The organism is Agrococcus sp. AC640b, from assembly GCF_979255995.1.
In genome coordinates this window covers 1-54,602 of record NZ_CEEDMM010000017.1, presented here as the reverse complement: position 1 = coordinate 54,602, position 54,602 = coordinate 1, and the positions used below count along the sequence as shown (strand labels likewise).

The following is a 54,602-nucleotide window of genomic DNA, read 5'->3' as shown; positions in this document are numbered from 1 at the left end:
GCACCACAGCGCTCGGCAACCTCGCCCACCTCTGCAGACGACACCACACCCTCAAGCACGCCACCGCCTGGACCGTCACGCACCCACACCCCGGCGAGCTCCGCTGGCGATCACCACTCGGCCACACCTACATCGACAAGCCACCACCGGCAGGACCGACCTTCACAGACCTGCAACCCCCATCCAGCCGCCCCGACCCAGCAGACCGATGGGGCAACGGAGACGACGACGCCGACGCGCCCTTCTGACGTCAGGCCGCGCGTCGCCAGCCGCGCAGCACCGCACGCAGCAGGATGCCGACGACGAGCGCCAGGTCAGCGCACCGCCAGCACGTCGACGTCCCCCGCGAGCGGCGCCTCGAAGAACGCCAGCTCGAGCGCCATCGAGCGGTCGAATGCCGCGTCCATGCGGGCGCGCACCGACGGCGACGCCGCACGTGCCGCGGCATCCGCGATGGCGATCGCGTGTCTCGTCGCCTCCGCGAACGCCTCGTCGCCGTACGTGCCGAGCCAGTCGTGGAACGGATGGTCGGCGGCGTCGAGGGCCGCGAGCCGCACCCCCACGTCGGCGTACAGCCAGAAGCACGGCAGCACCGCTGCGACGACCTCCGCGTACGCACCGTGCGATGCCGCGAGCAGATGGTCGACGTACGCACGCGTCGCCGGCGCCGCCTCCGTCCCGGCCGCCTCCAGCACACGATCGAGGTGGCTGCGATGCAGGCTCGCCTCCTCCTCGATGGCGCTGGCCGCCGACCGTGCCCAGAACGCCTGCTCGGCCCCCGACGGGGCGAGGGCGCTCGCACGCGCCAGCACACGCGCGTACTCGCCGAGGTACAGCGCGTCCTGCGCGAGATACCAGCGGAACCGTTCCCGCTCCAGCCCACCGTCGCCCAGACCGCGCACGAAGGCGCACGCGTCGACGTCGGCACGCACCGCCGCCGTCCGCATCCACGCACCCGCAGTCCACGACGTGCTCGGCAGCGACGGACGCAGCTCGTGCAGATGGTCGACGGGGCCGGCCCCGCCGCCGACGGCCAGCGACTCCCCCGCCGCGATCGCCGCTGCGAGCCACGGCTTCGCGCGCTCGAGCGCATCCCGCCACGAGGCACCGCCGGCCGCGAGCGTCGCCATCGCGGACGACAGCGTGCACCCCGTGCCGTGCGTCGACGTCGCCGCGAGCCGCGGCCCGCGCACGACGTGCGTCCCATCGGCGTCGACGATCGCATCGAGGCACTCGTCGCCCGCCAGATGCCCACCCTTCAGCAGCACCGCAGCGCCCGTGCGTGCGTGCAGCGTCCGCGCCTGTGCGAGCGCATCGTCCCACGACGCGGCTCGCTGCTCGCCGACGAGCACGCCGAGCTCCGGCACGTTCGGGGTCACGAGGTCGGCGACGGCGCACAGTCGACGGATCGCGACCTCGGCGTCGACACCGAGCAGACGATCGCCCGACGTCGCCACCATGACGGGGTCGAGCACGACGATCGGTGGCCGCACGTCGGCCAGCCACCGCTCGACGACGGCGACGACCGGAGCCGAGTGCAGCATCCCCAGCTTCACGGCGTCGATGACGACGTCGTCGCTCAGCGTGCGCAGCTGCTCGTCGAGGAACGACGGCGGCGGAACGTGCACGGCACGCACGCCCCGAGTCGACTGCGCGGTGAGCGCCGTCACGACGGCCATGCCGTAGCCGCCGTGCGCGGCGATCGCCTTCAGATCGGCCTGGATGCCCGCGCCTCCAGACGGGTCGCTGCCGGCCACGCTCACGACGCGCGGCACCCGGCCGGTCACGCCTGAGCTCCGGCCTGCGCGACGGCGGCACGCCACGCGTCGACGAGCGAGGCTGCCGCGGCACCGGGGTCGGACGCGGCGCTCACGGCCGACACGACGGCGACGCCTGCGACGCCGGCACGGGCGAGATCAGCGACGTCGTCGACGGCGACGCCACCGATCGCGATGCATGGCAGGTCGGTCGCGGCCGCGAGGGCGCCGATGCCCGCGACGCCCAGCGCCGGCGGATGGTCGGGCTTCGTCGCCGTCGCCCGCAGCACGCCGACGCCGAGGTAGTCGAGCGTGCCGGCCGGCATCGCCGCGGCCTCGGCGAGGTGCCCGTGCGTCGACGCCGTCCACCCCACGACGGCGTCGGCCCCGAGATGCCTGCGTGCAGTGGCAGGCGACACGTCGCGCTGCCCGAGGTGCACGCCGTCGACGCGTGCACCGGCGTCGCGGGCCGCGAGCACGACGTCGAGCCGGTCGTCGACGAGCAGCAGCGCGCGCCCCGCGACGACGCTCGACAGCAGCACCGACTGCTCCACGAGCTCGCGAGCGCTCGCGCGCTTCGCCCGCAGCTGCACGACCGCGATGCCTGCAGCCATCGCTGCGTCGACGACGGCGACGAGCGCATCGACGTCGAGCCGCTCGTCGGTGACGAGATGCACGCCCCCGACCCCTGCCGAGATCATCGCGGGATCACCTGCTCGACGCTCGTGCGCGTCAGCCGAGCATCGTCGAGATCGGCGGGCTCGAGGCTCGCGAGCGCGTCGACGAACGCGACCGCGAAGGATCCGGGCCCGGAGGCGACCTCCGCAGCTCGCTCGGCGGCGCGCGCGTGCACGAACGAGGCCGCGACTGCGGCCGACAGCGGCGCGCACACCGCGAGGAACGCCGCCATCGTCGCACCCAGCGAACAGCCGCCACCCGTGACCTGCGTCAGCAGGCGCGAGCCGCCGGGCACGCGAACGATCGTCGCGCCGTCGGTCACGAGGTCGACGGCGCCCGAGACGGCGACGACCGCGCCGGTGTCGGTCGCGAGTCGCACGGCGACGTCGGCAGCTGCATCCGGTCCGTCCGTCGCGTCGACGCCGCGCCCGCCGCGCCCTGCGCCCGCGAGCGCCAGCACCTCGGAGGCGTTGCCGCGCACGATCGCCGGCCCGTGCCCGAGCAGCTCGTGCGCGAGCGCCGTGCGCACCGGCAGGGCGCCGACGGCGACGGGGTCGAGCACCCAGCGGTCGGTGGCGACGACGACCTCGCGCGCCGCGGCGCACTGCTCGAGGGTGGGTGTGCCGAGGTTCACGAGCACGCCGCCCGCGTCGCCCGCGAACAGGCCGGCCTCGTCGGGGATGTCGACCATCGCGGGGCTCGCGCCGAGCGCGAGCAGCACGTTGGCCGTGAAGCCGGCGACGACGTGGTTCGTGATGCACTGCGCGAGCGGCGACGCCGCCCGCACTGCTGCCAACGCCTCGGAGGGCGTGGCGTGGACGTGGTGGACGTGTGCCATGGATGACATCCCTTGCGCGAGTACGAGCTCGATCAGGTTCGACGGGTGTGCTCTCAGCCCCGGTCGGGGCACCCCGTGTCGTGCCGACGACCGTAGCACGAGCACGCATCCCAGGCAGCGCACCGGTGAGGGTACCCTTACTGATGGCCGCGCCTGCGATCGTGCGCGTGCCTCCCAGTCCCGGAAGGTTCCCGCATGCCCGCGCGCGCCGACGCGTCCCCCCTCCCCGAGCGCACCGCGGGCCCCAGGCGTCTCGTGGCGCGCACGGCCTTCGGCGCGTGGCGTCGTGCGCTGCCCGGTCTCGCGGGCATCACGGTGCACCAGGTGTGCGAGATCGCCGTGCCCGTCGTCGTCGGACTCGTCATCGACCGCGGCATCGTCGCGCAGGATCCCATCGCGCTGTGGACATGGCTCGGCGTGCTCGTGGCCGTGTTCCTCACCCTCGCGCTCGCGTTCCAGGTCGGCATCCTCTTCGGGCTGCGCGGCATGGAGGAGGCGCACCACGGCCTGCGGATGCGCACGACGTGGCGCATGCTCGACCCACGCGGCTTCGGCGACAGGCCGCGCTCGGCCGGTGAGCTGCTCGGCATCGGCGGCTCCGACGTGCAGACCGTCTCCGGCGGCGTCATGCTGCTCGTCTTCCCGCTCGCCGAGCTCGCCGCCGTCGTCGTGGCGGGCATCGTGCTCGTCAGCATCTCGTGGCCGCTCGGCGTCGCCGTCATCGCAGGCGGCCCGCTGTTCCTGCTCGCGCTCGACCGCGTCGGGCGGGCGCTGCGCGAGCGCGCGGAGGCCGAGCAGCAGGTGACGGCGGATGCCGCGACGCTCGCCGCCGACGTCATCGGCGGGTTCCGCACCCTGTCGGCGCTCGGCGCGACGGCGCAGGCTGGCGACCGCTACCGACGCGCGAGCGGTCGCGCGCTCGATGTGGCCCTCGCAGCGCGGCGCACGGAGGCGTGGTTCGTGGCGGTGTCGCGCATCTCGACGGGATCCTTCGTCGCGTGCATCGGCATCGCCGCCGTGGCGCTGGCGCTCGGCGGCAGCATCTCGGTCGGCCAGCTCATCACCGTCGTCGGCGTCGTGCAGGTCGTCATGGGTCCGCTGCAGGCGCTCGCGGTCGAGGTGGGCGCCACCTGGGCGCGCGCCACGGCATCCGCGTCGCGTGTGCTGTCGCTGCTGCAGGCGCCGACCTCGCATGCCGCTGGCGATGCCGGCGGAGGCGACGCCGACGACGGAGGCGACGGAGGCGACGGAGGCGAGCACGGCATCCGCGTCGAGCGGGTCGCAGGCGAGCACCTCCGCGGGGTGTCGCTGCACGTCGCTCGCGGCGAGATCGTAGGCGTCGTCGCCGACGCTCCTGCGGCCGCCGAGCTCGTGGCGCTGCTCGGCGGCACCCGAGCACCCGACGTCGGCTCGGTGCACGTCGATGGGCACGACCTCGCCACCCTGCCCGCCATGCGCCGCCACGAGCACGTCGTCGCCGCACCCCATGCGGCCCACGCGATCGCCGGATCGGTCGCACGCAACGTGCACGGCCGCGGCACCGACGCCGACGCGCGCCGCGCGCTGACCGCCTCGGCGTTCGACGACGCGCTCGCGACGCTGCCGCACGGGATCGCGACCGACGTCGGACCCTCGGGACGCTCCCTGTCGGGCGGGCAGCGGCAGCGCCTGGCCCTCGCTCGCGCCTACGCGGCTCCTGCCCCCGCGCTCGTGCTCCACGACCCGACGACCGCCGTCGACGCCGTCACCGAGCTGCGCATCGCGGAGCGCATGCGCGACGCCCTCGCCGGCCGCGCCGTCGTGGTGGTCTGCTCGACGCCGCAGCTGCTCGCACGTGCCGACCGCGTCGTCGTGCTCGAGGCGGGACGCGTCGCCGCGATCGACGGGCACGACGCGCTCATGGCGTCGAACGCCGCCTACGTGCGAGCGATCTCGTGAGCGCCGCGACCCTGCCCATCGCATCCGGTCGCCAGACGGCGCGACTCGCGTGGCGCATCCTGCGCAGACGCCCGGCGACGCTCGCCGGCGCGCTCGTGCTGCTCGCCGGCACCGCCGCAGCCGGGCTCGCCGTGCCCGCCGGGCTCGGCATGCTCGTCGACGTCGTCGTCGACGGCGGCGCCCTGTGGCCGGCGATCGTGCTCGTCGCGGTCGGCGTCGTGGGCGGGTCCGTCGTGGGGGCCGCCGGCGCGATCGTGCTGTCGGCCGTGCTCGAGTCGGCGCTCGCGCGCCTGCGCGAGGACGTCGTCGTCGCGGCGCTGTCGCTCTCGCCCGTCGCCGTCGACCGCATCCCCGACGGCGAGCTCGTCGCGCGCACGACCGACGACGTCGAGGCGGTCGGCGAGGTGACGACGCAGGCGCTGCCCGCGTTCGCCGGTGCGCTCTTCGCGGTCGTCGCGACGGCCATCGGCCTGCTGGCGCTGCATCCGCTGCTCCTCGTCGCGATGCTCGCCGTCGTGCCCGTGCATGCGATCGCGCTCCGGGCGTATCTGCGCCGCGCGCCGCGCGTGTACGCCGCGGAGCGCGCCGCGGTCGCTGCGCGCTCGCGCGAGATGCTCGCCGCCATGCGCTCGTTGCCGACCCTGCAGGCGTTCGGCTGGACGCCAGCGGCCGGCGAGCGCATCGGCGACCGCTCGTGGACGGTGCTGCGATGGGCGCTGCGCACGCGGCTGGTGCAGGCGCGGCTCGGATTCGGCATGAACATGGCCGAGGCGGCTGGGCTCGTGTCGGTGCTGGCCGTCGGCGGCTGGCTCGCCGGCTCCGGTGCCGTGAGCGTCGGCGAGGTGACGACGGCATCGTTGCTGTTCCTCGCGCTCTTCGGCCCGCTCGGCGTGCTCGTGATGCTCGTCGACGACCTGCAGGCGGGATCGGCGGCGCTGTCGCGCATCGTGGGCGTCGTGCACTCGGCACCCGTCGATCGGGGTGTCGCCGTCGCCGCCCACGAGCCGACCGCCACGGCGATCGCCGTGACCGGGCTGCGCGCCGGCTACCCGGAGCGTCCCGACGCGCTGCACGGGATCGACGTGTCGGTGCCTCGCGGGCAGTGGGTCGCGGTCGTCGGCTCGTCGGGTGCCGGCAAGACGACGCTCGCTCGCGCGATCGTCGGCCTGCTCGAGCCCCGCACGGGCACCGTGGCCGTCGACGGCCACGACCCCGTGACGCTCGACGAGGCGTCGCGCGCCGAGCGGGTCGTGATGGTCGGGCAGGACGTGCACGTGTTCTCCGGCACGCTGCGCGAGAACCTCGCGATCGGAGCGCGGTCGGCCGACGACGCCGCGCTCTCCGCGGCGATGGATGCCGTGGCGGGCGCGTGGCGCACCCGCATCGGCGACCTCGACGCACTCGTCGGCGACGGGCACGCGCACGTGGAGGCGGTCGACGCGCAGCGCATCGCGCTCGCCCGTGTGCTGCTGTCGTCGGCGAGCGTCGTCGTGCTCGACGAGGCGACCGCCGACGCCGACACGCACGACGCGCGCGCGCTCGAGACCGCGGCGCGCCGCGCGCTCGCCGGTCGCACGGTGCTGTCCGTCGCGCACCGGCTGTCGCAGGCCCGTGACGCCGACCGCATCCTCGTGCTCGACGCGGGGCGCATCGTCGAGGACGGCCCCCACGACGAGCTCGCGGCTGCCGGCGGCGCCTACGCGTCGCTGTGGTCGGCGTGGTCGTCGCAGCGCTCAGGCGAGGCGTCGGGCTGAGCCGACGAACTGCCCGCCACGGGCGGAGGGCTCAGCCGACGACGCGGCGCATCGATCCCCTCGCGAGCAACCGTGCGTGGTGCAGGAACGTGGGCTCGGCGGTGGCATGCTCGCGGAAGGCGAGCTCGACGAGCGCGTCGACCATGGGCCCTGCGGTGTCGAGCGCGACGGTCGCGACCGGCATCGGCACCCCGTGGTCGCGCACGAGCGCCTCGACGACGGGCGAGGCGATCTCGGCCCACGCGCAGCGCTCGCGGTCCGGGCCGAGGTCGATGCGGTCGCCCATGCCGAGCGAGCGCACGCCGGGCTCGATGCGGTAGTGCTGCGCGACGGTGTCGACGAACGCGTCGACGGCCTGCTCGAGCGTGGGGTGCCCGAGGCGGAAGGCCGCGTCGAGCCGCTGGTGCAGCCGCTCGCGACTGCGTCGACCCAGCTCGGCGAGGATCGCGACGCGATCGGGGAAGTAGCGGTAGATGCTGCCGATCGCCAGGCCCGCCTGCTGGGCGATCGCGGCGGTCGTGAGGCGCTCTGCGCCGCGCTCGGCGACGATGCGTGCCGCGGCGTCGACGATCTGCGCCACCCGCTTCGCGGCGACCGCGGTCTGCGGAGCACGGGGCGCGGACGCCGCATCGGACGTCATGATCATGGTTCGTTGCACTCGGGTCCTCCGTGCTGAAGACGAGCACCGGATGCCGATCGTGACACCTCGGGGGCGATCTGTCCCCCGAAGCGCTCAGACGAAGCCCTCCATCGCGTGGGGCACGTAGTGCTCCTCGAGGCGCCGCAGCTCGTCGTCCGTGAGCGAGAGGTCGGCCGCTGCGACCGCGTCGTCGAGGTGCTGCATCCTCGTCGCGCCCACGATCGGCGACGACACGACGGGCTGGTGCAGCACCCATGCGAGCGCGACCTGCGCAGGTCGCACCTCCCGCTCCGCAGCGATCTCGAGCACGGCGTCGACGATGCGGCGGTCGGAGTCCTCTGCCTGGCGGTACAGCCTGGGCGCGAGCGCGTCGGTCGCGAAGCGTGACGACGCCGCATCCCACGGCCTCGTGAGCTTGCCGCGCGCCAGCGGGCTCCACGGCAGCGCACCGACGCCGGAGTCGAGGCAGAACGGGTACATCTCGCGCTCGTCCTCCCGCGTGAGCAGGTTGTACTGCGCCTGCATCGAGACGAACCGCGTCCACCCGTGCATCGTCGCCGTGTGCTGCAGCTTCGCGAACTGCCACGCCCACATCGACGAGGCCCCGATGTAGCGCACCTTCCCGGAGCGCACGAGGTCGTCGAGGGTCTGCAGCGTCTCCTCGATGGGCACCGTCGGGTCGAACCGGTGGATCTGCAGCAGATCGACGTAGTCGGTGCCGAGGCGTCGCAGGCTCGCATGCGTAGACTCGAGGATGTGGCCGCGCGACAGGCCGCGCCCGTTGACGCCCTCGCGCATCGGGAAGTACACCTTCGTGGCGATGACGACGTCCTCGCGCCTGGCGAAGTCGCCGAGGGCCTTCCCGACGATCTCCTCGCTGCGACCCGCCGAGTACGAGTTGGCGGTGTCGAACGACGTGAACCCCAGCTCGAGCGCGCGGCGGATGAAGCCGCGAGACTCCTCCTCCGGCAGCGTCCAGCCGTGGTTGCCGACGTCGGGCTCGCCGAAGCTCATGCAGCCGAGCGTCACCCTCGACGCGTCGAGGCCGCTCGTGCCGATCCTGGTGCGTTCCATGGCGTCATCCTCGCAGCACGCGGGCGTTCCGCCGAGGGTGCCGCGTGCGACGGAGGCGGCACGCCGACGCGGCGACGTCCAGCAGGACGTCGCCGCGAGCGATGCGGGTCTCCCGGCGCTACCCGACGCCGAGGAACGGCACGACGAACAGCAGCAGCGTGACGACGGGGCCGATGACGACCATCGACAGTCCCCACGTCGCGAGGTGCCGGTAGAGGCGCGGCCGCTCGCTCTCGTGGCCGGAGGCGACGATCGTCGCCCCCGTGGTGCCGAACGGCGCGCAGTCGACGAGCGACGCCGAGATGGCGAGGGCGTAGATGAAGCCCGTCATCTCGAGGCCGCCACCGGGCACGAGCAGCGGCACGGCGAGCGGGATGAGCGCACCGATGATGCCGATCGTCGAGGCGAACGCCGACACGAGCGCCGCGATGACGCACATGACGAACGCGGCGACGAGCGGGATGCTCACCGAGCGCGCCACCTCGCCGAGCTGGTCGATGGCGCCGAGGCGCGTGAGCACGCCGACGTAGGTGATGATGCCGCCCAGCAGCAGGATCGTGTTCCAGTCGATCTTGCCGAGCGCCTCCTTGCCGACCTTCGGGTCGACGAACGCGAGCAGCACGGCGAGCGTCAGCGCCACGGCGCCGAGGTTCAGGTCGATCTCGAGCATCGTGACGGTCGCGAAGCCGGCGATGAGCACGGGGATCGCGACGAGCGTGAGCGCGCCGAAGCGGCTGAGGCGCACGGGCGCGGTCGTCTCGGTCGCGACCTGCACGGTCGACCCGCCGCCGCCACCGAGCGAGCCGCCGTCCGCAGCCGCGGCCTTCGCTGCGCGGCCGCGTGCGATGAGCTCGCGACCGCCGAACATGAAGAACGCGACGGTCGAGACGAGCGCGTTGATGCCGATCGACAGCCCGAACATGAGCGCGGGGTTGTAGGCGATGTCGGCGGTGCTCGCGACCGTCATGACCGTGATGCCGACGATGCTCGTGGGGGCGAGCGCGCCACCGACGATCGCCGACGACATGAAGATGCCCATCATCGTCGAGTGGATGCGGTGCTTGTGCGCGAGGCTCATCGCGATCGGCACGATCGTGAAGGCCGCGTGCGACGTGCCGAGGCAGGCCACGAGGGTGCCGACGACGAGCATGGCCCACGGGATGAGCGCGACGCGGTCGCCGATGAGGCGCACCGAGCGGTCGACGAGCCAGTCGACGGCGCCGACGGTGCGCGCGATGCCGAACAGGTAGGTGATGCCGAGCAGGATGAGCAGGGCGTCGACGGGGAAGCCGCCGAGCACGTCGTCGAGCGGCTCGCCCACGACGAGCACGCCGACGAGCAGCGCTGCGACGAACGCGAGCGCGCCCATGTGCACGCCGCGGATCGCCGAGATGGCGAAGACGGCGACGAGGACGACGAGGGCGATGACCTCGATCATGCGATCGCCTCGGTGCTCGTGTCGGTGGTGGTGGGAAGGTGCATCGTCGTCGATCTCCTCGGCTGTGCGGTGCTGGTGCGGTGGTGGACGGGTGGCGTGGGTGGCGGAGCGGAGCCTGCGGCGCGGGTCGGACTCAGACGCCGAGTGCGAGGCCGGCGAGGTACGCCTCGAGGGCCGCCGCGGGCACGTCGTCGAGGTCGGCGAGCGTCACGAGCTCGCCTGCGGGCACGTCGCGGGCGAGCGTCGCCCCCGAGAGCAGGTAGTAGGGGGCGATCTCGCCGGCGTCGGGGTCGACGATCACGGGTGCGACGCCTGCGATCTCGTGGTGATGCCCCTCGACGCGGAAGACGGTGCCCGCTGCGAGCGCCTCGCTGGTGCGGGCGGCCATGATCGTGTGCTGGCGTGGCGCTCGCACGTGCGAGGTGCCGTCGACGGCGGCGGCGATCGTGAGCGGCGTCTCGATGCCCATGTAGTGGTACGGCCAGTAGATGGCGGCGAAGTCTCCGGCACGCGACACGACGTGCCCCTTGCCGCGCAGCGTCGTCCACGTCACCCGGTCGCCGGTGCGCACGATGGCGAACACGCCGCCTGCGAACGACGCCTCGCCTGGCAGGCGCAGCATCGAGAAGACGTCGATGGATCCGCTGCGGCCGATGAGCCCGCCGGCGTCGCGGGTGGCGTACAGGTCGGCGAGCTCGTCGGGCCGTGCGACGGGGTAGTGCATGGTCTCGACGTCGGCCACGGCACCCGTGTACAGCGAGACGACGTTCATCTCGCATGCGTCGGCGGCGGCGGAGCGCTTGAGGGTCGCGACCTGCTCGGCGCGCGCGGCGACGGTCGCGAGCGCGTCGTCGCCGAGCGTGAGCAGATCGGCGAGGCCGGGGGCTGCGATCTCGACGCCGTGCTGCTCGACGATGCCCGTGGCGGGGTCGAAGACGAGGTCGTACTCGCTCGACTTGCCGAGGGCGACGACCTCGAAGCCGCACGCGAGCACCCAGTCGACCAGGCGCAGCAGGTCGGCGGGCTGGTCGCCATCGCCTGGCAGGTAGCGCAGGCCGAGCTCGCGCGCCTTGGCGGCGAGGGCGACGCCTGCGACGGACTCGATCTCCTTCGAGACCATGACGACGTGGACGCCGTGGTCGAGCGCGGCGTCTGCGTAGGCGTGGCCGGCGTCGATGCGGCCGGTGGCCTCCACGAGCACGTCGATGGAGGCGAAGTCGATCGCGGCAGCGTCGGCGATGACGGCGATGCGACCGTCTGCGATGGCGGCGGCGGTCTCGGCCTGCGTCGCGGGGGCGGCGATGCGGTCGGCGGCGACGTCGAGGTCGGCGAGCATGCGGCCGACGCCTGCGACGTCGGGGTCGACGAGCTGCACGGCCTCCATGTCGGGCAGGCGACGCAGCTGGTCGAGCAGCGTGCGACCGTAGCCGCCGTTCGCGCCCGTGAGGGCGACGCGGATGGGGGTGCTGCGCCGTGGCGCGATGCTTCGGATCGCCATCGTTCCTGGTTCGTCGTCGAGTTCGTCGCCGCGTCGGGGTGCGCGAGCGAGGCCCACGGTATCGCAGATTCACAACCTGTCAATAATCCTCACAGATCATCACGTAGAGTGGGTCGTGTCATCGGCGATGCGTCGATGGCCGAGCAGCCACCGACCTCAGGAGCCCCATGCACATCGGAGCCGTCGCCGACGACTTCACGGGCGCGACCGACCTCGCGACCACGTTGCAGGCGCGAGGCCTGCGCGCCGCCGTCGTGGTCGAGGACCGCCATGTCGACGCTGCAGCGCTCGAGGGCGTCGACGCGGTCGTCGTCGCGCTGAAGTCGCGCACCGCGCCCGTCGACCGGGCCGTCGCCGACTCGGCCGCGGCGCTCGAGCGCCTCCTGGGCTGGGGCGCCGAGCGGGTGTTCGTGAAGTACTGCTCCACGTTCGACTCCACCGACCGCGGCAACATCGGCCCCGTGCTCGACGCCGTGCGCGACCGGCTGGGCGTCGACCGCACCGTCGTCGTGCCGTCGTTCCCCGCGAACGGTCGCACCGTCGAGGGCGGCCTGCTGCGCGTGCACGGCACGCTGCTCGAGGACTCCCCCATGCGGCACCACCCGCTCACGCCCATGACGCGCTCCCGCGTCCGCGACCTGCTGCAGCCGCAGACGTCGACGCCCGTCGCCGAGATCGCGCTCGACGTCGTGCGTGCCGGCGCCGACGACCTGCGTGCCGCGATCGACGCCGCGGGCCCCGGCTACCTCGTCGTGGATGCCGTGACCGACGACGACGTGCGCACGATCGCCGAGGCGACCGCGCACCTGCGCCTCCTCTCCGGCGGTGCGGCGCTCGGCGCCGGGATCGACGCGACCGGCGGCCACGGGGCCACGCCCCTCCCGTCCTACGGCGGCGGTCGCCTCGTCGTCGCAGGCTCCGCGTCGGAGGCGACGCGCGGTCAGGTCGCCGATGCCGCCGCGGCCGGCCACGCGATGCGGAAGGTCGACGTGGACGCCGCGCTCGTCGACGCCGACGCGGAGGCCGAGCGCCTCGCCGCATGGGTGCGCGGCCTCGACGCCGAGGCGCTGCCGATCGTCTACTCCGTCGGCGAGCTCGCCGACGTGCGCCCCGACGCCTCCGGCGCCTCGGCCGCGGCCGTCGAGCACGCGCTCGCCGGTCTCGTCGCCCGTCTCGTCGCGTCTGGCGACGTCGATCGCGTCGTCGTCGCAGGCGGCGAGACGAGCGGCGCCGTCGTGCAGGCGCTCGATGCGGGGCTGCTGCGCATCGGCCCGCAGCTCGCGCCCGGCGTCTGCTGGAGCAGCGTGACGACCTCGGATGGCCACGACGTCGCCGTCGTGCTGAAGAGCGGCAACTTCGGCGCCCCCGACCTGTTCTCGAGCGCGTGGGAGGCCCTCGCATGACCGACGCATCCCTCGACCCCGCCGTCGACCCCACCCTCGACCCCACCGTGCGGGCGCTCGTGGCCGCTGGCCGCGCGCTCGTCGAGGCCGGCCTCTCCCCCGGCTCCTCCGGCAACCTGTCGGTGCGCGTCGGCGACCGTGTCGTCATGACGGGCACGGGCGCGAGCCTCGGTGCGCTCGACGCGCACGCGCTCGCGACCCTCGACGCGGCTGGCGTGCTCGTCGACGGCGCGACGCCGTCGAAGGAGGTGCCGCTGCATCTGGCGATGTACGCGCGCACCCCGGAGCACGCGGCGGTCGTGCACGTGCACTCCCCGTTCGCCGTCGCCCTGTCGTGCCTCGCGCCGTGGTCCGACGAGTCGGCGATCCCGCCGCTCACCCCGTACGTGCTCATGCGCGTGGGCCAGGTGCCGCTGCTGCCGTTCGCAGCACCTGGCGACGCTGCGCTCGGCGCCCTCGTGGCCGACTGCCCGCACCCGTTCCGCGGCGCGCTGCTCGCGAACCACGGCGCCATCGTGTCGGGCGAGACGATCGAGGGCGCCGTGGGTGCTGCGATCGAGCTCGAGGAGGCGTGCCGCATCGCCGTGCTCACCGCGAGCGGCGAGCGGCGGCTCATCGCACCCGAGCAGGTGCGGGCGATCGCCGACCGCTGGGGCATGCCGTGGACGGGCGCGTACGGCAGCCTCGCAGGCGCGGACCCCGCGCGCTCGTAGGCTTCAGTCACGCATGCGTCCGACGAAGGGTGGCTCGATGACCGCGGCGGCACCGCTGATCCCCGAGCAGCGTCGCGAGTCGATCGTGCAGCACCTGCAGCGCGAGCGCGTGCTGTCGTTCCGCCAGCTCACCGAGCTGCTGGGCGTGAGCCACATGACGGTGCGGCGCGACGTCGCGGTGCTCGAGGAGCAGGGCCGCGTCGCATCCACGCCAGGCGGCGCGAAGCTCGCGCCGCGGCTGCTCGCCGAGCCGAGCCGCGCCGAGAAGGCGGGCGTCGACGTGGCCGCGAAGGATGCGATCGCGCGTGCCGCGGCGGGCTTCGTGCGCGACACGATGACGATCTACCTCGATGCGGGCACGACGGTGCAGGCCATGCGCCCCTACCTGCAGGACGTGAGCGACCTCACGGTCGTCACGAACGACCTCGCGACCGTGGAGGCGTTCCTCGACCATCCCTCGATCGACCTCATCGCGGTCGGCGGCCGCGTCGAGCGCTCGAACCTGTCGACGATGGGCAGGCTCGCGCGGCTCGTGCTGTCGGAGCTGTCGATCGACGTCGCGTTCGTGTCGTCGTCGTCGTGGGATCTGCAGCACGGCGTGACGACGCCGGTGGAGGCGAAGGTCGAGGCGAAGCGCGCCGCGATCGAGGTCGCCGAGCGGTCGGTGCTCGTCGCCGACGCGTCGAAGTACGGCCGATTCGCGAAGTACCGTGCGCTGCGCCTCGACGAGGTCGAGGCCGTCGTGACGGACGCCGCGCTCGACGCCGACGCGGCGACGAGCCTGCGCGAGGCGGGCATCGACGTGCGCCTCGCCGACTAAGCGGACGTCAGGCGATGCCGCGTGCAGCGAGCGCGGACGAGGCGGCCGGGATGCGGCAGGATCGAGGGGTCCCGTCGCATCACGAGGAGCCACATGCCGTCGTCCAGCAGCCGAGGTCGCCGCGACCGCCGCACCGCCGCCGAGCCGGCGTTCCAGCGCAACGCGCTCGCGCCCGGCATCCTCGGCGCGGCCGCATGCTTCGTGGGCCCTGCCCTGCTCGGCCAGGACATCCACATCGCCGTGCTCTTCGTCGTCGCGATCCTCGCCGTCATCCAGGCGTACTTCGCCGGTCAGGCAGGCCACTGGTGGTGGGTGCCGCTCTTCGCCGCCATCGCCGTCGCGTGGAACCCCCTCTACCCGTTCGAGCAGGCGGGACCGTGGTGGATCGGCGCGCACGTCGTCGCAGGCTTCCTCTTCCTCACCGCCGGCGTCCTCGTGAAGACGCCGCGGGAGGAGTGACCCGGAATCGCCACGTGCGCGGCGCGGTTGCATCCATCGTGACCTCCCACCCCACGACCGACGCGCCCCTCGTGCGCCTCGAGCTGTTCACGACGTCGTTCTGCGGCGCGTGCAGGCAGACGCGCGCCGTGCTCGAGCGGGCAGCGTCGCTCGTGCCGGGCGCCGTCGTGACCGAGCACGACCTGGCCTTCGAGCCCGAGGTCGGCGAGGCGCACGGCATCACGCAGTCGCCGACCACGATCGTGCGCGACGCCGATGGCATCGAGCTGCTGCGCGCCGCAGGCGTGCCGACCGTGCCGCAGGTGCTCGTCGCCGCCGAGCGCGCGCTCGCAGGCCGTTGACGCGCGCCTCGCGGCGCCCGCTGGGCAGCCGTGCATCCTGGCACACGAGCGCACGAAGGGCACATGCCGCACGAGGACTGCAGGGAGGGGCGTAAAATGGTCGCTCTTGACCATGCGAGCCAGTCGGGCTCGCGCGACGGAGGTCCTGTGGCCGGCAACGCCACCACCCGCTTCGACAACGCATCCCTGCTGTCGGTCGCGAGCACCCTGCCAAGCAGGGTGACGTCGTCCGACGACATCGAGGGGCGTCTCGCTGCTGCGCTCGCACGACTGCGGCTGCGTCCAGGGCTGCTGCGCCGCGTCGCAGGCGTGCTCGAGCGACGCAACTGGGCCGAGGGCGAGTCGTCCGACGACGCGACGGTCGACGCCGGTCGGCGTGCGCTCGCAGAGGCAGGGGTCGATCCTTCCGAGATCGGCCTCATCATCAACACCTCCGTGTCGCGGCCGCACCTCGAGCCGTCGGTCGCGGTGCGACTGCACAACGGCCTCGGACTGCCGAGCTCCGCGATCAACTTCGACGTCGCCAACGCCTGCCTCGGGTTCGTGAGCGGCCTGAGCCTCGCGGCGGGCATGATCGAGTCCGGCCAGGTGCGGTACGCGATGGTCGTCAACGGCGAGGACGCCGACGAGATCCAGACCAACACCATCCGGCGCCTCGTCGACGCCGACGGCGACCGCGAGGCGTTCATGAGCGAGTTCGCCTCGCTCACGCTCGGCTCGGGTGCCGCAGCGGCCGTGCTGGGTCGCGCCGACGAGCACCCGGACGGGCACCGCATCCTCGGCGGCGTCACACGCGCCGCCACGCAGTTCCACGACCTGTGCGTCGGCAGCGTCGACGGCATGTTCACCGATGCGAAGGCGCTGCTGAAGGGCGGCCTCGACCTCGTCGTCTCGGCGTGGAAGGAGGCGGCGAGCGAGTGGGACTGGGCCACGATGGACCGCTACATCACCCACCAGGTCTCCTCCGTGCACACGAACGCGATCGTGAAGGCCGCGAGGCTCGACCGCTCGCGCGTGCCCACGACGTACGAGCGCCTCGGCAACGTCGGCCCCGCATCGATCCCCATCACGCTCGTCGAGGAGCAGGCGACGCTCGCCAAGGGCGACCGCGTGCTGCTCATGGGCGTCGGATCCGGCCTCAACACGGCGATGCTGGAGCTCGCGTGGTGATCTGCGCATGACGCAGCCCGCCACGCTCCCGCCGGAGGGTCTCCCCGGCCTCGACCCTCGGTGGAGCCGCACCGTCGACGTGGCAGGCGTCGGTGCCGACGCGGGCGTGCGACGCGGGTGGCACTGCCTCGACACCGCAGCGGTGCTCGAGGAGCTCGGCGCCCCCATCGTCGGCACGATCCTCGCCGTGCACGGCAACCCCACGTGGTCGTACCTGTGGCGCGACCTCGCGCGCGCGACGGTGCAGGCAGCCGCCGCGGGCGCGGATGCGTGGCGCGTCGTCGCCGTCGACCAGCTCGACATGGGCTGGTCGGAGCGCACGGGATCGTCCGGGGGTGCGGCCCTGCACCGGCCGCTCGCGCAGCGCGTCGCCGACCTCGCCGCGTTCACCGACGCGATCGGACTGGGCGGCCCCGTCGTCACGATCGGCCACGACTGGGGCGGCGTCGTCTCGATGGGCTGGGCCGTCGACCACCCCGAGTCGCTCGTGGGTCTCGCGCTGCTGAACACCGCGATCCATCATCCCGATGGCGTGCCCATCCCGGCGCCATTGCGTCTCGCGGGCGCACGCGGCATGCTCGCCGCCTCGACGGTGCGCACGACGGCGTTCCTCGACACGACCCTCGCGCTCGCCTCCCCCTCGCTCGAGGCCGGCGTGCGCGCGGCCTACCGTGCGCCGTACGCGTCGACTGCCCGCCGTGGCGGCATCAGCGGCTTCGTCGCCGACATCCCCGTCGACGCGCGCCACGAGAGCCACGCCGAGCTCGCGCGCATCGCTGCCGGCGTCGCGCGGATCGGCGTGCCCGCGCTCATGCTGTGGGGGCCGCGCGATCCGATCTTCTCCGACCGCTACCTCGACGACCTCGTCGACCGGCTGCCGCACGCCGACGTGCACCGCTTCGAGGGTGCGGGGCACCTGATCGCCGAGGACCGGCCGTACGCCGACGCCGTGACGACGTGGCTGGGCGATCGGCTGCCGCGCGGCGCTGCGGCTGCCGTCGACGCGGAACCTGCCGTGACCGACGCCGCTGCGCCGTTCGTGCCCATCTGGCATGGGCTCGGCGCGCGTGCAGGCGACGACGACGTCGCCGTGATCGACATGGCCGTGCGCGGCGGGCAGCCGCCTCGCGAGGTCACGTGGCGGCAGCTCGACGATCGCGTGCGCAGCATCGCGGCAGGGCTGTCGCGCATCGGCGTGCACCGCGGCGACCGCGTGTCGCTGCTGGTGCCGCCGGGCCCCACCCTCACCGCGGTGCTGTACGCGTGCCTGCGCATCGGCGCGGTCGTCGTCGTCGCGGATGCGGGGCTCGGGGTTCGTGGGCTGACACGCGCCGTGCGCGGCGCATGGCCCGACGTCGTCATCGGCGAGGTGCCGGGGCTCACGGCGGCGCGAGCGCTCGGCTGGCCGGGCCTGCGCATCTCCGCACGGCGCCTGCCTGCCGTAGCCGCCGCGGCGCTCGACGTGTCGCACAGCCTCGGCGAGATCGCCGCGCTCGGCGCAGACGCACCGCTGCCCGCCGAGCCCGGTGCCGACGACGAGGCCGCCATCCTCTTCACCTCCGGCTCCACGGGGCCCGCGAAGGGCGTCGTGTACCGGCACGGACAGCTGTCGGCGCTGCGCGACGTGCTCGCCGACCACTTCGCCATCACGGCCGACACGGGCCTCGTGACGGGCTTCGCGCCGTTCGCGCTCCTGGGCCCCGCGCTCGGCACGCGCTCGGCGACGCCCGACATGGACGTCTCGTCGCCGCGCACCCTCACGGCACGTACCGTCGCGGCCGCCGTGCGCGCATCGTCGGGGCGCATCGTGTTCCTCTCCCCCGCCGCGATCCTCAATGTCGTGGCCACCGCGAATGCGCTGACGGCCTCCGATCGAGAGGTGCTCGCGGGGGTGCAGACGTTCCTGTCGACCGGCGCGCCCGTGGCGCCCTCGCTCCTCGCGTCTGCGCAGGCGCTCATGCCGAACGCGACGCCCCACACCCCGTACGGCATGACCGAGTGCCTGCTCGTGACCGACGTGACGCTCGAGGGCATCCGCGCCGTCTCGGATGCTGCGGATGCGGGCGTGTGCGTCGGTGCGCCCCTCGGCGCGAACCGCGTGCTCGTGTCGGCGCTCGACGCCTCGGGGCTGCCCTCTGGCGCCCCCTCCGCGGAGCCGGGCGTGCTCGGCGAGATCGTCGTCTCCGCGCCGCACCTCAAGCAGCGCTACGACCGGCTCGCGCTCACCGACCGGGTTGCGGGGCTCTCCTCTCCGCTCCTTGAGGAGGGAGCGCAGCGACCGTCTCGAAAGGGGCCGACCCCCCGCTGGCACCGCACCGGCGACGTCGGTCACCTCGACGCCTCCGGCCGCCTCTGGATCGAGGGCCGCCTGCCGCACGTGCTCGTGACGAGCGACGGCCCCCTCGCGCCCGTCGGCGCCGAGCAGGACGTCGAGCGCGTCGAGGGCGTGCGCCGCGCCGCGGTCGTGGGCGTCGGGCCGAAGGGGCTGCAGCAGGCGGTCGCGGTCGTCGAGACGACGGCGGGCGCCTCCCGTGCAGGCCTCGCCGACGCATCGCTCTCGGATGCCGTGCGTGCGTCGAGCCGCGTGCCGCTCGTGGCGGTGCTCCAGGTGCCGTCGCTGCCGACCGACATCCGCCACAACTCGAAGATCGACCGCACGGCGCTGTCGGCGTGGGCCGATCGCCTGCTGGCGGGCGAGCGAGTGGGCGCACCGTGATCGTGCTCGTGACGGGCGCGTCGGGGTTCCTCGGCCGCGCGGTCGCCGCCGAGCTCGTCGCAGACGGGCACACGGTGCGCACGCTGCAGCGCCGCCCCTCCGGCGTCGAGGGCGCCGTGGACGTGCTGGGCTCGATCGCAGATGCGCCTGCGGTCGCGGACGCGGTCGATGGCGTCGACGGCGTCGTGCACCTGGCTGCGAAGGTGTCGCTCGCGGGCGATCCGGCCGAGTTCCGCGCCGTGAACATCGAGGGCACGCGGTCGCTGCTCGACGCCGCCGCGGCCGCTGGCGTGACGCGGTTCGTGCAGGTGTCGTCGCCGTCGGTCGCCCACGCGGGGTCGGCCCTCATCGGCGTCGGGGCCGAGCCCGCCTCCCCCGAGCACGCCCGCGGCGACTACGCCCGCACGAAGGCCGAGGCCGAGCTGCTCGCCCTCTCGCGTGACTCGGCGGCGATGCCGGTCGTCGCGATCCGCCCGCACCTCGTGTGGGGTCCGGGCGATGCGCAGCTCACCGAGCGCATCGTCGACCGCGCGCGCCGCGGCAGGCTGCCGCTGCTGAACGGCGGCACCGCGCTCGTCGACTCGACGTACGTCGACAACGCCGCCTCCGGCATCGTGGCAGCGCTGCGCCGCGCCGAGCATGCCCGTGGCCGCGCGTTCGTGCTGACGAACGGCGAGCCGCGTCCGGTGGGTGACCTCATGGCGGGCATCTGCCTCGCGGCGGGCGTGCGGGTGCCGCGGCGCTCGATCCCGGCCGGGCTGGGCCGCGCCGCGGGCTCGCTCGTCGAGCGCGTGTGGGCCGTGCGCCCGGGCGCCGACGAGCCGCCGATGACGCGCTTCCTCGCCGAGCAGCTCTCGACGGCGCACTGGTTCGACCAGCGCCCCATCCGCGCCGCGCTCGACTGGTCACCGACGGTGACGCTCGACGAGGGGCTGGCGAGGCTCGAGGCGGCGTACGCGCGCTGAGCCGCGTCAGTCGTGGGCGAGCGATGCGCGCAGCGTGCACCATCCGAGGGGCGGCCGCTGGCCCTCGGTGAGGGCCGAGCGCAGACCTCGCTCCTCCAGCACCTGCAGTGCGGCGTGGAGATCGTCGGTGGCGGCGCGGCGCGCGTGCGGGTCGAGCCGGTCGCGCCAGGCAGTCGCCTCCCGCTCCACGGCGCCCTCGAGTGCATGGACCCTGCGCCACCATGCTCGACGCGCGTCGACGGCACGATCGTGCTCGGCCCAGCGGCGCTTGTCGAGCACGTGATGACGAAGGTCGATGAAGATCCGCACCGTCCTCGGGATCCAGCGCGGCGCGAACGTCATCGGCGGCCTCGGCCCCGGGGAGGGCACCTCCGCAGCGCGGAGCGCGGCCTTCGCCTCGCGGGCGCGATCCGCGATCGCGAGCAGGTCGGCCGCCGCGTCGGGGTGCCCGGTCAGCGCCGCCGCATCGAGCACGGCGAGCTGCGAGAACAGCTCGACCGGCGCCTCCATGGACTCGGCGACCGCGGCCGCGCTCACGCGCGTGCTCGCATCGTGGTCGGGCTCGACCGCAGACGACGCGTCGTCTCCTGCAACATCGTCTCGGGCGAGACCGCTGCGACCGCCACGTGCGCTCCCTCGACGACTGCGCAGGCTCGTGCCGGCGACTGCGAGCACCGTAGCCGCGCTCCCTGGGCGCATCCTCGACGCCTCGACGAAGAGAGAGGCCCCATCCGAGTGGAAGTCGGAATGAGGCCTCTCGCCGTCGGGCTGACAGGATTTGAACCTGCGACCCCTTGACCCCCAGTCAAGTGCGCTACCAAGCTGCGCCACAGCCCGTGGCTCACCCGGTCTCGCGACCGGGCCTTGGAGAGTCTAGCCGCTTCCAGACGGCCCCGTGGACACGTTTGGGCTGTCAGGCCGCGAATCGCTCGCGCAGCCGTGCCAGCAGGCCCGGCCATGCGGCCGCGAAGCCGGGATGCAGGTCGAGCGCATCCATCTCGGCGACGGGCACCCAGCGCAGCGCATCCGACTCCGCGTCGCCGATCACCGGCTCGAAGCGGCGCGTCGCACGGGCGACGACCGTCGTGTACGACCAGACGTCGAGGTCGAGCACGTGCTCGAACAGCACCTCGAGCGAGTCGCTCGGCACCGACGCCTCCTCGGCGGCCTCACGCAGCGCACCGTCGAGCGCCGGCTCGCCGAAGTGGCGCGCACCGCCCGGCAGCCCCCACGTGCCGCCGTGGTGCCCCCACGCGGCGCGCAGCTGCAGCAGCACCGCATCCTCTGCCGGCAGCCACACGAGCAGACCCGCGGCGCCCGCGAGGCCCCAGAAGCGACGGCCGTCGGGCAGCTCGACCCACGCATCCGCAGGATCGCGGTTCGCCGGATCACGCAGGTGCGAGGGCGGCAGCGGTCGGTCGGGCATCCCCCGACGCTACCGCTCCCGCGTCACGCGCGGCCGGTCTGCTCCGCACCTTGACGATTGGCGACGACACGCGCGCAGGGGCCGCCAATCCCCTCCCCACGCCACCAATCCCGGGCGGGGATCACCACTCAGCGACGGGAGTCGCCAATCGCGACCTCAGCGCGCCGTCGCACTCCGCACGAACGCCGCGAGGTCCGCCGCCTGCTGCACGCGAGAGGGCTCGTGCACGTACATCATGTGGCCGGCCTCGTAGTAGCGGCGCTCGACGTTCGCGCGCAGGGTCTCGGGGATCTGCAGGTGCGCGAGGTCGTCCTCGGCGCAGCCGAACGGCGTCGCACCGTCGTAGTAGCCGAACGCCACGTGCACCTTCAGGTGCGGGTTCTGGCGCATCGCCCGCGACAGGCGGTCGATGACCGACACCGACGAGTTCTCGAACTCCTTGTACGACCACTCCTGGATGACGCCCGGCCCGAACACGTGGAACGGCGATGCATCCTGCACGCCCAGCTCGGCCCGCAGGTAGTGCTGGTACGTCGCCGAGTACGGGCCGAGGATCGCATCGATCGATGGATCCGCATCCTGCTGCTCCGCGATGCCAGACACGGCGGAGCCGGTGAACCGCGAGTCGATGCGGCCCACCGTGAGGCCCTCGTCGCGGCGCAGCTCGCCGAAGAACCGCCAGTGCTCGAGGCGCAGGTCGGCACGCGACACGTAGTCCTCCGACACGCCCGTGAGCCGCGCGAGCGTCGACACCGCCTCCGCTCGCTCCGACGCCGTCAGCCGCGACCCGCGCGCGAGCACGTACGGGTAGTCGCGTGCGGCGTACGCCTCAGCCTCCGCCACGACCTCCTGCAGCGTGCGCCCGGGGTGCTTGCCGTGGAAGTGCGCCGTCGCCGCGTAGAACGACAGGAAGCGCGGATACGCGGCATCCGACCCGGGCTTGAAGTCGTGCACGGCGAAGTTCAGCACCGCCGAGATGAGCATGAGGCCGTTGAGGTACATGCCGGAGCCCTGCAGGTGCTCCGCGAGCGCCGACGCCCGCGTCGTGCCGTACGACTCGCCGGCGAGCAGCTTCGGCGAGAGCCATCGCCCCTCGGCCGTCACCCACTGGCGGATGATCTCGCCCACCGACTCGACGTCGGCGGTGAAGCCGTGGAAGTCCTTGGCCTTGCCGCCGTCGACGACCCGCGAGTGCCCCGTCGACACGGGGTCGATGAGCACGAGGTCGGACTCGTGCAGCAACGTCTCGACGTTGTCGGCGATCGCATACGGCGGCGCGTGCAGGTCGCCGGCGTCGCCCATGACGACGCGACGCGGGCCGAGCACGCCCATGTGCAGCCACACGCTCGCCGAGCCCGGACCGCCGTTGAACGCGAACGTCACCGGCCGCGTCAGCGGGTCGGCGCCGTCGAGCGTGTACGACGTCACACCCACCTGCGCCTTCGCGACGCGGCCCTTGCGCACGCCATCGTCGACCTCGTCGGCGTAGAGCACGACACGGCCGGCCTTCGCCGTGTACGCGAGGTCGCCCTGCGGCGTCGACAGCGTGTGCTGCGTCGTCACCAGCTCGTCGACGACCGTCGGCGCGGCAGGAGGCGAGGCCTCGGAGGCGGGGGTGGATGCTGCGGGCTGCGTGGTCTCGGCGTCGTCGCTCATCCCTTCCGACCCTACTCGCAGCACCGCCGCCTAGCCTGGACCGCATGCGCACGCTCCCCCGCCTCGCCGCCATCGCCGCCGCCGCGCTCGTGGCAGGGCTCGGGCTCACCGCGTGCATCCAGATGCCGACGCCGCCGTCGCCGCAGGCGAGCGAGCCCGCCGACGGCGACCCCGGCGACCAGGGCGGCCCCGCGCCCACGATCGGCGCCGACGGTGCCGTGAGCGACGAGCTCGCCGAGCAGCTGTACCTCACGTACGTGTGCCCGCGGAACGCGCGCATCGCCGACTTCAACGCCGCGCTCGACGCCGCCGACGTCGACGAGACGGTCAGGCTCGCCCGCGAGACGCTCGACATCGTGCAGAACGCGCATGCCGCGTTCTCGAACCCCGACCTCGTGTGGCCCGAGCCGCTCGCGGGGCCCGTCGACCAGCTGCTCGCAGGGCTGGAGCTCGAGCAGCAGCCGTTGCAGGTCGCGATCGACGCCGACTCCGAGGCCGACCTGCTGGCCGTCGACTTCACGGCGTCGACCGACGCCTTCGGCACGTCGGGCGCCGCCTACCGCGCAGCGCTGGGCATGGATCCCGAGCCGTCGGTCGCCTGCGGCTACTGAGGCGAGCCCGACGGCGCCGCCGTCGGATGCGTGGCCGCGAGGTCGGCGATCGACCATCGGCGGATGGGCTGCGGTGCAGACGCCGCCACCATGCGCCACGCGCCAGCAGCCGAGGCGTCGCCAGCAGCCGAGACGTCGTCAGCGGCGGCAGCGAGCGACGTGACCCACATGCCGGCGACATCGCGCACCCCCCTCGACACCACGGGTCGCCACGCGCCCGGATCGAGCAGCCCCGCCCCCGACGGCCACCCGCCCGGCGTCTCCACGCCCGACACCCGCAGCCGAGCCGGCGCGCCGCGCAGGCCGAGCCCGACGGCCTTCAGCACCGCCTCCTTCTCCGCCCACGCACGGATGCGCGCCGAGACGCCCTCGGCGCCGGTGGGCATGTCCGCCCGCTCGTCGGGGTGGAGGGCGTAGGCGTCGAAGCCCTGCCACAGCTCGTCGCGCACCACCTCGACGTCGACGCCGACGCGGGCGCCTGCGTCGCCGACCGCCACGAGCACGTGCGCACCCGACGTCGACGACGACGCCGACAGGCCCTCGACGCGTGGCTGCCCGTGCGGGGCGCCGCACTGCGAGCACGTGCGATCCACGCGCACGTGCGACGCCTCGACGATCGGCCGGCCGAGCCTGGCCGCCAGGAGCAGCCGCAGCGCGACGCGACCTGCGAGCGTGCGCCGCGAGTCCTCCGCGCGCAGCCGCCCGGATGCCGCGACCCAGTCGCCCTCGTCGACGAGCGCCCGCGCACCCGGAGCCGACCCGGGCACCGCGTGCCCCAGCCGGTCGGCGAGCGCATGCACGTCGTCGACGGTCGCGACCAGGACGTCGATCACCGCTTGCTGATCCTGCGGTACTGGCCGACGGCGATCGGCGCGAAGATCGCGATGATCGCGATGCAGCACAGGAACGCGTACAGCAGCGCGTTGTCGGCCGGCCAGCCGCCCGCGGTCGCGAAGCCGTCGGGCGCGTCGTTGCCGAAGCCCTGCCGCACGGCGGTCGCGACGGCCGTCACAGGATTCCACTCGGCGATGACGCGCAGCGGACCTGGCAGCATGTCGGCCGACACGAACGCACCCGAGATGAAGCAGACGGGGAACAGCCACAGCAGGCCGAGGCTCTGCGCGACCTCCACGCTGCGCGCCGTCATCGCGATGAACGCGCCGATCCACGAGATCGCGAACGCGTACAGCAGCAGCAGCAGGAAGACCACGACGATCTGCAGCACGTTCGACTCGAGCCGCCACCCGATCGCGAAGCCGCACGCGACGATGACGAGGATCGAGATGACGCTCGTGACGAGGTCCGACGTGGTGCGGCCGAGGATGACGCCCACCCGCGACATCGGCAGCGCGCGGAAGCGATCGATGAGGCCCGTCTGCAGGTCCTTCGCGAGGTACACGGCTGTGAACGACGAGTTGAACGTGAGCGTCTGGGCGAGGATGCCGCCGATGAGGAACTGCCGGTAGTCGTCGCCCCCGAGCGCGCCGCCGAAGACGAACGCGAGGATGAGCACGAAGATGATGGGCTGCGCGACGCCCGTGACGAGCGCGCCGGGCGTGCGCCGCACGCCGGTGATGTTGCGGCGGGCGACGATGCCGCCGTCGCGCACCGCGGAGACGATGGAGCTCATGCGGGCACCTCCTCCTTCGTTTCGGCGAGCGTCTGCTCGGCGTCGCCCTGCGCGGCGGGGCTGCCCGTGAGGCGCAGGAACACCTCGTCGAGCGTCGGCTGCCGCAGCGCGGCCTCCGCCACCTCGATGCCTGCGCGCTCGAGCGCCTCGAGCGCGTGGCGCAGGGAGGCGGATCCGCCAGGGGCGGCGGCCGTGAGGGCTCGCGCACGCTCGTCGACGGCAGCGTCGGGCAGCGTCGCACGCACGGCCGCGAGTGCGGCGTGCACGTCGGCGCCGTCGAGCAGCGCGACGTCGATGCGCGTGCCGCCCGCCTGCGCCTTGAGGTCCGTGGCCGTGCCCTCCGCGATGATGCGGCCGGCGTCGATGACCGCGATGGAGTCGGCGAGCTGGTCGGCCTCCTCGAGGTACTGGGTCGTGAGCAGCACGGTCGTGCCGTCGGAGGCGAGCGAGGCGATCGCATCCCACGTGTCGCGGCGTCCGCGGGGGTCGAGGCCCGTCGTGGGCTCGTCGAGGATGACGACGGGCGGGCGCGCGACGATGGCGCCCGCGAGGTCGAGGCGGCGGCGCATGCCACCGGAGTACTGGCCCGCGCGACGCGTGTCGCCGACGTCGTCGAGTCGGAAGTCGCGCAGCAGCTCGCGGGCGCGCGTCTTCGCGTCGCGCCTGCGCATGCCGTAGAGCTCGCCGACCATCGTGAGGTTCTCGAAGCCCGTGAGCTTCTCGTCGACGGCGGCGTACTGGCCAGAGACGCCCAGGCGCCTGCGCACCTCGTGCCCGGCGGTGAGGGCGGAGTGCCCTGCGACGATCGCCTCGCCCGCGTCGGGGTCGAGCAGCGTCGTCAGCACGCGCACCGTCGTGGTCTTGCCGGCGCCGTTCGGACCGAGCAGGCCCTGCACCGTGCCCTCCGGCACCTCGAGGTCGACGCCCGCGAGAGCCTGATGGTCTCCGAACCGCTTCGTGATGCCCTGGATCGAGATCACGAGGCGGCGCGGCCCTGCGCGCGGTCGACGACGGGCGCGATGTCGGTCCAGTGCTCGGTGACGTATGCGAGGGCGTCGGCCTTCGAGGCCGGACCGAACACGGCCACCCAGCCCTTGGGCACGTCGGCGAACTCGGGCCACAGGCTGTGCTGGTTCGCCTCGTTCACCAGCACCCGGAAGGTGCCGTCCTGGTCGTCGAAGGGGTTCGTCATCTGCTGCCTCGATTCACGTCGGTGTCGTTCTGTCCTCGACACGAGGTCGTTCGGAACGCCGCGAAGGATGGTTCGAAGACGAGGCGTCCTCACCCTCGCGGGCGTGTCGCATCCACGACTGCCGGGGGCCCGGAGGTCACGATCGCTGCAGCAGTCCGTCGAGCACCGGCCCCACGTCGTCGAGCGCACGGTCCGAGAGCATGTCCTGGTGTCGAACCCCGGCCGTGCTCGAGGTGATCTCACCCGTCGCGAACGGCTGCCACGCCTCCGGCTCCGGTCGACTGGCGGGCACCTGCTCGGTCGCGGCGAACACGTGCATCGCGCCGTCGAACGTCGGCACGGGTGCTGCGTCGAGCAGCTCGCCGAGCCGCAGGAACCGGCGCACCATGCGATCGACGGCCTCGGCGGGCACGTCGGCGAGCGGGCTGCCGGCCTCGTCGAGCAACGCGAGCACGCGGTGCACGTCGAGCTCGCCCTCGCCGGGCGCGACGCCGTTCGCGTCGAGGAAGCCCCGCCACATGTCGTCCGGATGCGCGACGCCCTCGAGCGCGGATCCCGCGGTCGGGTACGCGTCGAGCACCGCGAGCATCGCGACCTCGTCGCCCTCCGCCTGCAGGCGTGCGGCGATGTGGTGCGCGAGCCTGCCGCCGAACGAGAAGCCCGCCAGGTGGTAGGGCCCGTGCGGCTGCTCGGCGCGGATCGCCGCGACGTACGCATCCAGCAGCTCGTCGAACGAGGCGGCGGTGGGCGGCTCCTCCTCGTCGGGTGCGATGCCGGGCATCTGCACGCCGAGGATGGGGCGGGTGGTCTGCAGTCGCGACACGAACGTCGTGAACTTCCACGCGACGCCGCTGGCGGGGTGGACGGCGAAGAGCGGCTCGCCGTCTCCCTCGCGCCGCAGCGGCAGGATGGTGCGCAGGCTCTCGGCGACGTCCGCGCCGCCGGAGGCGACGAGCGCGGCGAGACCTGCGACGGTCGGCGCCTGGAACAACGCCTGCACGGGCAGGCTCGCCTCGAGCGCGGCGTTGACGGCCTGGATCGTCGGCTGGGCGACGAAGGAGTGCCCTCCCAGCGCGAAGAACGAGTCGTCGGCGCGCACGTCGTCGACGCCGAGCGTCTCGGCGAACGCCGCAGCGACCGCGACCTCCGCAGCACCCTCGGGAGCGCGTCCGTCGCCGCCGCCCGTACGCAGCTCGGGCAGCGCTCGCGCGTCGACCTTGCCGTTGGGCGTGAGCGGCACGGCCGCGATGGCGGCGACGCCTGCCGGCACCATGTAGTCGGGCACGCGGCCGCGCAGGCGATCGGGCATCGCGGCGACGAGCGCGTCGGCGTCGACGCCGTCGTCGACGACGACCCAGGCACCGAGCGCGGTGCCGCGCGTCGTGTCGATCGCGCGCACGACGGCCTGCGCGACGCCGTCGACGCCGCGCAGCAGCGCCTCGACCTCGCCGGGCTCGACGCGGTGACCGCGGATCTTCACCTGGCCGTCGGAGCGTCCGAGCGAGACGACGCTCGCGCGCTCCCCCGGCTCGGCGTCGCGCACGACGACGAGGTCGCCCGTGCGGTACATGCGGCTGCCGTCGGCGGCGAAGGGGTCGGCGACGAACCGGTCGGCGGTCGTGCCGGCCTGGCCCGCGTAGCCGTGCGCGAGCTGCGCACCCGCGAGCCAGAGCTCGCCGACGCTGCCGACGGGCGCCGGTCGCAGTCGAGCGTCGAGCACGTAGCCGAGCGTGTCGACCGTGGGCGCGCCGAGCTCCGGCGAGGCGGCGTCCGCGACGCGCGCGACCATGGAGTCCACGCCCACCTCGGTGGGGCCGTAGAGGTTCCACGCGTCGACCGCGGGCCGCTCGCGCAGCCACGTCCACAGCCCGGCGTCGAGCGCCTCGCCGCCGAGCAGCATGACGAACGGGTCGGAGGCGTCGCGGCGATCGAGCACGTCGGCGAGCCCCGTCTGCGCCGCGAGGGCTGCGACGTAGCTCGGGGTCGTCTCCCACGCGCCGATGCCGCGCTCGTCGAGCAGCGTCACGAGCGCCTGCGGGTCGCGGCGCGTCGCGTCGTCGACGACGTGCACCTCGTGGCCGGCGGCGAGCCAGACGACGGGGTCCATCGCGGCGTCGAAGCCGACGCCCGTCGTGTGCGCCAGACGGATGCGGCGCTCGGCGGCGTCCGGCAGCAGCGTGGAGCGGTGGCTGGCCAGCAGGCTCGCGAGCGCCCGGTGGGGCACCTGCACGGCCTTGGGCTCGCCCGTCGTGCCCGACGTGAAGATGAGGTATGCGGGCGCGTCGAGGCTCGTCGCACGCGGCTCGAGGCTCGCGTCGGAGTGCAGGGTGGCGATGTCGACGACATGCTCGGGAGCGATGTCGGCGTCGGCCGCGGCCGCGACGGCGAGGTCGACGCCGTCGACGTCGTCCGCGCCGGCGTGCACGACGAGCCGTGCACGTGCGGTGCGCAGCATCGTGGCGACGCGCGCACGCGGCAGCTCGGCGTCGACGGGCGCGACGACGGCGCCGGCACGCCACACGGCGAGCAGCGCGGCGAGCGTGTCGCTCGAGCGCGGCAGGCGCACGGCGACGACGTCGCCGGGTGCAACGCCGGCGTCGACGAGGCCCGCGGCGAGCGCCTCGATGCGGGTCGCGAGCGCAGCGCCGTCGAGCGCGGCGTCGGGCGCGACGATCGCGGGCTCGTGCGGCCTGGCGCTCAGGGACGCGGCGAGCGCATCGAGCAGCCCGACGCGATCGTCGTCGACCGCCGGCCATGCATCGAGCCGGTCGACGCGCGGCTCCACGACGGCGTCGCGCAGCGACTGCCCGGGCGCCTGCGCTGCCGAGTCGAGGAAGGCGATCCACCGCTCGACGAGGCCGTGCGCGGCGCGGTCGCTGAACATGGTCGCGTCGTGCTCGAGCACGCCCTCGACGGTGCCGTCGGGCTGCGGACGCAGCGTGAACGACAGGTCGACCTTGGCAGCGCCCGTCGAGTCGGGCGTCATGGGCGTCGTGGCGACGTTCGGCAGCTCGAGCGCGACGCCCGTGGGCTCCTCGACGGCGAGCATGGTCTGGAACAGCGGATGCCTGCCGAGCCGACGCTCCGGCGCCATGGCCTCGACGATGCGCTCGAACGGCACCGACTCGTGCTCGATCGCGTGCAGGGTCGCCGCGCGTGCGCGCTCGATCGCCTCGGCGAGGCTCGGCGCATCGTCGAGGTCGAGACGCAGCGGCAGCGTGTTCACGAAGAAGCCGACGAGCTCGGCGACGTCGGGGTCGGTGCGGCCCGCCGACGGCGAGCCGATCACGACGTCGTCGCCCGCGCCGATGCGGTGCAGGAAGCCTGCGAGGCCTGCGAGCCATGCGTGGAATCCGCTCGCCCGGCCCTGCGTCGCCGCAGCCTGCATCGCGGATGCGACGCTCGCGGGGATCGTGAAGCGCACCTGCCGGGCCGCGCGCGTCGCGGACTCGGCGCGCCTGCCGTCCGCGGGCAGCTCGAGCTCGTCGGGGATGCCGGCGAGCTGCTCGGTCCACGCTGCCAGCGAGGCGTCGTGCCTGCCGCCGTCTGCGTCCTGCAGCGCACGCTGCATGCGTGCGAAGTCGGCGTACTGCACCGCGAGCGGACGCTGCACCCTGGCGGTGCCGCCCGCGCGGGCCGCGTAGGCGGTGGCGACGTCGCGGGCGAGCGGCGCGAGCGAGGCGCCGTCGGTCGCGATGTGGTGGATGACGAGGTCGATGCGCCACCGCTGCTCGCCCATGCGCACGAGCGCTGCGCGCACCGGCAGGTCGACGGTGAGGTCGAAGCCGGCGGTCGTGTCGACGGGTGCGTCGCCGAGCACGCCGGGCACGGGCTCGTGAATGCGCTGCACCGGCTGGCCGTCGACCTCCGGGTAGGTCGTGCGCAGCACCTCGTGCCTCGCGACGAGGTCGTCGATCGCGGCGCTCGGCGCCGCGACGTCGAGGTCGCCCTCGAACGTCGCCTGCAGCACGACGTCGTACTCCGCCGAGTCAGGGTCGAGCCGGTTGAGGAACCACAGGCGCGCCTGGTTCGGCGAGAGCGGCAGCGGCTCGCCGTCGACGCGCGGGTGCTCCGCGACCCATGCGCGCAGGGCGGGCGTCGCGGAGGCGCGGGGCGCGTCGAGGTCGGCCGCCGTGCCGTCGCCGATGGCGTCCAGCAGCCCGGCGGGCGTCGGTGCGTCGAAGATCGTGCGCAGCGGCAGCGCCGCGCCGAGCTCGTCGCGGATGCGGCCCATGAGCGCGACGGCCAGCAGCGAGTGCCCGCCGAGCGCGAAGAAGTCGTCGTCGAGGCCGACGTCATGCACGCCGAGCACGTCGCCGACGATGCGGCACACGGCGCGCTCGCCGTCGGTCTCGGGCTCGCGGGAGCCGCCGCTCGCAGAGGGCTCTGGCAGGGCTGCGACGTCGACCTTGCCGTTCGGGGTGAGCGGCACGGCGTCGATGGCGGCGATCGCCGTGGGCACCATGTAGTCGGGAAGCTCGTCGGTGGCGGCCAGCCGTGCGGCGTCGACGTCGACGTCGCCGACGACCCACGCCACGAGGCGCGCCGAGTCGGGGCCGGCTGGTGCGACGACGCGCGCGACGGCGGCACGCACGCCTGCGACGCGCTCGAGCGTGCGCTCGACGTCGCCGATCTCGATGCGGTAGCCGCGCAGCTTCACCTGGTCGTCGTCGCGGCGCAGGAACTCGAGCTCGCCGGTGACGCGCCTGCGGACGACGTCGCCCGTGCGGTACATGCGCGTGCCGTCGCCGTGCGGGTCGGCGACGAACCGTGCCGCCGTCTCGCCTGCGCGGCCGCGGTAGCCGTGCGCGAGGGTCGCACCCGAGAGGTAGAGCTCGCCCTCGACGCCGTGCGGCACGGGCTGCAGACGGCCGTCGAGCACGCGAGCGGTGACGCCTGCGACGGGTGCGCCGATCGTGACGGTGCCGGGCTCGATGCGGGCCACGACGGCGTCGACGGTCGACTCGCTCGGTCCGTAGAGGTTCCAGCCGTCGATGGCGTCGGATGCCGCGAGCCGATCCCAGAGCGACTGCGGCACGGCCTCGCCTCCGACGGCGAGCGTCAGCGGCGTGCCGCGTCGCTCGATCGCGTCGACGAGGCCGACGGTCGCGAGCTGCTGCGCGTACGACGGCGTCGTCTCGAGCACGTCGACGTCGTGGTCGACGATCGCGCGCACGACGGCCTCCGCGTCGATGCGCGTCGCATCGTCGGCGACCTCGAGGGTCGTGCCTGCGGCGAGCCACAGGATCGGGTCCCATGCGGCGTCGAAGCCGAGCCCCGACAGGTGCAGCATGCGCGGCGTCCGCTCCAGCCGACGGCGCACGGGGCCGATCATGGCGTGCTCGTGCTGCGCGAGCACGGTCGCGAGCGCGGCGTGCGCCACCTGCACGCCCTTGGGGACGCCCGTGGTGCCGGAGGTGTAGACGAGGTAGGCGGGGTCGTCGGCCGACGGAGCGTCTGGCACGCGCGCGCCCTCCCCCGCGGCGTCGACGTCGGCGACCGCGACGATGCGCGGCGCTGCGCCGTCGATGGCGATGCCACCGAGGCGCTCCCGGTCCGCCGTCACGAGCACGCTCGCACGTGCCCCCTCGAGGATCCGGCCGATGCGGGCGTCGGGGTAGGCGACGTCGACGGGCACGGCGACGGCGCCGGCGCGCAGCGCGCCGAGCACGAGCACGACGGCGTCGGCGCTGCGCGGCAGCGCGATCGCCACGCGGTCGCCGAGCACCACGCCGAGCGCGGCGAGGCCGGCGGCGAGCCGGTCGATGCGGGCGCCGAGCTGCGCGAACGTCGCGGTGCCGGACGCGTCGACGAGCGCGGGTGCGCTCGGCTGCGCGTGGATGGTCTCGGCGAGGCGATCGAGCACGGTGCCGGAGACGTCGACCGCACGACCGGTCGCCTGCGCCTCGAGCGTGCGCAGCGTGTCGGCGTCGACGGCGGCGATGTCGGACAGTCGGCGGTGCGGCGCGTCGACGAACGCAGCGAGCACGCGGTCGAGGGCGTCGCGCATGCGCTCCGCCGTCGCCGCGTCGAACAGCGCACGGTCGTAGCCGAGCGTCACCAGCAGCGCGCCGTCGTCGCCTGCGGGGGTCGTGACGTCGACGAGCAGGTCGGCCTTCACACCTGCGCTCGTCATCTGCGTGGGCACGGTCACGGCGACGTCGCCGAGGTCGAGCGTGGCGGGCTCCGTCGACTGCAGCGTGAGGAGCACCTGGAACAGCGGGGGCCGGTCGGCGACGCGCGGCGGGCGCAGCGCGTCGACGACGGCGTCGAACGGCACGTCCTGGTGCGCGTAGGCGTCGGTGTTGCTCGCGCGCACGCGCTCGAGCAGCTCCTCGAGCGTCGGATCCCCTGCGAGCGACGTGCGCAGCACGACGGTGTTCACGAAGAATCCGACGAGGTCGTCGAGCTGCGCGTCGGACCGGCCCGCGACGGGCGTGCCCAGCACGACGTCGTCGCCCGCACCCTGCTGCTCCAGCATCGCGGCGACCGCGGCGTGCAGCACGATGAACAGGCTCGTGCGGTGCTCGGCCGCCAGCTCGCGCACGGCGGCGTGGCGTGCGGCGTCGAGCTCGAGCGTCAGCTCGCCGACGCCCTGCTGCTGCGGGTCGGCGGTGTCGGCGGCACCGCGGGCGCGGTCGCGCGGCAGCGCGATCTCGTCGGGTGCGCCAGCGAGGGCGTCGCGCCAGTGGGCGAGCTGGCGTGCGAGCTCGCTGCTGGGGTCGCTCGCGTCGCCCAGGTGCTCGCGCTGCCAGAGCGCGAAGTCGGCGTAGTCCACCGGCAGCGGCGTCCATGCGGGCTCCGCGCCCGCTGCGCGTGCGAGGTACGCGGCACCGAGGTCGCGTGCGAACGGTGCGAGCGACCAGCCGTCGGAGGCGATGTGGTGCATGGTCGCGACGAGCACGTGCCGGTCGTCGGCGATGCGCAGCAGCACGGCGCGCAGCGGCGTCTGCGTCGTGACGTCGAACGGTCGCAGCGCCTCCTGGCGCACGACGTCGTCGACGCGGTGCTCGGGCACGTCGATCGCGACGAACGGCGGCTCGGCGCCCGCACCCTCGAGGATGCGCTGCACGGGCTCGTCGCCGACGAGCGGCACCACGGTGCGCAGCGGCTCGTGGCGCGTCGCGACGTCGACGAACGCGGCGCGCAGCGCGGCCACGTCGAGCGGTCCGTCGAGCCGCAGCACGACGGGGATGTTGTACGCGGCGGAGTCCGGCTCGAGCCGGCCGAGGAACCACAGGCGTCGCTGCGCGAGCGAGACGGGCATGGGGTCGGGGCGCGTCGCGCGCGACAGTCGCGATGGGCGGTCGTCGACGGATGCGTCCCCTGCGCGGGCTGCGAGGGCTGCGACCGTGGGGTGCTCGAAGACGTCGCGCACCGCGATGGTGCGCTCGAGCCGCTCGCTGAGCCGCGATGCGAGCCGCGTCGCGAGCAGCGAGTGCCCGCCCGCGGCGAAGAAGTCCTCGTCGATGCCGACGGCGTCGACGCCCAGCACCTCCGCGAACGCCTCGGCGACGATGCGCTGCACCGCGGTGCGGGGCTGCTGCGCGGGATCGGCGCTCGATCGCTCCGGCGTCGGCAGCGCGCGACGATCGAGCTTGCCGTTCGGCGTCATGGGCAGGTCGTCGAGCGCCATGATCGTCGAGGGCACCATGTAGTCGGGCACGGAGGAGCGCATGCCCTCCTTGACGGCGGCGCCGAGGCCGTCGAGGTCCCCGTCGGCGGTGACGTAGCCGACGATGCGCGCGGTGGCGCCCTCGCCCGCGACGACGGCAGCCGCACGCGTCACGCGGTCCTGGCGGCGCATGGCGGCCTCGACCTCGTCGAGCTCGACGCGGTAGCCGCGGATCTTCACCTGGTCGTCGATGCGGCCGACGAATCGCAGCGACCCGTCGCGGCGGCGGCGCACGACGTCGCCGGTGCGGTACATGCGCGAGCCGTCGAGCGCGAACGGGTCGGCGACGAACCGCTCGGCGCTGAGGCCGGGCTGGCCGACGTAGCCGCGTGCGACGTTCGTGCCTGCGAGGTACAGCTCGCCGACGGCGCGGTCGGGCACGGGCGCGAGGCTCGCGTCGAGCACGTAGTGGCGGCTGTTGCGCACGGAGGCGCCGATGTGCGGCTGCTCCCCGGGACGGATGACGGCGACGAGGCTGTCGACGGTCGTCTCCGTGGGGCCGTAGAGGTTCACGGCGTGCACGTCGTCGCGTGCGGCGAGCGCATCCCAGAGCGCGGGGCCGACGGCCTCGCCGCCGAGCGCGATCTCGGTGGGGTGCCGGTCTGCGTCGAGCATGCCTGCGGCCAGCAGCGCCTCCGCGAACGACGGCGTCGTCTCGATCGCGTCGATGCGGTGACGGGCGAGGTGCGCGACGAGCCGCTCGGGATCGCGGCGCGCGTCGTCGTCGATCATGTGCAGCTCGTGGCCTGCGAAGAGCCACAGCAGCGGGTCCCATGCGGCGTCGAACGACAGGCCGGCGGTGTGGGCGACGCGCACCGGACGCCCGAGGCGCTCGGCCGCGGGGTCGAACATCTCGGCGCGGTGCTGCTGGAACAGGTTGCGCAGCGACAGGCGGTCGACGCCGACGCCCTTCGGCCGCCCCGTGCTGCCGGAGGTGAAGACGACGTAGGCGAGGTCGTCGCCGGTCGCGACGGGCAGCGTCGCCGCGTCGCTCGAGCGCCTGCGCCACGTGGCGGTGTCGGCGTCGACCGCGAGGGTGGGCACCGACCACGACGCGCCGGCGGCGCGGTCGCGCTCGAGCTGGCTCGTGCTCGTCAGCAGCACCACGGGGTCCGAGTCCTCGACCATCCCGACGACGCGGTCGATGGGGTACTCCGGATCGAGCGGCACGTAGGCGCCGCCCGCGCGCAGCACGGCGAGCACGAGCGTCGGCAGCAGCACGCTGCGCTCGATGCGCACGGCGACGCGGCTGCCTGGCACGACGCCCTGCGCCACGAGGTGGTGCGCGAGCCGCGCGGCGTCTGCGTCGAGCATCGCGAACGTCACCATGCCGTCGTCCGCGACGACCGCGGGGTCGTGCGGCCTGGCACGGGCGACGCGGGTGAACGCCTCGAGCACCGTCTCGGCCTCGAGCGCGACCCGCTCCCCCGCGCCGCGCTCGACGAGCGCGCGCGCCTCGTCCGCGTCGACGATGGATGCGTCGGCGACGACGAGCCCCTCCGGGTCGTCGAGCGCGGCGTCGACGAGCGCCAGCAGCCGCTCGGCGTGCTCGAGCAGGCTGTCCGCCGTGTGGAGGGCGGCGTCGCCCTCGAGCTGCAGCCGCGCCTCCGCGGCGTCGCTCTCGAGCCCGGAGAGCACGATCGACAGGTCGTGCACGGGCCCGGTCGACAGGATCTGCACCTCGCCGGTCGCGTCGCCGAAGCGCAGGGCGTCGATGACGGGCAGCAGGTTCACCGACGGTCCCGCGTGCGTGGGTGCGCCGTCGACGCGCTCGACGCGGAAGCGCTGGTGGCGCACGGCGCCGCGCACGACGTCGCCCGCGTGCGCGATCGTCTCGGCGACCGTCGCCGACGCCGAGACGTCGATGCGCAGCGGCAGGATGCTCGAGAGCATCGACGGGGTGGTCTTCGCGACGACGCCGCGGCGCGCCGTGACGGGCAGGCCGAGCGACACGCGCTCCTCCCCCGTCACCTTCGCCATGTAGAGCGCGGCGATGCCGACGATCGTCTTCGGCAGGTCGCGCCCGAGCGCCGCCAGGCGTGCCGTGCGGTCCCCGTCGAGCGCGACGGAGGCACGCACGACCTCGCGCGCGACGGATCCCGTCGTGCCCTCGAGCCCCTCGACGGCGACGTCGTCGGCGAGCGCCTCGCGCCAGTACGCGGCGTCGGCCTCCTGCTGCTCGGACGACTCGTACTCGGCGATGGTCTCGTGCAGCGCCGCGAGCGACGGCAGCGGCGAGGCGACGCGGGCGGCGAGCCGCGCGATGGGACCGGCAGTGAGGTCGAGCAGGCGCCCGCCCGGCGTGACCTTCGCGAGCCGCGTGTACACGCCCGCGAGGTAGCGCAGGGCGATGACGGCCGAGTAGCCGTCGAGCACGATGTGGTGCACGCGCTGGAAGAAGAGCGAACGGTCGCCTGCAAGGCGGAAGAGGATCGCGCCGAAGAGCTCGTCGCCCTCGAGGTCGCGCGGCGTCGCCATCTCGGCGTCCATCCGCTCGCGCGCCTGCGCGAACGCGGCATCCGCGCCCTGGTCGCGCAGGTCGACGACCTCGAGCATGTCGTCGGTGGGCCTCGGGCGCGCGACGATGCCGTACGGGCCGTCCTCGTCCTGCCGGAAGCGCATGCTGACGGCGTCGAGGTCGGCGACGACCTTCGTCATCGCGATGCGCATGAGCCGCGGCTCGATGGGGCCGCGCAGGTCGAGGAACTGCCCGATGGCGTAGCCGGGGTTGTCGGCGTCGAGCTGCTGCGCGTACCAGATGCCGCGCTGGGCGGCGGTGAGGGGGATGCGGTGGTCGGCGCCCGTGGGCTCGGGCTGCAGGTCGTCGTGCGTCGTGCTCGTCACGCGTGGGTCTCCTCATGACGAGACCCCGCGCACTGCGCGGGGCCTCGTGGTCCTGGTCGGTCGGTGAGGCGCGTGGCCTACTGGAACTGGCCGATCTGCAGGAAGTTGAGGATGCCGCCGACGTCGATGAGCGGTCCGTCGATGAGCGGCCCGTTGATGAGGGCTGCGTTCGTGGGCGCGGCGGCCGTCGGCGTCGCGACGGCGGAGGGCGCGCTCCACGAGGAGGCGGATGCCACGGAGGAGGTGCCGTCGGATGCCATGGCCGCCGGTCCGCCGATGGCGAGGCCCGTGACGGTGAGTGCGGCTGCCGCGACGGCGCCGCTCATGGCTCGCGTGGTCTTCTTCATGGGATTCCCTCCAGAGCGTCTCGTGCCCGGCTGGGCACACAGCGTCGTTCGGGACGAACCGGGTCGCGGGTTGGATCCCAGACCGGCCTCGGGCGTGGCGAACGCTGAGCCAGGCTCAGGAGTCGACGTGCTCCCGCGGACGCTCGACGCGCGTCGCCTGCATCTGCTCCGCCATGTGCTCGAGCACGCGCACGACCTGCGACGAGTAGCCGTACTCGTTGTCGTACCAGACGTACACGACGAGGTGCCTGCCGGTCGCGATCGTCGCGAGCCCGTCGACGATGCCCGCACGGTTGTTGCCGACGAAGTCGGTCGAGACGACCTCGGGCGAGTCGACGAAGTCGATCTGCGTGCGCAGCCGCCCCTTGAGCGACGCCCGTCGCAGCAGCTCGTTCACCTGATCGCGCTCGACCGCCTCGTCGAGCGTGAGGTTGAGGATCGCCATCGACACGTCGGGCGTGGGCACGCGGATCGCGTTGCCCGTGAGCCGCCCCTCGAGCTCGGGCAGCGCCTTCGCGACGGCCTTCGCCGCCCCCGTCTCGGTCAGCACCATGTTGAGCGCCGCCGAGCGACCTCGACGGTCGCCCTTGTGGAAGTTGTCGATGAGGTTCTGGTCGTTCGTGTACGAGTGCACCGTCTCGACGTGGCCGTGCTCGATGCCGTACGCGTCGTGCAGCACCTTCAGCACGGGCGTGATCGCGTTCGTCGTGCACGAGGCGGCCGTGACGATGCGGTCGTCCTCGGCGATCATCGACTGGTTGATGCCGAACACGACGTTCTTCAGCGGGCTCCTGCCGGGCGCCGTCAGCAGCACGCGGGCGACGCCGCGCGCCTGCAGGTGCTGCGACAGTCCCGCCTCGTCGCGCCAACGGCCCGTGTTGTCGACGACGATCGCGTCGCGGATGCCGTGCGCGGCGTAGTCGACCGTCGCGGGATCGTCCGAGTGGATCACCTGGATGAGCGTGCCGTTCGCGAGGATCGTGCCCGCCTCGGCATCCACCTGGATCGTGCCGTCGAACGGCCCGTGCACCGAGTCGCGGCGCAGCAGGTTCGCGCGCTTCTCGAGGTCGTTCGCGCCGCCGGAGCGCACGACGATCGCACGCAGGCGCAGGCCGAGGCCGTTGCCCGCGTGGCCGACGAGGATGCGGGCGAGCAGGCGGCCGATGCGACCGAAGCCGTAGAGCACGACGTCGGTCGGCTCCTGGTGCTCCCACGACTGCAGCGACCCGATCGCGTCGCGCACGTACGCCTCGAGGTCGGCGGGGTCTGCGGGAGCACCGTCGAGCAGGCGGCCGAGGTCGAGCGAGACGCCCTGCAGGCGCTGCTCGTCGGCGACCTGCAGCGCCAGCAGCGAGTGGGCGACGTCGAGCTCGGACTCGCTGACGCGACGCGCCCATCGGTGGGCGCGCAGCACGTCGATCGCGGAGCGGTTGATGATCTTGCGACCGTGCACGTGCGGGATGACGTTCCGCTCGCGGTACAGCCTGCCGATGAGGGGGATGGCCGACTCGGCCATCGCGACGCGCTCCAACCAGGCGTCCTGGGATCGCTGCACTGCGTCCGTCACTCGCTCTTCGCTCCTTCGGCCACGCGCGTCGTGCGCGTCGGCGCTGCTCGTGCGGCGGATCTCGCCACCTCCCCATCCTTTCGCGCTCGCGCAGGATGGGCGCAGAATCCGCGCGTCGACGGCGCGCAGGCTTGCCGAGACGATAAGAACCCCGGTTCTTCACCGGGGTCCTCGTCGATGCTGCAGCGCGTCAGCGCGTCAGGAGACGTACGCCTTGCCGAGGCGCCAGTAGCCCGTGAACGTCACGCTGCCCTTGTCGACGCCGCGGTGCTTCACGAGGTGACGGCGCGCGCCGGTCGCGAGCGACTGCTCTCCCGCCGCGTACGCGTAGCCGACGTTCGCAGGCAGATCGAGGTCGGCGAGCGCGCGCAGGCCAGCCTGGCCCTCCCGCTCGGAGCCGCGGTGGATCCAGTGCACGTCGACACCGTCGGGCTGGCCGAGGTCCTGCACGTCGTCGAGGTGGCCGACCTCGATCACGGCGATGCCGCGCGTGGCGCGGTCGATCGAGCCGCACACGCCGGCGATCGCGGGGATGACGGACTCGTCGCCGACCATGAGCACGTCGCCCTCGACGCCGTCGTCGTTGTAGAGCAGGCCCTCGTCGAGCAGCGCGGCGCGCTCGCCGACCTGCGCATCGATCGACCACTGCGCACCGGGGCCCGGGTCCTCGTGCACGACGAAGTCGATGTCGAGCTCCTGCACGTCGCGACGGAACGAGCGGATCGTGTAGTTGCGGATGTGCGGACGCTGCGCCTCCTTCATGAGGAGGTACTGCGGGAACCACTGCTTCGGGCTCGTGGGCACCTGCAGCGCATCCTGGCCGGGGCGCCGCATGAAGAAGCGGAACCACTGGTCGTAGCCCTGCGGCGTCATGTTCGCGACGTCCTCGCCGCCGAGCGTCACGCGACGCAGGTGCGGGGAGATCTGCTCGTTGCCGAGCACCTCGAGCTCGATGAAGCGAGGTGCGACGGCGGCGACGCGGGCGGGTCCGGCCATGCGGGGGCTCCTTGACATGCGGGGAGGGGGTAAGGCAACCCTCACCTTAGCCGACGGGCCGCTGCCGCGTCGACCCTCGACGCGCGACGCCGACATCCCCCACGGAATACGATGGAGGCGCGCAACGCTGCACAGCCCGTCTCCCGCACCCGTCAGGACTCCGCCATGCAGCACCTCACCCCCACCCGTCGCGTCCTCGCGCTCGTCGCCCTCGCCCTCGGCGGGTTCGGGATCGGCACGACCGAGTTCGCCTCCATGGGGCTGCTGCCGCTCATCGGCGACGACCTCGTCGCCGGGTTCGCCGCGAACCCCGAGCGCGGCATCCAGACCGCCGGGTGGCTCATCTCGGCCTACGCGCTCGGCGTCGTCGTCGGCGCCCCCGCGATCGCGGTGCTCGCCGCGCGCATGTCGCAGACGCGTCTGGTCTTCATCCTCGTCGCCGCCTTCACGGTCGCGAACCTCTCGAGCGCCCTCATGCCGACGTTCGAGCTCACGATGCTGTCGCGCTTCGTCTCCGGCCTGCCGCACGGCGCCTACTTCGGCGTCGCCTCGCTGCTCGCCGCCCGCATCATGGGCCCTGGCAGGCAGGGCGCCGGCGTCGCCCTGGCCCTGTCGGGCCTCACGATCGCGAACGTCATCGGCGTGCCGCTGGGCACGTGGCTCGGCCAGGTGGCCGGCTGGCGCTGGTCGTACGTCGCCATCGCAGGCGTCTTCGCCCTCACGCTCGTGCTCGCGCTGCGCACGCTCCCCCAGGTGGAGGGCAACCCCGACCGCGACCCGCTGCGCGAGCTCTCGGCGCTGCGCAGCGGCCGCCTCTGGCTCATGCTCGCGGTCGGCGCCGTCGGCTTCGGCGGGTTCTTCGCCATCTACTCGTACATCGCCGAGACCGTGACGCGCGTCGCGAGCCTTCCGACGGGCGCGGTGCCGTGGGTGCTCGCGACGCTCGGCATCGGCATGACGATCGGCAACGTCATCGGCGGCGTCGCGGGCGACAAGGCGCTCGTGCCCACGATGCTCGGCGGCTTCGTCACGGTCATCCCGGTCATGGGCCTCTACTCGGTGCTCGGCGGCGAGCCGGTGTGGCTGTTCGTGCTCGCGTTCCTGCTCGGTCTCACGACGTCGACGCTCGTGCCGTCGATCCAGACGCGCATCATCCACATCGCAGGCGACGCGCAGCTGCTGGGCGCGGCGATGAACCACGCGGCGTTCAACGTCGGCAACAGCCTCGGCGCGGCCGTCGGCGGCGCCGTCATCGGCGCAGGGCTCGGCTACCTCGCTCCCGGCTGGGTGGGCGTGCTGCTCGCGACGGCCGGCATGGGGCTCGCGGTCGTGAGCGTGCTGCTCGACCGGCGCAGCGCATCGATCCGCAGGCTCGAGACGCACGAGCAGCGCGCCGTCGTCGAGCACGCGTGACGCGTCGAGGGCGCGCTGCGTAGGCTCGTGGGCATGCAGGGCACCGCGACCGACGTCGACCTCGAGGTCGACGACGACGTCCTGGCTGCGACGGACGGCGACTGGGTCACGATCGTGTGGGACGACCCCGTCAACCTCATGACGTACGTCACCTACGTGTTCCGCTCGTACTTCGGCTTCGACGAGCAGAAGGCGGAGCGCCTCATGCTGCAGGTGCACACGAAGGGTCGCGCCATCGTGTCGGCTGGCGGCCGCGAGCAGCAGGAGCTGCACGTGTCGGCCATGCACGGCTACGGCCTGCTCGCCACGCTCGAGCGGGTGGAGCCGTGAAGCCGTGGGCGCGCGAGGGCGACACCCTCGTGCTCGAGCTCACCGCCGACGAGGCGACGATGCTCACGCGGCTCGTGTCGCAGGTGCGGCAGGTCTTCGTCGCGGTGCGCGACGGCGAGGCCGACATCGCAGACCCCGTCGTGACGCGCCTGTTCCCCGACGCCTACGACGACGAGGCGAACGCGAAGGAGTTCCGCAGGCTCACCTCCGACGACCAGGCTGCGCTGCGGCTCGATCGGCAGCGGGCGATGGCGCGCGACCTCGCCGCGCACGCGACGGTCGCAGACGAGCGCGTGCGCGTCTCGGTGCCGGAGGCGTCGGTGGATGCGTGGCTCGCAGGCATCGGCGACATCCGGCTCGTGCTGCACACGCGCGTGCAGCAGGGCCCCGAGAACCATCTCGACCTCTCGCCAGAGGATCTCGCGCAGTTCCAGGCGGTCGTCGACTGGCTCGGCTTCGCGCAGGGCAGCCTCGTGGAGGCGGCGACGAGCGAGGGCTGAGACGCCTCAGCCCGTGCCGGGGCGGTCTCGCACGAGTCGCGGCAGCAGGCGCACGAGCGCGACGAGCAGCACGAGCTCGACGACGGTCTGCGTGACCACGGCTGGGGCGGCGAGGGCGAGCGACGGCGGCAGGGCGAGCGCGACGGGCAGCACGACGAGCGAGTTGCGCGTGAGGCCGCTCAGCACGACGGCGCGCGCATCCGCGGGCTCGAGCCGAGCGATGCGCGCGACGGCGATGCCGGCGGCGACCATGACCGCGGCGAAGCCGACGTAGACGGGCAGCAGCGCTGCGAGGTCGGCGGCGGAGGCGAGGATGCGCTGCGCCTGCGACGCTGTGACGACGACGAGCACGACGGCAGTGGCCGGCACGACCGCGACGGTCGCCGTCGACGCCGCGCGATCGACGGCGGGCGCGCGACGCCCGACGATGCGGACGAGGGCCGCGATCGCCAGCGGCAGCAGCACGAGCACGCCGAACGCCGTCGCGAGCCTGCCGACGTCGAGGGCAGCGACGACCTCCTCCCCTGCGGTGATGCCGAGCAGCGGCGGCAGCAGCAGCACCTGGGCGAGCATGAGCACGGGCGTCGCGGCGAGCAGGCTCGCGTGCGCACCACGCGCGAGCGCCGTGAACACGACGACGTAGTCGACGCAGGGGGCGAGCAGCACGAGCAGCGCACCCGTGACCAGCCCGGCATCGTGGCTCACGAGTCGGGTGAGCGCGAACGCGACGAGCGGCGCGACGACGAACGAGGTCGCCAGCAGTGCGAGCAGCAGCCGCCAGTGCCGGAGCCCGCGGGCGAGCGCTCCGAACGGCACCGCGAGGAACGTGACGAGCAGCATGCCCGCGATCGCAGGGTCGATGACGGGCTCGAGGGCGTGCGCGCCGCTCCACGACGCACCGATGCCGAGCCCGAGCGCGATGGCCCCGAGCAGGATCGGCGCCTGACGCCGCTCGAGGCGCGCGGCGAGGGATGCGGGCACGCGTCGAGGCTAGCCCGCGCGAGGTGATGCACAGCGAGACGGCGCGTGCCCATGGCGCGCGGCGGCCCGCTCGGCATCACCTCGCGCTCGTGCGCGCGGGCCGAGCGCGTCGAGGCGAGCCGCGCCGATGCCGCGCCCGTCGGCGGGTCGTGGGACGATCGAAGGATGAAGATCCTGTCGATCCAGTCGTCGGTCGCATACGGTCACGTCGGCAACTCCGCCGCGGTGTTCCCGCTGCAACGACTCGGGCACGAGGTGTGGCCCGTCTCGACGGTCGTGTTCTCGAACCACACCGGCTACGGCTCGTGGCGCGGGCCGCTGCTGCCCGCGAGCGACGTCGCCGACGTCATCCTCGGCGTCGAGGAGCGCGGCGGCCTCGCGCAGGTCGACGCCGTGCTCTCCGGCTACCTGGGCGGCGAGGAGATCGTCGACGTCGTCGTCGACGCCGTGCGACGCACCAAGGCGCTCAACCCGGCGGCGACGTACACGTGCGACCCCGTGATGGGCAACGCGCGCTCCGGCTGCTTCGTCGCACCCGCCATCCCGGCGCTCATCCGCGAGCGCGTCGTGCCGGTCGCCGACATCATCGCGCCCAACCAGTTCGAGCTCGGCTTCCTCACCGGCACCGAGCCCGCCTCCCTCGAGGAGACGCTCGAGTCCGTCGACCGCGCACGCGACATGGGGCCGCGCACGGTGCTCGTCACGAGCGTCGAGCGCCCCGACCGTCCGGAGGGCACCATCGAGATGCTCGCCGTCGACGACGAGGGTGCGTGGATCGTGCAGACGCCGTTCCTGCCGTTCAAGGCCAACGGCTCCGGCGACGTCACCGCCGCCCTCTTCACGGCCCACTACCGCACGTCGGGTCTCGCGTGGGATGCGCTCGAGGCGACGGTGTCGAGCGTGTTCGACCTGCTGCAGACGACCCTCGACTCCGGCGAGCGCGAGCTCAAGCTGGTCGAGGCCCAGGAGGCGTACGCGCACCCCCGCCGCCAGTTCGCGGTGCGCCAGGTCCGATGACCTCCGCCGACGAGCGCGGCGCCGACCGGTCCGCAGCGGACGCCACCGAGGTCGTGCGCCGAGCGTACGCGACGCGCGGCGATGCGTGGGATGCGGCCATGGCGATGGTCGAGGGCTGGCTCGACGCTCGCGCCGACGACCTCCTCGCCGACGCCGACCGCATGCGGCTGTACGTGCTGCCGGGCCGCATCAAGGACGAGGCGCGCACGATCGACCGGCTCACGCGTGCCGCGACCGAGCTCGCCATCGCCGAGGTGACCGTCGAGCAGGTCGAGGAGCTCGTGCGCGACGTCGTCGGTGTGAAGGTGCTGTGCAAGTCGACGCGCGACCAGGCGTTGCTCGCCGCCGACGTCGCCACGACCGTCACCCCCGGCATCCACCTCGTCGAGATGCGCGACTACGTCGCCGAGCCGAAGCCGTCCGGCTACCGGGCGGTGCATGCGCTCGTCGACGTCGAGGTGCCGCTGCCGGACGGCGCGACCGTCGTCGCCGTCGAGGTGCAGATCAAGACGCGCGTGCAGGATGCGTGGGGCGAGCTGACGCACGAGGACCTCTACAAGCCGGGCGGCGGCCTGCGGCCGAGCGACTTCCACCGGTCGGTGGGTCGGACGATGGCGAACCTGCTCGCGGAGGTCGACCGCCTCGCAGACGACCTCGCAGGCGAGTTCGACGTCGCGACGACCGAGCCCGCCGACGGTCGGCCTCGTGCGGAGTCGGGTCGCATCCCCATCCGCGAGGTCACGGTGCGCTCCACGGGGCCGCGCTACGCGCTCGCCGTCGACGACGAGGGCCGACAGGGTCTCATCCCCGCCTTCGCCGTGCGCGCGCTCGCCCCCACCGACGGGCACGTCGACGTCGATGCGTACGTGCCGGAGGGCTCGACGCTCACGGCGCGCGTCTTCGAGGACGAGCGCGGCCTGTACTACCTGCCGGTCGCGCTGCCGGACGCCGACGAGCAGGAGGCCTCCTCGCCATCTGCATGACGCTCGTTGTGCGCGGCGCCGTCGCCTCCGCTCCCCGCAGCGCTGGTGCCTACGCCGGCGGCGTCGCGTGCAGCCCGGGCCCGCCGTCGACGTCGTGCCCGTAGAAGTACTTCACGCCCGGACGCCACGGCAGCTTCGAGAGCGTGACGGCATAGGCGACGATCGCCCGTACGTCGGCCTCCGTGGGCACCACGTTCGCCCGCGTGGGGTTCGGGATCCCTGACCAGGTCGCGAGCCGCTGGAGCGCGGCGTCCGCCACGAACGGGGTCCCGGCGTCGGAGGCCTGCATCGCCATCGCCGTCACGCGCTTCGCGGTGCTGGCAGGAGCGAAGGCCTGGCCGTCGATCGCGTAGGGAGCATCGATGCGATGCGCGACGTCCATCGCCTGCGCCCCGTACTCCTCGATCGTCGCGTCTTCGTCGTACTCGTCGTAGACGATGCCGGTCAGGGCCATGACGCTGTCGGTTGCCCGCACCCGCATCTCCTCGTAGTGCTCGAGCGACTGCGCGAGACCCAGGTAGAAGGGCACGGCGTCGCGGGCGAGGAGCACGGCGCCCGAGCCTGCGAACGTCGCGAGCGGACGGCCCTCGAGGGCCGAGGCGTAGTGCACGAGTCGATCGTCGAGCGCGAGCGATGCCGATGCGGTCGACAGCAGCAGATGCTGCGCGTCCAGGTGCAGCTCCTCGTCGGGGATGCCCTCCACCAGCAGCTCGAGCAGGGTGTCGCGCGACGAGAGGTCACCGTGCTTGGCGAGCTCGATCGCCGCCTCGACCCGGGCCTCGACGTCCGTCGACGCCGCCCAGGCCGCGTGCGCGGTCTCCCGGTCGCCACGTGCCGCGCCGTACGACGTCGGTCCGAACCTGCTCGTCACGAGACTCCCCCTCGATCGCCACCAGCGTGCCAACACACGCTATCGAATGCGGGCGTCATCGGATGCCGTTGCCCCGTTGCCAGAAGTGGATGAGCGACTGCAGTGCGGTCGCGGCCGAGTGATCGGGATTCCACCCAGGCACGAGCGGAGCACCGGGCGACGGGCTGTGATGCGGGTAGCGACGATCGACCATCGTCTCGCCCGTGTAGGTGATGGGTCCCTGCGGTGCGCCGCCGTCTGCGAGCGGCAGCACGTGGTGGCCCCGCGGGATCGAGCTCGAGCCGTCGTACGTCTCTCGAGCGGCGGCGATCTCCTGGGCGGTCGGCACCGAGTAGCCGTCGGGGTGCGCCACCCAGTCGGGAGCGACGTCGTGCGCCGCCAGCACGAAGGCGTCGTAGCCGCCGTCGCGGCTGCCGTCGCCGACGCCGTCGGTCGCGAGCACCGGGTTCGGCGTGCGGTTCGCGCCGCCGTCGCCGCCGTTGCGGCGATCCCAGTCCCGCCAGCGCTGCACGAAGCCCTGCATCTCCGCGACCTGATCGTCGGAGCGCTTCCTGTGGCTGCGCCCCACCTCCCGCATGATGCGGAAGAAGTCCTCGCGCAGCTGCTCGCCCGCCTCGTCGAGCCTGCGTGACCCACCCATCGTCGTCTCCCTCAGGCCGTCGTGATCTGCAGCGCCATGAACCGGTTCGCGTACTCCTCGGCGAGTCGCTCCTGCTCCTCGCCGTTCGCCTGCAGGTCGCCGGAGGCACGCTCGAGCGCCTCGAGATCCGAGTGCATCTCCTCGGCCGCGCCGACGACGCCGGACACGAGCGGCGACTCGAGCATCGCCGACAGCAGCGGCTCGACCACCTGCAGGATCGGCTCGATCACGAGCGACAGGATCTGGCCCACGGCCTCGTCGACCATGATGTCCGTGAGGATGTCGAGCGCCTTCTTGCGCGCGGCGATGATGAGCACCTGCGCACCGGCGCCGACGCCGAGCGTGACGACCGCCGAGGCGATCGCGGCGGCGATCTGCGCGGCGGTGATGACGAGCTCGGCGATGACCTTCAGCTTGAGCGCCAGCACGGCGTCGGCGAACAGGTCGACACCGACGGCCGTGGGCCCGAGCGCCTCGCTCAGCTGGCGCATGGTGCCGGAGCGATTCTCGTCCCACGCGTCGAGGTACGCGCGCGACGCCTGCGACGAGTCGCCTGCGAACGCCTCCTGGATGCGCTGATCGGCACGATCGATCGACGCATCCATGTCGTCCTGGAAGTCGCGAACGAGCGCCGCGGCCTTGTGGATCTCGTCCTCGTCGAGCCTCGGCCACTCGAAGCCGAGCAGGTCGAGGACCCAGGCGACCTCGCCGGGGATGTTCAGGCCCATGATCGCCTCCTCTCGTCGGAGTCGACGCTAGGAGCGATCGCGCCGGCGCGCGATGGGCAGAACTGCCCGGTCGCGCGTCAGCGGCGGTCGCGGCGCTCGCGCCGCTCGCGCACGCGCACGTTGACCTGGATGGGGCTGCCCTCGAAGCCGAACTCCTCGCGCAGCCGGCGCGTGATGAAGCGCCGGTACTGCGGGTCGAGGAAGCCGGTCGTGAACAGCACGAACGTCGGCGGACGCGTCGCCGCCTGCGTCGCGAACAGGATGCGGGGCTGCTTGCCGCTGCGCACGGGGTGCGGGTTCGCGGCGGAGAGGTCGGAGAGGAACGCGTTCAGCTTGCCGGTGGGGATGCGGGTGTCCCACGAGTCCAGCGCGAGCTCGAGCGCGGGCACGAGCTTCTCGAGGTGCCTGCCGGTGCGGGCGGAGATGTTGACGCGCGGCGCCCACGCCACGTGGTGCAGGTCCTGCTCGATCTCGCGCTCGAGGTACTTGCGACGCTCGTCCTCCAGCTGATCCCACTTGTTGAACGCGAGCACGAGCGCCCGGCCCGACTCGAGCACGAGGTCGACGATGCGCACGTCCTGCTCCGACAGCACGTCGGTGACGTCGAGCAGCACGACGGCGACCTCCGCCTTCTCGAGCGCCGCCTGCGTGCGCAGCGTCGCGTAGAAGTCGGCACCCTGCTGCAGGTGCACGCGCCTGCGGATGCCTGCGGTGTCGACGAAGCGCCACACGCGGCCGCCGAGCTCGATCTGCTCGTCGACGGGGTCGCGGGTCGTGCCGGCCATCTCGTTGACGACGACGCGCTCCTCCCCCGCCGCCTTGTTGAGCAGGCTCGACTTGCCGACGTTGGGGCGGCCGAGCAGGGCGACGCGTCGGGGCCCACCGAGCTCGACCTTCGCGACGGCCGACTCGTCGGGCAGCACCTTCATGGCTGCGTCGAGCAGGTCGGCGACGCCGCGGCTGTGCAGCGCGGACACCGGGTAGGGCTCGCCGAGGCCGAGGCTCCACAGGCTCGACGCCTCGAGGTCGCGGCGGGCGTCGTCCGACTTGTTGGCGACGAGCATGACGGGCTTGTCGGACGAGCGCAGCATGCGCACGACGTGCTCGTCGGTCGAGGTCGCGCCGACGGTGACGTCGACGACGAAGAGCACGGCGTCGGCGAGGTCGACGGCGATCTCCGCCTGCTGCGCCACGGAGCGGTCGATGCCGCGCGCGTCGGGCTCCCAGCCGCCGGTGTCGACGACCGTGAACGCACGCCCCTCCCACTCGGCGCGGTACGTGACGCGGTCGCGCGTCACGCCCGGGGTGTCCTCGACGACGGCCTCGCGGCGGCCGAGGATGCGGTTCACGAGCGCCGACTTGCCCACGTTCGGGCGGCCGACGATCGCGAGCACCGGCAGCGCGGGCAGCGTGATGACGTCGTGCTCGTCGATCTCGGCGCTCAGCAGCGCTGCGTCGTCGTCGTCGAGGTCGTACTCGGCGAGGCCTGCGCGCAGGGCCGCGACGCGCTGCTCGTCGAGCTGCGGGTCGTCGGGATCGGTCGGGTAGGCCTCGACCACCTCGACGTCGTCGGGCTCGTCGGTGTGGTCCTGGGGCTGGTCGGTGGTCATGCACGCTCCTGCGTTCGAACGAGCTCGACGACCGCCTGCACGGTCTCGTCGAAGTCGAGGTGGGTGGAGTCGACCAGGGTGACGCCCGGTGCTGGCGTCATGAAGTCGACCACCTGGTTGTCGGATCGGTCGCGAGCGCTGAGACGCTCGGCGACGCCTGCCGCATCGCCCACGTCGCCGATGCGGCGCCGGATGCGCACGTCCTCGTCGGCGGTGAGCAGGATGCGCACGTCGGCGTCGGGGGCGACGACGGTCGTGATGTCGCGGCCCTCGACGACGATGCCGGGGCTCGCGTCGGCGATGAGGGCGCGGAAGCGCACGTTGACGGCCTCGCGCACGGCGGGCACGCGGGCGACGCCGGAGACGGCGCCGGAGATGCGCTCGGTGCGGATCGCGTCGGTCACGTCGACGCCGCCGACCGAGAATCGCTGCGCGGGGCCTGAGACGTCGACGGCGTAGTCGAACTCGCCGAGCAGCCCGAGCACGTCGGCCTCGACGTACGGGTCGAGCCCTCGCTCGAGCACGAGCCATGCGAGCGAGCGGTACGCGGCGCCCGTGTCGAGCAGGTGGAAGCCCAGCCGCTCGGCGGCGACGCGCGCGACCGACGACTTGCCGGAGCCCGCCGGCCCATCGATGGCGACCGTCGTCACGAGACCACCGCCCATCCGCGCGCGTCGAGCGCCTCGAGCAGGCGCTGCTCGGTCTCGGGTGCGATGAGGATCTCGGCGACGCCGAACTGCGCCCCCTCGGCGTGCTCGAGTCGCACGTCCTCCATGTTCACGTTCGCGTCTCCGATGTCGGTCATGAGGCGTGCGATCTGGCCGGGCCGGTCGTCGACGCGCACGGCGATGCGCGTGAAGCGCGACCGTTGGCCGTGCTTGCCCGGCAGGCGGTCGACGCCGGCGCGGCCGTCGGCGAGCACGTCGGCGATCGTGCGCCTGGCCCCCTCGCGGTCGACGTCGTCGAGCGCCTCGACGAGTCGATCGAGGTCGTCGCGCAGCGCACGCAGCTGCTCGGCGACCGCGGGGGCGTTGGCGGAGAGGATCTGCACCCACAGGCTCGGGTCGCTCGCTGCGACGCGCGTGACGTCGCGCACGCCCTGGCCTGCCAGGCGCAGCGCCTCGTCGGCGGCGTGCTGCAGCCGAGCGGCCATGAGGGTGGACACGAGCTGCGGCACGTGGCTGACGGTCGCGACCGAGCGGTCGTGCGCGTCGGGATCCATCTCGATGGGGATGGCGCCCAGGTCGAGGATGAGGTCGTCGACGACGCTGCCGCGCGCGTACGAGATGCCGTCGTGGTCGGCGATGACCCACGGTCGGCCGACGAAGAGGTCGGCACGGCCCGCGAGCGCGCCGGAGCGCTCTCGTCCCGCCATGGGATGCGTGCCGAGGTAGCGGGTCACGTCGGCGCCCGCGGCGCGCAGCTCGGCGAGGATGGGCGCCTTCACGCTCGCGACGTCGATGACGATCGCGTCGCGGTGCGCGTCGAGCTCGCGTGCGACGACGTCGGCGGTGACGTCGGGCGGCACCGCCACGACGACGAGCGCAGGCGCGTCGTCGAGCCCGGCGGGCCTGCCTGCACCGTAGTCGGCGGCGAGGCGCACGGCGGTGGGGCTCACGTCGGCGAGGCTCACGTCGACGCCGAGTCTCGTCAGACCCATGCCGATGGAGGATCCGAGGAGCCCGGTGCCGACGATGCGCACGGGTCCGCGGAGTCGATGGGTCACCGGTCAATGGTAGGCGACCGGCGCGGGCGCGCCCGCATCCGCGCCGCAGGGTCGCTCAGCGCGCGAGCCTCAGGATCGCGCCGCGCTCGTCCTTCGTGAGCTCGCGCGTCGCGCCGGAGGCGAGGGTGCCGAGGTTCAGGGGGCCGAAGCGGCGGCGCACGAGCTCGACGACCGGGTGTCCGACATGCTCGAGCATGCGACGCACGATGCGGTTCCGTCCCGAGTGCAGCGTGATCTCGAGCATCGACGCCTGCCTGCCGGGGGTGCCGAGGATGCGGGCGCGATCTGCCTTGATGAAGCCGTCGTCGAGCTCGAAGCCGTTGCGCAACGTGCGCACGACGCGCGCGTCGACGCGGCCCGCGACCTTCGCGACGTACGTCTTCTCGACGCCGAACGACGGATGCGCGAGCACGTTCGCCAGCTCGCCGTCGTTCGTCAGCAGCAGCAGCCCCGACGTGTCGAAGTCGAGTCGGCCGACGTTGTAGACGCGCTCGTCGAACGCTGCCGTGTAGATGGTGAGGTCGGGGCGGCCGCGGTCGTCGGACATCGACGACACGACGCCCGTGGGCTTGTTCAGCATCACGTACCGCTTCGACACGTCGAGCTGCACGGGCGTGCCGTCGACCGTGACGCGCGCCTCGGGCGTGATGCGCCTGCCCAGCTCGGTGACGACCTCGCCGTCGACCTCGATGCGGCCGTCGACGATCATGTCCTCGACGACGCGGCGCGAGGCGACGCCCGCTGCGGCGAGCACCTTCTGCAGCCGCTCCCCCTCCGCCGCGGCGTCGCCGCCCGCGTGGGTGGCGTCGTGCTGGTCGTGGTCGTCTCTCACGCGTCGTCCTCGTCGTGGTCGGGCAGCAGCGGCGAGATCGGAGGCAGCTCCTCGATCGAGCCGAGGCCCATCTGCTGCAGCAGCAGGTCGGTGGTCTCGTAGTGGATGGCGCCGGTCTCGGGGTCGGTGAAGGCCTCGGTGACGAGGCCGCGACCCAGCAGGGTCCGCACGACCGAGTCGACGTTCACGGCACGGATCGCCGCGATCGCACCGCGGGTGATGGGCTGCTTGTAGGCGATGACGGAGAGGGTCTCGAGTGCCGCCTGCGACAGCCGCGTCGGCGTCTGGGTGAGCACGAACCCCTCGACGTCGGCGTCGTAGACGCTGCGCACGTACATGCGCCACCCGCCGCCGACCTCGCGCAGCTCGAAGCCGCGCTCCGGGCCGTCGCCCTCGCCGTCGTAGTCGGCGCGCAGCGCCTCGACGGCGTCGCGCACGGCGGCGACGGGGGCTGCGAGCGCGCTCGCGAGGTGCACGACGCCCTGCGGCTCGTCGGCGACGAGCAGGATCGCCTCGAGTCGGCGCTGCAGCGGCAGGTGCGAGCGGTCAGGCGCCGCGTCCGCGTCCGGGTGCGCGGCGTCGTCGGTCGTCGCGTCGGAGGCGACGGATGCGTCAGTGGTCATAGTCGGCTCCCAGGGTGCTCAGCTGGTCGTCGCGGAAGTCGTGGCCGGTCCACGTGATCGACAGCTCGCCGAGCGGCTCGATCTGCTCGAAGGCGAGCGCCCCTCGACGGTACAGCTCGAGCACGGCGAGGAATCGCGCCACGACGACGCCACGGCTGTCTGCACCTGCGACGAGCTCGCGGAACGTGCGCGTGCCCGCACCGCGCAGGGTCGCGACGACGTGCGCGGCCTGCTCGCGGATCGACACGAGCGGAGCGTGCAGATGGTCGAGGCCCACCGTGGGCACCTCGCGCGGCGTCATCGCCAGCAGCGCGAGCGCCGCGAAGTCGTCGGCCGACAGCGTCCACCGCAGCTCGGGCGTGCGCGTGCGGAACCGCTCCTCGAGCCGCACGGAGCGCGCGTGCCTCGTCGACTCGGCGGTGAGGCGCTCGTCGAACCACGCCGCCGCGCCCTTGAACGCGCGGTACTGCAGGAGCCTGGCGAACAGCAGGTCGCGGGCCTCCAGCAACGCGACGTCCTCCGCGTCGACCACCTCGCCGGCGGGCAGCAGGCTCGCGACCTTGAGGTCGAGCAGCGTCGCGGCGACGACGATGAACTCGCTGGCCTCGTCGAGCAGCCCCTCGCCCTCGAGGGTCGAGAGGTACGCGATGAACGCGTTCGTGACCTCGCCGAGCGCGATCTCGGTGACGTCGAGCCTGCGGTTGCCGATGAGGGTCAGCAGCAGGTCGAACGGGCCGTCGAAGTGCGCCTGATGGATGCGGAAGCCGCCTGCGACCTCCTCGACGGGCGCCGCGTCCGGATCGACCGGCGCGGTCTGCTCGGCCACGTGCCGAGCCTCAGGCGACGGCGCCGCGCGCGATGAGCTCGCGGGCGACCTGCCGGTACGCCTCCGACGCGGCGTGCTCGGGCGCGTACTGCGTGATGGGCGTGCCAGCCACCGAGGCGTCCGGGAACTTCACGGTGCGGCGGATCACCGTCTCGAGCACCGACGGGCCGAACGCCTCCACGACGCGCTGCAGCACCTCGCGGGAGTGCAGCGTGCGCGAGTCGTACATGGTGGCGAGGATGCCGTCGAGCCGCAGCGCGGGGTTGAGGCGGTCCTGCACCTTGTCGATGGTCTCCTTCAGCAGCGCGACGCCGCGCAGCGCGAAGTACTCGCACTCGAGCGGCACGAGCACGCCGTGCGCAGCGGTGAGGGCGTTGACGGTGAGGAGGCCGAGCGACGGCTGGCAGTCGACGAGGATCACGTCGTACTCGTCGGAGACCTGGCGCAGCACGCGTGCGAGGATCTGCTCGCGAGCGACCTCGCTCACGAGATGCACCTCGGCAGCCGACAGGTCGATGTTCGCGGGGACGACGTCGAGGCCGGGCACGCTCGAGTGCTGGATCGCCTCGTGCGTGTCGCGCTTCGACGACAGCAGCAGGTCGTAGATCGTCGTCGCGTCGTGGTTGTCGATGCCGAGGCCGGCCGACAGCGCACCCTGCGGGTCGAAGTCGACGGCGAGCACCTTGCGGCCGTACTCGGCGAGCGACGCTCCGAGGTTGATGGTCGTCGTCGTCTTGCCGACGCCGCCCTTCTGGTTGCACATCGCGATGATGCGCGCGGGCCCGTGGCTCGCGAGCGGCTCCGGCGTCGCGAAGCCGCGCAGCGGCCGCCCCGTCGGCCCCATCACGGGTGCGTCGAGGCCCGGCAGTGCTGCCGTCTGCTTCGTCCCACCGCTCATGTGGTCGAGTCTAGGTCCGCCCCTCCCCCGCTCCCCGCAGCGCGGCCAGGCGTGTATCTCAACCTCTGGTCGAGGGTTGGGCTCGCGTCGACGGCCTCGCCGCAAGGGGTGGATGCATGCGCGTGCCAGCGGGCATCGTCGACGACGTGGACCATGACGACGAGCTCGAGCGCACGATGCTGCGCCTCGTCGACGAGCGCGCGCCCGATCGCACGATCTGCCCGAGCGACGTCGCCCGCGCCGTCGGCGACGCCGACACGTGGCGCGACCTCATGGATGCCACGCGTGCCGTCGCCGCACGCCTCGCCGACGCGGGCGAGGTGGAGGTCACGCAGCGCGGCGCCGTCGTCGACGTGCGCACCGCGCGCGGCCCGGTGCGCATCCGCCGCCCGCGCTGACCTGCGCGGGCCGCCTCCCGCCGTCGGGTGTTGCGTTTCGCAGGCGATCAGGGGTGGCAGAGGGGAATCTTCCCTCCGCC

At 73.4% G+C, this 54,602-nt stretch carries 46 protein-coding genes, 1 tRNA gene and 1 riboswitch; of the genes, 17 read left to right on the top strand and 30 right to left on the bottom strand.

Going from position 1 to position 54,602, the window contains the following annotated elements; translation table 11 throughout:
• Window positions 1-314: 314 nt before the first annotated feature.
• From thiD to thiM, 3 genes are all read right to left on the bottom strand, one after another.
• Window positions 315-1,787, bottom strand: a complete 1,473-nt coding sequence (gene thiD, locus ACZ6H8_RS08040; protein ID WP_464146197.1) for a bifunctional hydroxymethylpyrimidine kinase/phosphomethylpyrimidine kinase — start codon at window positions 1,785-1,787, stop codon at window positions 315-317.
• A complete protein-coding gene (locus tag ACZ6H8_RS08035; protein ID WP_464146196.1) occupies window positions 1,784-2,434 on the bottom strand; it encodes a thiamine phosphate synthase in 651 nt (216 codons plus the stop codon). The genes thiD and ACZ6H8_RS08035 overlap by 4 nt, the downstream gene beginning before the upstream one ends.
• 20 nt (window positions 2,435-2,454) lie before the next feature.
• Window positions 2,455-3,273: a hydroxyethylthiazole kinase gene (gene thiM / locus ACZ6H8_RS08030; RefSeq protein ID WP_464146194.1), complete on the bottom strand. Its 819-nt coding sequence runs from the start codon at window positions 3,271-3,273 to the stop codon at window positions 2,455-2,457.
• A riboswitch (TPP riboswitch) is annotated at window positions 3,265-3,359 on the bottom strand. It overlaps the preceding gene by 9 nt.
• 109 nt (window positions 3,360-3,468) lie before the next feature.
• Between thiM and ACZ6H8_RS08025 the strand changes: the two genes are divergently transcribed.
• Window positions 3,469-5,211 (top strand): ABC transporter transmembrane domain-containing protein, encoded by a 1,743-nt coding sequence (locus ACZ6H8_RS08025; protein ID WP_464146193.1) that lies wholly within the window; start codon window positions 3,469-3,471, stop codon window positions 5,209-5,211.
• Entirely contained in the window at window positions 5,208-6,965 is a 1,758-nt protein-coding gene (locus ACZ6H8_RS08020) for an ABC transporter ATP-binding protein (protein ID WP_464146191.1), read from the top strand. Before ACZ6H8_RS08025 ends, ACZ6H8_RS08020 begins: the two co-directional genes overlap by 4 nt.
• Before the next feature lie 31 nt (window positions 6,966-6,996).
• Here ACZ6H8_RS08020 and ACZ6H8_RS08015 read toward each other — a convergent pair whose 3' ends face one another.
• The 4 genes from ACZ6H8_RS08015 to ACZ6H8_RS08000 all read right to left on the bottom strand — a co-directional run bounded on the left by ACZ6H8_RS08015 (window position 6,997) and on the right by ACZ6H8_RS08000 (window position 11,615).
• Window positions 6,997-7,611 (bottom strand): TetR/AcrR family transcriptional regulator, encoded by a 615-nt coding sequence (locus ACZ6H8_RS08015; protein ID WP_464146189.1) that lies wholly within the window; start codon window positions 7,609-7,611, stop codon window positions 6,997-6,999.
• An 87-nt stretch (window positions 7,612-7,698) separates the two neighbouring features.
• Window positions 7,699-8,679 carry an aldo/keto reductase gene (locus ACZ6H8_RS08010; protein ID WP_464146187.1) on the bottom strand — a complete coding sequence of 327 codons (981 nt, stop codon included), beginning with the start codon at window positions 8,677-8,679 and terminating at the stop codon, window positions 7,699-7,701.
• 118 nt (window positions 8,680-8,797) lie between these two features.
• The gene (locus tag ACZ6H8_RS08005; protein ID WP_464146185.1) at window positions 8,798-10,117 is read right to left on the bottom strand and encodes an SLC13 family permease; all 1,320 of its coding nucleotides are present in this window, start codon (window positions 10,115-10,117) and stop codon (window positions 8,798-8,800) included.
• Between the two features lie 133 nt (window positions 10,118-10,250).
• Window positions 10,251-11,615, bottom strand: a complete 1,365-nt coding sequence (locus ACZ6H8_RS08000; RefSeq protein ID WP_464146183.1) for a homoserine dehydrogenase — start codon at window positions 11,613-11,615, stop codon at window positions 10,251-10,253.
• A gap of 167 nt (window positions 11,616-11,782) precedes the next feature.
• On the opposite strand from ACZ6H8_RS08000, the gene otnK reads away from it, so the two are divergent.
• From otnK to ACZ6H8_RS07960, 8 genes are all read left to right on the top strand, one after another.
• Entirely contained in the window at window positions 11,783-13,018 is a 1,236-nt protein-coding gene (gene otnK / locus ACZ6H8_RS07995; protein WP_464146181.1) for a 3-oxo-tetronate kinase, read from the top strand.
• Window positions 13,015-13,731 (top strand): class II aldolase/adducin family protein, encoded by a 717-nt coding sequence (locus ACZ6H8_RS07990; RefSeq protein ID WP_464146179.1) that lies wholly within the window; start codon window positions 13,015-13,017, stop codon window positions 13,729-13,731. The genes otnK and ACZ6H8_RS07990 overlap by 4 nt, the downstream gene beginning before the upstream one ends.
• 13 nt (window positions 13,732-13,744) lie before the next feature.
• Window positions 13,745-14,551, top strand: a complete 807-nt coding sequence (locus ACZ6H8_RS07985) for a DeoR/GlpR family DNA-binding transcription regulator (protein ID WP_464146177.1) — start codon at window positions 13,745-13,747, stop codon at window positions 14,549-14,551.
• Between the two features lie 93 nt (window positions 14,552-14,644).
• A complete protein-coding gene (locus ACZ6H8_RS07980) occupies window positions 14,645-15,010 on the top strand; it encodes a DUF6804 family protein (RefSeq protein ID WP_464146175.1) in 366 nt (121 codons plus the stop codon).
• A 38-nt stretch (window positions 15,011-15,048) separates the two neighbouring features.
• On the top strand, window positions 15,049-15,351 hold the full coding sequence (locus ACZ6H8_RS07975) for a glutaredoxin family protein (RefSeq protein ID WP_464146174.1): 303 nt from the start codon (window positions 15,049-15,051) through the stop codon (window positions 15,349-15,351).
• Between the two features lie 96 nt (window positions 15,352-15,447).
• A complete protein-coding gene (locus ACZ6H8_RS07970; protein WP_464146172.1) occupies window positions 15,448-16,521 on the top strand; it encodes a 3-oxoacyl-ACP synthase III in 1,074 nt (357 codons plus the stop codon).
• Window positions 16,522-16,528: 7 nt separating this feature from the next.
• Window positions 16,529-19,237, top strand: coding sequence for an alpha/beta fold hydrolase (locus tag ACZ6H8_RS07965; protein ID WP_464146170.1), 2,709 nt, complete (start codon window positions 16,529-16,531; stop codon window positions 19,235-19,237).
• A complete protein-coding gene (locus ACZ6H8_RS07960; RefSeq protein WP_464146168.1) occupies window positions 19,234-20,202 on the top strand; it encodes an NAD-dependent epimerase/dehydratase family protein in 969 nt (322 codons plus the stop codon). Before ACZ6H8_RS07965 ends, ACZ6H8_RS07960 begins: the two co-directional genes overlap by 4 nt.
• Before the next feature lie 6 nt (window positions 20,203-20,208).
• Here the strand turns inward: ACZ6H8_RS07960 and ACZ6H8_RS07955 are convergent, their stop codons facing one another.
• The 4 genes from ACZ6H8_RS07955 to ACZ6H8_RS07940 all read right to left on the bottom strand — a co-directional run bounded on the left by ACZ6H8_RS07955 (window position 20,209) and on the right by ACZ6H8_RS07940 (window position 23,284).
• Window positions 20,209-20,739: a hypothetical protein gene (locus tag ACZ6H8_RS07955; protein ID WP_464146166.1), complete on the bottom strand. Its 531-nt coding sequence runs from the start codon at window positions 20,737-20,739 to the stop codon at window positions 20,209-20,211.
• A gap of 226 nt (window positions 20,740-20,965) precedes the next feature.
• Window positions 20,966-21,039 (bottom strand) — tRNA-Pro (locus tag ACZ6H8_RS07950).
• A 76-nt stretch (window positions 21,040-21,115) separates the two neighbouring features.
• Window positions 21,116-21,628: an NUDIX domain-containing protein gene (locus ACZ6H8_RS07945; RefSeq protein WP_464146164.1), complete on the bottom strand. Its 513-nt coding sequence runs from the start codon at window positions 21,626-21,628 to the stop codon at window positions 21,116-21,118.
• A gap of 156 nt (window positions 21,629-21,784) precedes the next feature.
• Window positions 21,785-23,284: a S10 family peptidase gene (locus tag ACZ6H8_RS07940; RefSeq protein WP_464146162.1), complete on the bottom strand. Its 1,500-nt coding sequence runs from the start codon at window positions 23,282-23,284 to the stop codon at window positions 21,785-21,787.
• A 44-nt stretch (window positions 23,285-23,328) separates the two neighbouring features.
• Between ACZ6H8_RS07940 and ACZ6H8_RS07935 the strand changes: the two genes are divergently transcribed.
• Entirely contained in the window at window positions 23,329-23,895 is a 567-nt protein-coding gene (locus ACZ6H8_RS07935; protein WP_464146160.1) for a hypothetical protein, read from the top strand.
• Here the strand turns inward: ACZ6H8_RS07935 and ACZ6H8_RS07930 are convergent.
• The 8 genes from ACZ6H8_RS07930 to ACZ6H8_RS07895 form a co-directional block, all read right to left on the bottom strand.
• Complete coding sequence (locus ACZ6H8_RS07930; RefSeq protein ID WP_464146158.1) at window positions 23,889-24,728, bottom strand: 4'-phosphopantetheinyl transferase family protein; 840 nt, start codon at window positions 24,726-24,728, stop codon at window positions 23,889-23,891. The genes ACZ6H8_RS07935 and ACZ6H8_RS07930 overlap by 7 nt on opposite strands.
• Window positions 24,725-25,525: an ABC transporter permease gene (locus ACZ6H8_RS07925; RefSeq protein ID WP_464146156.1), complete on the bottom strand. Its 801-nt coding sequence runs from the start codon at window positions 25,523-25,525 to the stop codon at window positions 24,725-24,727. Before ACZ6H8_RS07925 ends, ACZ6H8_RS07930 begins: the two co-directional genes overlap by 4 nt.
• Window positions 25,522-26,505 carry an ATP-binding cassette domain-containing protein gene (locus tag ACZ6H8_RS07920; RefSeq protein WP_464146154.1) on the bottom strand — a complete coding sequence of 328 codons (984 nt, stop codon included), beginning with the start codon at window positions 26,503-26,505 and terminating at the stop codon, window positions 25,522-25,524. Before ACZ6H8_RS07920 ends, ACZ6H8_RS07925 begins: the two co-directional genes overlap by 4 nt.
• The gene (locus ACZ6H8_RS07915; RefSeq protein WP_464146152.1) at window positions 26,502-26,717 is read right to left on the bottom strand and encodes an MbtH family protein; all 216 of its coding nucleotides are present in this window, start codon (window positions 26,715-26,717) and stop codon (window positions 26,502-26,504) included. The genes ACZ6H8_RS07920 and ACZ6H8_RS07915 overlap by 4 nt, the downstream gene beginning before the upstream one ends.
• 136 nt (window positions 26,718-26,853) lie before the next feature.
• Window positions 26,854-37,236, bottom strand: a complete 10,383-nt coding sequence (locus ACZ6H8_RS07910; RefSeq protein ID WP_464146150.1) for a non-ribosomal peptide synthetase — start codon at window positions 37,234-37,236, stop codon at window positions 26,854-26,856.
• A gap of 77 nt (window positions 37,237-37,313) precedes the next feature.
• Complete coding sequence (locus tag ACZ6H8_RS07905; RefSeq protein ID WP_464146148.1) at window positions 37,314-37,583, bottom strand: hypothetical protein; 270 nt, start codon at window positions 37,581-37,583, stop codon at window positions 37,314-37,316.
• A gap of 115 nt (window positions 37,584-37,698) precedes the next feature.
• Window positions 37,699-39,150, bottom strand: coding sequence for a glyceraldehyde-3-phosphate dehydrogenase (locus ACZ6H8_RS07900; protein WP_464146146.1), 1,452 nt, complete (start codon window positions 39,148-39,150; stop codon window positions 37,699-37,701).
• A 198-nt stretch (window positions 39,151-39,348) separates the two neighbouring features.
• A complete protein-coding gene (locus ACZ6H8_RS07895; RefSeq protein WP_464146144.1) occupies window positions 39,349-40,146 on the bottom strand; it encodes a siderophore-interacting protein in 798 nt (265 codons plus the stop codon).
• A gap of 165 nt (window positions 40,147-40,311) precedes the next feature.
• Here ACZ6H8_RS07895 and ACZ6H8_RS07890 point away from each other — a divergent pair, with 165 nt between their 5' ends.
• The 3 genes from ACZ6H8_RS07890 to ACZ6H8_RS07880 are packed head-to-tail and all read left to right on the top strand — an operon-like array spanning window position 40,312 to window position 42,389.
• Window positions 40,312-41,559, top strand: coding sequence for an MFS transporter (locus tag ACZ6H8_RS07890; protein ID WP_464146142.1), 1,248 nt, complete (start codon window positions 40,312-40,314; stop codon window positions 41,557-41,559).
• A 33-nt stretch (window positions 41,560-41,592) separates the two neighbouring features.
• On the top strand, window positions 41,593-41,889 hold the full coding sequence (clpS, locus tag ACZ6H8_RS07885; RefSeq protein ID WP_464146140.1) for an ATP-dependent Clp protease adapter ClpS: 297 nt from the start codon (window positions 41,593-41,595) through the stop codon (window positions 41,887-41,889).
• A complete protein-coding gene (locus tag ACZ6H8_RS07880; protein WP_464146139.1) occupies window positions 41,886-42,389 on the top strand; it encodes a DUF2017 family protein in 504 nt (167 codons plus the stop codon). The genes clpS and ACZ6H8_RS07880 overlap by 4 nt, the downstream gene beginning before the upstream one ends.
• Window positions 42,390-42,395: 6 nt before the next feature.
• On the opposite strand, the gene ACZ6H8_RS07875 is transcribed toward ACZ6H8_RS07880, so the two are convergent.
• Window positions 42,396-43,370: an arsenic resistance protein gene (locus tag ACZ6H8_RS07875; protein ID WP_464146137.1), complete on the bottom strand. Its 975-nt coding sequence runs from the start codon at window positions 43,368-43,370 to the stop codon at window positions 42,396-42,398.
• A 165-nt stretch (window positions 43,371-43,535) separates the two neighbouring features.
• On the opposite strand from ACZ6H8_RS07875, the gene pdxY reads away from it, so the two are divergent.
• Both pdxY and ACZ6H8_RS07865 read left to right on the top strand, forming a co-directional pair.
• Window positions 43,536-44,387 (top strand): pyridoxal kinase PdxY, encoded by an 852-nt coding sequence (gene pdxY, locus ACZ6H8_RS07870; protein ID WP_464146136.1) that lies wholly within the window; start codon window positions 43,536-43,538, stop codon window positions 44,385-44,387.
• A complete protein-coding gene (locus ACZ6H8_RS07865; protein ID WP_464146134.1) occupies window positions 44,384-45,370 on the top strand; it encodes a GTP pyrophosphokinase in 987 nt (328 codons plus the stop codon). Before pdxY ends, ACZ6H8_RS07865 begins: the two co-directional genes overlap by 4 nt.
• 49 nt (window positions 45,371-45,419) lie before the next feature.
• Here the strand turns inward: ACZ6H8_RS07865 and imm47 are convergent, their stop codons facing one another.
• From imm47 to ACZ6H8_RS07815, 10 genes are all read right to left on the bottom strand, one after another.
• A complete protein-coding gene (gene imm47, locus ACZ6H8_RS07860) occupies window positions 45,420-46,241 on the bottom strand; it encodes an Imm47 family immunity protein (RefSeq protein ID WP_464146132.1) in 822 nt (273 codons plus the stop codon).
• 55 nt (window positions 46,242-46,296) lie between these two features.
• Complete coding sequence (locus ACZ6H8_RS07855) at window positions 46,297-46,881, bottom strand: hypothetical protein (RefSeq protein ID WP_464146130.1); 585 nt, start codon at window positions 46,879-46,881, stop codon at window positions 46,297-46,299.
• Between the two features lie 11 nt (window positions 46,882-46,892).
• The gene (locus tag ACZ6H8_RS07850; protein ID WP_464146128.1) at window positions 46,893-47,609 is read right to left on the bottom strand and encodes a WXG100-like domain-containing protein; all 717 of its coding nucleotides are present in this window, start codon (window positions 47,607-47,609) and stop codon (window positions 46,893-46,895) included.
• Between the two features lie 77 nt (window positions 47,610-47,686).
• A complete protein-coding gene (gene der / locus ACZ6H8_RS07845; protein WP_464146126.1) occupies window positions 47,687-49,219 on the bottom strand; it encodes a ribosome biogenesis GTPase Der in 1,533 nt (510 codons plus the stop codon).
• Window positions 49,216-49,884, bottom strand: a complete 669-nt coding sequence (cmk, locus tag ACZ6H8_RS07840; RefSeq protein ID WP_464146124.1) for a (d)CMP kinase — start codon at window positions 49,882-49,884, stop codon at window positions 49,216-49,218. Before cmk ends, der begins: the two co-directional genes overlap by 4 nt.
• Complete coding sequence (locus ACZ6H8_RS07835) at window positions 49,866-50,945, bottom strand: prephenate dehydrogenase (RefSeq protein WP_464146122.1); 1,080 nt, start codon at window positions 50,943-50,945, stop codon at window positions 49,866-49,868. The genes cmk and ACZ6H8_RS07835 overlap by 19 nt, the downstream gene beginning before the upstream one ends.
• Window positions 50,946-51,000: 55 nt before the next feature.
• Window positions 51,001-51,777, bottom strand: coding sequence for a pseudouridine synthase (locus tag ACZ6H8_RS07830; RefSeq protein ID WP_464146120.1), 777 nt, complete (start codon window positions 51,775-51,777; stop codon window positions 51,001-51,003).
• Complete coding sequence (gene scpB / locus ACZ6H8_RS07825; protein WP_464146118.1) at window positions 51,774-52,400, bottom strand: SMC-Scp complex subunit ScpB; 627 nt, start codon at window positions 52,398-52,400, stop codon at window positions 51,774-51,776. The genes ACZ6H8_RS07830 and scpB overlap by 4 nt, the downstream gene beginning before the upstream one ends.
• Window positions 52,390-53,226, bottom strand: a complete 837-nt coding sequence (locus ACZ6H8_RS07820) for a segregation and condensation protein A (protein WP_464146116.1) — start codon at window positions 53,224-53,226, stop codon at window positions 52,390-52,392. The genes scpB and ACZ6H8_RS07820 overlap by 11 nt, the downstream gene beginning before the upstream one ends.
• Window positions 53,227-53,236: 10 nt before the next feature.
• The gene (locus tag ACZ6H8_RS07815; protein WP_464146114.1) at window positions 53,237-54,124 is read right to left on the bottom strand and encodes a ParA family protein; all 888 of its coding nucleotides are present in this window, start codon (window positions 54,122-54,124) and stop codon (window positions 53,237-53,239) included.
• Between the two features lie 116 nt (window positions 54,125-54,240).
• On the opposite strand from ACZ6H8_RS07815, the gene ACZ6H8_RS07810 reads away from it, so the two are divergent.
• Complete coding sequence (locus tag ACZ6H8_RS07810) at window positions 54,241-54,522, top strand: DUF3253 domain-containing protein (protein WP_464146110.1); 282 nt, start codon at window positions 54,241-54,243, stop codon at window positions 54,520-54,522.
• Window positions 54,523-54,602 lie beyond the last annotated feature (80 nt).

What these genes read in the sequence shown, in the direction of transcription:
- thiM (WP_464146194.1), bottom strand. Translation starts at nt 3,273, where the DNA reads ATGGCACACGTCCACCACGTCCACGCCACGCCCTCCGAGGCGTTGGCA.
- ACZ6H8_RS08025 (WP_464146193.1), top strand. Translation starts at nt 3,469, where the DNA reads ATGCCCGCGCGCGCCGACGCGTCCCCCCTCCCCGAGCGCACCGCGGGC.
- ACZ6H8_RS08015 (WP_464146189.1), bottom strand. Translation starts at nt 7,611, where the DNA reads ATGATCATGACGTCCGATGCGGCGTCCGCGCCCCGTGCTCCGCAGACC.
- ACZ6H8_RS08010 (WP_464146187.1), bottom strand. Translation starts at nt 8,679, where the DNA reads ATGGAACGCACCAGGATCGGCACGAGCGGCCTCGACGCGTCGAGGGTG.
- ACZ6H8_RS08005 (WP_464146185.1), bottom strand. Translation starts at nt 10,117, where the DNA reads ATGATCGAGGTCATCGCCCTCGTCGTCCTCGTCGCCGTCTTCGCCATC.
- ACZ6H8_RS08000 (WP_464146183.1), bottom strand. Translation starts at nt 11,615, where the DNA reads ATGGCGATCCGAAGCATCGCGCCACGGCGCAGCACCCCCATCCGCGTC.
- otnK (WP_464146181.1), top strand. Translation starts at nt 11,783, where the DNA reads ATGCACATCGGAGCCGTCGCCGACGACTTCACGGGCGCGACCGACCTC.
- ACZ6H8_RS07990 (WP_464146179.1), top strand. Translation starts at nt 13,015, where the DNA reads ATGACCGACGCATCCCTCGACCCCGCCGTCGACCCCACCCTCGACCCC.
- ACZ6H8_RS07985 (WP_464146177.1), top strand. Translation starts at nt 13,745, where the DNA reads ATGCGTCCGACGAAGGGTGGCTCGATGACCGCGGCGGCACCGCTGATC.
- ACZ6H8_RS07980 (WP_464146175.1), top strand. Translation starts at nt 14,645, where the DNA reads ATGCCGTCGTCCAGCAGCCGAGGTCGCCGCGACCGCCGCACCGCCGCC.
- ACZ6H8_RS07970 (WP_464146172.1), top strand. Translation starts at nt 15,448, where the DNA reads ATGGTCGCTCTTGACCATGCGAGCCAGTCGGGCTCGCGCGACGGAGGT.
- ACZ6H8_RS07965 (WP_464146170.1), top strand. Translation starts at nt 16,529, where the DNA reads ATGACGCAGCCCGCCACGCTCCCGCCGGAGGGTCTCCCCGGCCTCGAC.
- ACZ6H8_RS07945 (WP_464146164.1), bottom strand. Translation starts at nt 21,628, where the DNA reads ATGCCCGACCGACCGCTGCCGCCCTCGCACCTGCGTGATCCGGCGAAC.
- ACZ6H8_RS07940 (WP_464146162.1), bottom strand. Translation starts at nt 23,284, where the DNA reads ATGAGCGACGACGCCGAGACCACGCAGCCCGCAGCATCCACCCCCGCC.
- ACZ6H8_RS07935 (WP_464146160.1), top strand. Translation starts at nt 23,329, where the DNA reads ATGCGCACGCTCCCCCGCCTCGCCGCCATCGCCGCCGCCGCGCTCGTG.
- ACZ6H8_RS07925 (WP_464146156.1), bottom strand. Translation starts at nt 25,525, where the DNA reads ATGAGCTCCATCGTCTCCGCGGTGCGCGACGGCGGCATCGTCGCCCGC.
- ACZ6H8_RS07915 (WP_464146152.1), bottom strand. Translation starts at nt 26,717, where the DNA reads ATGACGAACCCCTTCGACGACCAGGACGGCACCTTCCGGGTGCTGGTG.
- ACZ6H8_RS07905 (WP_464146148.1), bottom strand. Translation starts at nt 37,583, where the DNA reads ATGAAGAAGACCACGCGAGCCATGAGCGGCGCCGTCGCGGCAGCCGCA.
- ACZ6H8_RS07895 (WP_464146144.1), bottom strand. Translation starts at nt 40,146, where the DNA reads ATGGCCGGACCCGCCCGCGTCGCCGCCGTCGCACCTCGCTTCATCGAG.
- ACZ6H8_RS07890 (WP_464146142.1), top strand. Translation starts at nt 40,312, where the DNA reads ATGCAGCACCTCACCCCCACCCGTCGCGTCCTCGCGCTCGTCGCCCTC.
- clpS (WP_464146140.1), top strand. Translation starts at nt 41,593, where the DNA reads ATGCAGGGCACCGCGACCGACGTCGACCTCGAGGTCGACGACGACGTC.
- pdxY (WP_464146136.1), top strand. Translation starts at nt 43,536, where the DNA reads ATGAAGATCCTGTCGATCCAGTCGTCGGTCGCATACGGTCACGTCGGC.
- ACZ6H8_RS07865 (WP_464146134.1), top strand. Translation starts at nt 44,384, where the DNA reads ATGACCTCCGCCGACGAGCGCGGCGCCGACCGGTCCGCAGCGGACGCC.
- ACZ6H8_RS07855 (WP_464146130.1), bottom strand. Translation starts at nt 46,881, where the DNA reads ATGGGTGGGTCACGCAGGCTCGACGAGGCGGGCGAGCAGCTGCGCGAG.
- ACZ6H8_RS07850 (WP_464146128.1), bottom strand. Translation starts at nt 47,609, where the DNA reads ATGGGCCTGAACATCCCCGGCGAGGTCGCCTGGGTCCTCGACCTGCTC.
- der (WP_464146126.1), bottom strand. Translation starts at nt 49,219, where the DNA reads ATGACCACCGACCAGCCCCAGGACCACACCGACGAGCCCGACGACGTC.
- cmk (WP_464146124.1), bottom strand. Translation starts at nt 49,884, where the DNA reads ATGGGCGGTGGTCTCGTGACGACGGTCGCCATCGATGGGCCGGCGGGC.
- scpB (WP_464146118.1), bottom strand. Translation starts at nt 52,400, where the DNA reads ATGACCACTGACGCATCCGTCGCCTCCGACGCGACGACCGACGACGCC.
- ACZ6H8_RS07815 (WP_464146114.1), bottom strand. Translation starts at nt 54,124, where the DNA reads ATGAGCGGTGGGACGAAGCAGACGGCAGCACTGCCGGGCCTCGACGCA.
- ACZ6H8_RS07810 (WP_464146110.1), top strand. Translation starts at nt 54,241, where the DNA reads ATGCGCGTGCCAGCGGGCATCGTCGACGACGTGGACCATGACGACGAG.